The sequence below is a fragment of the Paenibacillus sp. FSL R5-0914 genome (assembly GCF_038004525.1).
Classification (GTDB): Bacteria; Bacillota; Bacilli; order Paenibacillales; family Paenibacillaceae; genus Paenibacillus_AQ.
Map to the genome: position 1 here is coordinate 1095758 of NZ_JBBORH010000001.1, position 57671 is coordinate 1153428.

A 57671-nucleotide genomic window follows, 5' to 3' on the forward strand; every position below is an offset into this window, starting at 1 on the left:
TGATTGAACTTGGACAAGGTGCTTGCAACAGAACGATTGCTACACGTCTATATATCAGTGAATTTACGGTGAAGAAGCATGTCAGCCAGATTTTAGCGAAGCTGCAGGTTAATGATCGGACACAGGCAGCATTGTACGCAAACGCGATAGGGCTAACGAAATATGAAATGTGTTATGAGTAAAAATATAACATTAGCATTAAATACGAGGAGGTGTCTCAGTAGCAGTTCATAGCTCTTGGGACACCTCCTGAATTTTTCTTTTTTTGTATGCAATGTATTTAGGAAGCGGCTATTTTTTGGCGGATTTGGGTAATCGCTTCTCTTGTTACCACTTCTCCGGCGGCTATGTAATCGTCCACATCCTTAAAGCTGATTTGATTGAAGCCAAGATCGGGACGCAAGATTACATCCGCTAATTGCAGCTCTTCCTTTATCAGCTTTGCGCTCATGATGTCAATCGTATTCATTAAGGAATCTATTAGATGTCTGGCTGCTCCCTTCGTGAAGGATTCAGGGCAAACGTTAACTGCTATCACAATATCAGCTCCCATGCTCCTTACTAGCGCAGCTGGCACAGGATGAACAATGGCTCCATCGGCTAAGTGCTTTCCTTGATAGTTAACAGGTCGCATGGCTACGGGAACGGCTGTACTTGCGGCAATGGCATGTGCAAGCGAACCCGTCCTCATGATATGAGCCTCACCGGTGGAGACGTCTGAGGCTATCGCGCCAAAGGGTATCGGCAGCTCCTCAATTAGACGCTTACCGACATGCTTTTCGATAAAGCTGATAATGGGCGCGTTATGAACAAGGGACCGCATAGGGAAGGTTGGACGCACCAGTTGTCCCCAACTGATCGTAGAAAGAACCTTCATACATTCTTTTACAGACATTCCGGCTGCATAGGCTCCTCCGACCATAGATCCAACACTTGTTCCTGCGATCATGTCTATGGGAATGCCCTCCTGCTCCAGAATGTTTAACACCCCAAGGTGAGCCATGCCTCTGGCTGCACCGCTTCCTAACGCCAGACCAATAACGGGGCGGTCTCCTACTTTACGGACTCGGCCGAAGCGGAGATGGTGACTGTAGATCATACGTCCTTCGCTCCGAATATAGGCTTCCCTCACGATATTTCTTAATTCCTCTACATTATTGTCGAGGTAAGGGAACAGGGACAGCATGCTCAGGGCATCTTGAGAGAGGATTTCTTGCGCATTGCCCGCTCCTTCTTTCTCTAGAAAGTATTGCGCAAGCAGCGGTATATCTTCAGTTCGCTCACGAAGAGGAGGCACAGGCAAGACCGCTAAGTGGGAAACAATCTTCAAGGGACAAGTGCTAGTCAGGATGATTCGAATCTGTGCAGCTGCCTCCAGCAGCTGTAGTAGCTTCTCAGAAGGACAGCATTCTGCTTCCTCGATGACAATGGTTCCTCCTTTTGCCGCAATAACCTTGGTCTCCCAATCAACGAGGCTCATGTCTGCTACATTTAACACCAGTAGCGGGTATTGTCCGTTCGTTGCTCGGTAATGAAGTGCTCTTGCTGCATTTACCTTCCCTGTACCGGATTCACCTATCACGACAACATGGACCCGCTCCGTCGACAGATGTTCAATCGACCTGAGAAGTGTGCGCATTTCGGCGCTTTCTCCGATCAGTTCACCATAACGCTCTTGTTCCTCGGATTCATGAAGCTTCATGATGATCTGACTTTTCGAGTGCTCTTCCAGTACACGTTCGTTGGAATTTTGGATTCTCTTGATCATGGATTGGATGATCTGGCTCCGGAACTCGCGATTTTTGTCCATCAACAGCAGCATGCCACTTCTGGATACGGATATTACATGAACGTTATCGATCGCTTCTACATGTGCACTGATGGGGTCTCCGGTAAGACAGGACATTTCCCCGAAGAACTGGCCTTTCGAGAGTATAGCCAATTCTACCTTTATTTCCGTACTAATAAATACTTGTACCTGACCGGATACCAAAATATAAACCCGCTGGCTGACCTCGCCCTTTTGCATGATAAGCTTGCCGGGTTCATAATGCTCTTCTTGCATTTCTGGAGCTAACTGCTGTAATTCTTCAACGGACAGGTGCTCAAGCATAGGGTAGTCTATGTAGGAAAGATGCAATTTGAATCCTCCTTATGTGGAGATGATTGAGTATTTTTTCCTATATTATCACAATGCAATTTTATAGATGTCATATGACAAAATAGATGACAAAGTTAATTACAACATAGGATTCTATGGCGAGATCAGATGATATAATGAGTATAATTGCTTTGCGAGATTGCTTATTCTGTCTACCTAATTGTAACTAGGGAGTGCTGTTCATGTTTGAGTTGCAAGGATACCAAACTTTAGATCTGATAGAGACTACCTCAGATATCAGGCTGTACAGACTCCTACGTCAAGAAGATGGCCTTAGGGTTATTGCCAAGACAACTACAGGCGAGTACCCCGGATCTACTATGGTTGATGCTTTTCGTCATGAGTATGACATGCTTAAGCGACTTAGCGGTCGTGGAGCAATCGAGGCATATAGCCTGGAAATCACACCGGATCGGCCAGTCCTTCTCCTAAAAGATATAGAGGGGAGTACGCTGGATCAGATACTGCGTACACCTGATTCACTGGAGCTTCCAGTGCTGCTTCGGATCGCCATCGCTGTTGCTGATTGTCTTATGCAAATTCATCGAGAAAAAATAACACTAAATGAACTGACCCCCGCTCATCTAATCGTCAATCCAATTACTTTTGAAGTGAAATTTATTGATATACGAATGTGCTCCGCTGAAAATGATACCAGTCCATTGTCACCCTTAAGCGGGCGGCCGGATACCTTGCTTCCTTATATATCGCCAGAGCAAACGGGTCGAACTGGGTTGAACCCGGACTATCGTTCTGACTTTTATTCGCTTGGAGTCATTATGTATGAATGTCTCTCAGGCAGTCGCCCCTTTGAGCTTCATGATGTTGTTGATATTGTATATCGTCATCTTGCAGATACACCTGAGCCTTTACATCGCAGGTTTCCCACTATCCCTCTATCTGTCTCTGACATTGTTGCTAAATGCATGGAGAAAATGCCTGATGCGAGATATGCCAGCGCCTTTGGAATCAAGTCGGATCTTGAGGAATGTCTAACCCACCTACAACAATACGGGTACATCGAGCCCTTCCTGTTAGGAAGCTGGGATATTCCGGAACGCTGGATGGTATCGGAACGATTCTACGGAAGACATTTTGAGAAACTAAGCTTACGAGAAGCACTGAAACGAGCATCACAAGGTGCTGTAAAGACGGTCTGGCTTAGTGGTGAGAGTGGTATCGGCAAAACAACCTTTCTAAAAGAAACGCTTAGAAATTCGATTTCTTTGGATGGTTTTTTCGCCAGAGGCAAATTCGAGTCTCTACATACCTCACTCCCTTATGGCATCTGGCATCAAGTTATAGAAGAATTGGTCAGTCAACTGCTGATGAAAACGAAGCTGCAGGTGGAGGTTTGGAAGCTGCGTATTTTACAGGCAGTGGACAGTTACGGGCAATTATTGATCGAACTTGTCCCTAAGCTTGAGCTCTTGATTGGTCCCCAACCTTCCGTGCCTCCGTTGCCGCCGCTGGAAGCTCAGCATCGATTTCAATTAATTATGAGTCGATTTATTCAACTCTTTCCTCATGAAGATCATCCTTTGATCTTGATATTGGATAATCTGCAATGGGCGGATGAAACATCGCTGCAATATCTCACTTCACTTATAGAGGACACGGCCACGAGTCATCTGCTAATCGTTCTTTCCTATCGTGATCGGGAAATCACGAGGCTGCACCCACTCAGTAGGCTGGAAAAGCATTTGATAGACCGTAACGTAGTGATGAGTAGAATATCTCTACAAGCGCTTGAACTCACCGATTTAAAACAACTGCTACTGGATGTTATGCGTTACGAGGCTGCTGACTTGGAGGAGTTAGCGCAGGTACTTCTGCATAAGACAGATGGGAATCCACTATTTATTAAGCAATTCCTTCAGGATTTGATTGATGATCAGCGAGTGGAATTTGACGAGGATCTTCGAAGCTGGAAATGGGACCTCCAGCGCATTACTGAATTGAATGTTCCTGATAATGCAGCAGCCTATCTTTCAAGTAAATTACAGCAATTTCCTGATCAGACGGTGTATGCACTTAGTAGAGCTGCATTACTGGGCAGCATATTTGATCTGGGTACGCTTGCCGAAATTACGGAGATTCCGGTAGAGACATTGACCGAAGCGTTGGAAGTCGCTGTAAATGGACGCGTGCTACAACCTGTTAACGGGGAGGAATATACGCATTTTAAATTCCAGCACAACCGCATTCATCGGGCGGCTTATGCTCTTGTTCCCGAAGAGGTGCGCCCAGAGCTACATTGGAGGATTGGCATGCTATTGCTAGGCCGCAGCTCTCTTAGTGAAGGAACGATTCTATTTGAAGCGGTCCATCATTTCAACCAGGCGCTTACATGGATAGATCGCCCCGAACAGAGGCTTCAACTGGTAGAGCTGAACTTACAGGCAGGGATAAAAGCGAAGCAAACGACTGCACATGAGACAGCCTTACAATATATGCTTCAGGCAACAGCAATACTAGAGGAGCAGAGCTGGGAGGAGCGTTATGGGCTAACCTTCCGGGTATTTCGTGAGAGGGCCGAGCTCGAATACTTATGTTCACATTTTGATAAGGCTAATGAATTATTTCATCTGTTAATCGATAAAGCTGCGACAAATACGGATAAGGCTTACATCTACGCGATGAAGGTTCAATTGGAAGCAAGTAATGATAATCATGAAGAGGTTATCTCCTTAGGTCGGCATACATTATCGCTATTGAAAGTGAGCCATCAATTTGATCCTAGCTATGTTCAATTGACGCTTCAATGGTTAAGATTGCGGCGCAGACTACAGAAGGTTTCACTCGAATCGCTTAATCTTTTACCGCCGATGACCGACGAGGCTCGTAGAGTCGCAATGACCACTTTAGATCATACGAGCAATGCCTGCTTCTATGTCAACCGAGATGGGTGGCTCGCTTCTTCCTTCACCATGATTGAATTGACGCTCGATTATGGGATGACTCCGGAGGCTTCCATTGGATTCATAGGCTATGCAATGTTTCAATACTATTACTTCCGTAATGATGAAGAAACATTTAAATGGGCCATGCTGGCGTGCAGCTTATCGGAACCCTATCCGAAAGTGCATATGACAACCTTAGCTGCGTTCGCAATGTGCTACGATAGCTGGCGGCATTATGATCCAACTATGCTCCGTATGTTTACCGAGAAAGCAGGTAAAGTGGGACTGGAATCAGGTGACTTATGGAAGGGCAACCAGAGTGTGCTAATCAACTGTGCCTCCCTTTTGCAATTTGGCCATCCGTTAGGCGATATCTATGATCGGTTAATTGCTCATTCCGGTGATTTGCTGCGCCATAACAACAGTCTTCACTGTAAGCAGGCTATCATAGCTGCAGCTACTCTAGTTCGATTGACAGGTTATCGCTCACTAGATGATCCATTTAACATCGCAGAGATTAGCGAACCTGATTTTGCACAGTCGGTTCATGGAGATACCTTTGATTTTATACAAGAAATGGTCTGGATACACCGATATTTGACAGGTTATGTATTTGGGGAGTACCGCGAAGCCAGTGAGGCATTAGCGAAATCAGCTGCCATTATAAAATCACGTGAAGATGGCTTAGACAGTCCTATGCAGACCGTGTATGAATGTTTAGTCTGGGCTCAGTTGTATGAGGAATATAACGCTGAAGAGCAACGTGTATACCGGGTGAAAATGCACAGTCGGCTGAAGAAAATGAAAAAGTTTGCTAAGCGTTGCCCGGAAAATTATGAGCATAAATATTTGTTGATGAAGGCTGAGCTGACTCGCCTATCGCGGGATCCACGACAAGCTGAAGCCTTGTATGAGCAGTCTATTGAGGCTGCTCGTATCAACGGCCATATTCACGATTTAGCGATGGCGGCGGAATGCTACGGCAAATATGGACTTCGTCATGGCAAATTACATCTAGCAAGAATCTATATGACTGAGGCCTACGAGGCTTATCTAGAATGGGGCGCAAAGGCTAAAGCGGCTGACCTTGAGCAGCAGCATAGTCATTTGCTGCATATTAAACGGGAGCCCGGGCTCGATCGAGTCGACTCCCTTTCTGTAGTTATGTCTGCTCAAGCTTTATCAGGCGAGATGGAGATGAGTCGATTATTGGCTACGCTGATGCGGATCATGCTCCACAATGCTGGGGCCGAATATGGGGCAGTTATTTTTGATCATGATGGCAAATGGATGGTTGAAGCTTATGGTACCTCAGAAGCTCAGCATATCGAATCTGTTCCTCTCGGGGAAGAGTCAGATCTTGTTCCGGCAGCGATTATAGCCTATGCAGCAAGAACACAGGAGCAGGTTGTATTACATGATGCGCTCAGTGAGGGGATATTTACGCGTAACGTTTACGTTAGGAAGAATAGACTGAAATCGGTTCTTTGTCTTCCTATCATGAATCAGAATAAATTGGTTTGCTTGCTCTATTTGGAGAATAACCTATCCCCGGGTGTATTTACGCCAAGTAGACTCGATGTGCTCAAGCTGCTTGGTTCACAATGCGCAATCTCAATCGCTAACGCCAAGCTGTATTCGGGAATCCAATATCTTAAAAAAAATCTAGAGGACCAAGTTGTAGAAAGAACTCGTAGTCTGGAGCGTTCGATGCGAGAAACATCTGCGGCTTTAGCCGAAGCTACCGTCTTTGAGGAACGCAATCGTATTGCCCAAGAGATTCATGATATTGTTGGGCATACACTTACATCGACGATTCTGCAGATTGAAGCTGGCAAGCGGCTGCTTCAGAAAAAAGATATAGATAGTGGTTTTCAGCGATTGGTTGAGGCACAGGATCTTGTTCGGCATAGCTTGAATGAAATTCGCGGCTCAGTCCATATGCTGAAGGAGGATAAGTATTCGGACCTCACGGTCATGTTGAAGCAACTGATACGCGATACTGAACGTAATGCGGGCGTTGTCGTCCATGCCATTATTTATGATCTGCCGGAGGCCATGTCAACAGCCTATAAAAAGGCCATCTATCATGCTTTGCAGGAGGGCCTAACGAACGGAATCAGACACGGTAAGAGTACGGAGTTTCATTTTAGTCTGGAGTCTGTCGGAGCAAATTTACAGTTTAGGCTCAAAGATCGTGGGTCAGGAGATAGTCATATAGTGATGGGTTTTGGACTTAGGACGATGAAAGAACGGGTGGAGCAACTGGGAGGTAGCTTATCCATTGATTCAGAAATGAATGAGGGATGTCTACTGGAAATCGATCTGCCAATGCGAAGGGTTGGGAATAGAAAATGAGTAAGATAAAGATTGTAATTGCCGATGATCAATTGTTGACGCGTGAAGGACTTCGTACCATTCTGGATCTGGAGGATGATATGGAGGTGGTCGGCGCTGCCAAGAACGGGGAAGAGGCCTGCGAGATGGTGGAAGCATTCCAACCCGATCTGGTACTGCTTGATGTCCAAATGCCGATCATGAATGGGATCAGTGCACTAAAACGGATCAAGCAGATTCGTCCGGATATATTCATTCTGATTTTAACCACTTTTATAGAGACCGATTATATTGTTGAGGGTATGGCATTTGGAGCAAGCGGCTATATGCTGAAGGATATGGATGCTGATAAAATGATTTCTTCGATCCGTGATACGATATCCGGGCAATTTATTCTGCCAGCTCCGGTAGCAGCCAAATTGGCGACCAGGATGAATAGATTGACGGAGGAGTACGAACATTGGCAAAGATCCAATGTAGATCGTATGAGTCTGACAGAACGGGAAGAGGAGCTGGCGCAGCTCATTATCCGGGGACTTAACAATCGCGAAATTGCCGATACACTGCATATTGCGGAGGGGACAGCCCGTAACTATATTAGTAATCTTTATAGCAAATTAGAGGTGGTTGACCGGGCTCAAGCGATTGTGCGACTTCAAGCTATTATGTAACCATAGTTGATGCTAACGAATTACTGTAGGGGCCAAGTAATCAAACATTGGAAAATTTCTCAGTACCCCAAATGTAACGGTTAGGATCAACATCACAGCCATAATTCCATGGCTAAGTGGTTGGATACGTTTCTTTTCAGTAATTAAGTACAACATATACAGAGGCGCTAGAATAAATAGCAACGGGTTAAATCTAAACGCCTGAACGAAGTCGAACTTTAACAAGGATAGAATAACTCTTGTGACTCCACATCCCGGACAATAAAATCCAGTCCATTCATGAAATAGACAAGGTATACCTAGATTGGTTAAAGGCATCCATACAGTGAAATACAGTAAGCCAAGGAGACTTAAGGACACACTCCAAAATAGTTTAGGGTGTGTCCTTCTATGAATCGTAAAATTATACCAATTTGTTAACATCAGATTGCACCAAAGCGTATGTGACAATACCAAAACTAAAGATTGTGAGGATCACGTACAGAGCTGAATTATCGGATACGAGATAGCCGCGTTGTCTTTGAGCTTCTGCAACATGTTTACCGATCTGGTAGGCCCAAACCAGGCTCCATATCCCGCAAGTAATCAATGTTAGAAGAAAATGCTTTCCTCCTGTGAATGTGTAGTCTCCACTTAGCTTTCCTACGTCATTCGTTAGAACAATAAACCAAAATATTCCGTATATTCCACATGTAATTAATGACAGTATAATGGAAAATGCGACACTCCTTTGACTAATCATTGTTCACTCTCCTATGTATTTATATGAAAATTTTACATTATTATCATAGACAATTGTGAAAATATATACAAGATAATATTTAGTAGTTTGTTTTTTTAAGAAACGTGGAACAAGCTTACTATCTGGATATAGTGGATTCCTTCATGAATATGAAATATACTTTTAAAGATTAGCCGCAAGACAGCTAGAATTTGAACTACGATTGGAGAAAATGAAACAATGTCTAATTTACCGAACTGCCCGAAATGTAATTCTGAGTACACTTATGAAGATGGAAGTCTACTAGTCTGCCCGGAATGTGCACACGAGTGGACATTAGAATCAGAGTCTGAGAATAGTGAAGATCAAAAGGTTATCAAAGATGCCAATGGCAATGTATTAAACGACGGCGACTCAGTAACTGTAATCAAAGACCTTAAGGTAAAAGGAAGCTCATCTGTTCTGAAGATAGGTACCAAAGTCAAAAACATCCGTTTAGTGGACGGAGATCATGATATTGATTGCAAAATTGATGGGTTTGGGGCTATGAAATTAAAATCCGAATTTGTTAAAAAGATATAAAAGAAAGAATCAGCTTACCTTCGATAGAAGTAGGGCTGATTCTTTCTTTTTTTAGGTAATATTTAAAGGCGTGTCATCTTATGATTTCAACAATTTGGTTTCGTCCTGCATTTTTGGCTTGATATAAAGCTTTGTCCACAGATTCGAATAAATCATTTAGTTGATTGGTCGGGCTTTCTGCATACTGCTCTGCAAAATTATTAATGGACAGTAGTCCCATGCTTACAGTGATGGATACAGAATGAGCAACCTCATCCACATGTACTTTATTGGCCTCTATCATGAATTTGATATGCTCTGCCCAGAGGTTTGCTTGTGTGTGGTTCGTATTTGGTAAATAGACGATAAACTCTTCCCCGCCATAGCGTGCCAGAATATCCGTCTCCCTTAGCGATTGCTTAATGACCTCTACCGTGCTGCAAATTACAACATCGCCCACTAAATGGCCGTAATTGTCATTCACCGTTTTGAAAAAGTCGATATCCAGTAGAATGATGGCAAAAGGCTGCTTCAATATCATATTTTCTATAATCTCTTGTTCTAAGTACTGCGTTAAGTAATGACGGTTATAACAACCTGTTAAGCTGTCGGTTATGGCCATCTGCTTGAGTTTTTGGTTGGTCTGAGAAAGCTCATTCTGGATTTCAATTAATGCCAGATTACGCTCTTGCAGGATCTCGTTCTGCTGATTAGTCTCAGCAATGAGGCGATGCAGCTCGCTTCTATCCTGAAAGGTGAGAATCCGTCCAACCATGATCTCGCCTACGACAATGGGTTCCGCTGTAATATTGATGTACGCTTGGAGCGAGGTGTAGAATACTTCAACTTCGCTTCTCTCCATGGGCTGTTTAAGATATGTATGTTGAAACAATCGGAAAGCGCTGGCAGTCTGCTCCAGGGGGGTTAGCGCCGATAAGTCGAAGCGATCACCGATCTGTAGGTTGATTTTTGGCAAAAGCGATCGATTGATCTCTACCACAGTCTCGTTATCATCCAGTACAAGAATACCTAGTGTGAGTGTGTCAATGATATCCTGATGAGCGATGGTTACGAGATCAAATATTTTATCACGATGGATGGCAATGACGAAAAAGATGGCAGAGATTAGTATCCCCAGAGAGGTCATCCCCGGAATCACCGGCTGAGATTTAAACAGTACCACATTAAGAAAGACATCCAGTAATACAAATACAGTCAGCACCAGCACACCTTTGAGTACATGAGTAACCTGTTTTTTGATCCGCTGTGTGGCGTTCGATATAAGCGCTGAATAGATGATATACAGAGAAATAATAATAGTGCAGATCAAGAAGAGAATAAACAGCCAAAAAAGCGGACCATAAGATCTTTCAACATATCCACCATGCATTGGCAGTACAAAGCTTTGCTTTGGATTGACGATCACTCCAATTAAGATCAATGCTGCGACAATGTATAGGATCAGCGTTTTCTTTTTTCGGAGGAGATATGATTTTCCAGTGAGAAATATCGTAAAAAGAAGCCATCCAATCGTTAACAGTATCGAGTCAATAAAAGCGAGCTTCACATAAAACAATTGAACATCGGGATCCGCTGTAGTTTTGAGAGCAAATTGACAGAAGGGCCATAACATCATCGTGAAATGGAAAGTCAAGTAAACCTTATGTAAGTTAGTGATGGTTACAGTAACAAATATGTAGATGAATAGAACGAAAAGAACGAAGAATAATGATAAGTCAATCCATGTCATGACATTCAATTCGGTAACACCTTCTTATATAAAAAAATAGGTTCATCTTTATTCATTTAAGCTCGAAACCTTCTCCCACTCGGTTAGCAGCTCTTTTACGCTCTGTGCGGACTGTGGCTTACTGAACAAGTAACCTTGAATTTTATCGCAGCCTTGCTCCTGTAGGTAATCGAGTTGTACAGTTCGCTCCACACCTTCTGCAATAACACACATATTCATGCGTTTACCAATCATAATAATTTGTTCGACAAGAACGGCTTGATGTGTCCCTGTTCGAATGGAATCAATGAAGGACTTGTCTATTTTTAAAGTCGAGATCGGCATATGAGTAAGATAGCTTAAGGAGGAATAACCGGTACCAAAGTCATCCAAGGCAATTTTGATGTTGTGAGCTCTGAGTTCAGTCAGTTTACTGCTCACATATTCGTAAGATTCAACCAGAACACTCTCTGTAATCTCTAGCTCTAAGTATTCAGGATCTAGTCCGGAGGCTTGCAAGGTGTCTAGAACTAACTCATTGAAGTCGCTTTGCAGTAGCTGCAGCATTGAAATATTAACAGACATCGTCAGATGTGATAATCCTTGCTCATGAAGACTTTTTAAAAAGGCACAGGCTGTTCTGAGCACCCACGCCCCGAGAGGAATAATGAGGTGGGAATCTTCTGCTATTTTGATAAACTTATCCGGAGGGACCATGCCTAGTATGGGGTTGTTCCAGCGCATAAGAGCCTCTAGTCCCGTCACTCTGTTCTGAGTCAGATCAATCTGGGGTTGATAGAATACCTCTAGCTCATTTTTTTCTAAAGCATTATACAACTGCTTCTCAATGTTCATTCGCTCAGTAAAGGTATCATTGAGCGGTTGATCAAAGACGATAATTTGACCCTTGCCAGCGTCTTTGGCTTTATACATAGCGATGTCTGCGCATTTAAGGAGTTCCATAATATTACTTCCATGTTCGGGGTGAACGCTGATTCCGATACTTAGGCTAACATGTAGCAGACTGTCATCCATCTCAATCGCATCTTTAAAACCGGCAATAATGTGAGAGGCTATACTAGTTATACACTGACTGTTCTCAATAGAATATAAAAGAACGATGAACTCATCCCCGGCGAAACGATACACTTCCCCACTACTCCCAACCAGGGACACCAATCTCTCACTAACCTTAACAATTAGCCGGTCACCAAATTCATGGCCCATCGTATCATTTACATATTTGAAGTAATCAATGTCGATGAACATTAAGGCTGCAATGTTATTCAGTTCCAAAATGTGAGGCCCATTCTCATAAAAAGCTAATTTGTTGGGCAAGCCGGTTAATAGATCATGATACGCCAGGTAATGCATCCTTTCTTCATTCATGGCTAGCTTCTCTTGATTCTCAATGAGCTGATCATATTGCTGTCTGAGTTCTTCTTCCGTAGCTGTGATTTCCTCATAGGCGGCCTCTAGATTTTCGTGGGCGCTCACCCTATCCCTATAGGCAAGATCCAGTTTCTTCTCGATCCTTTTAATCCGTTTCAGAGTACCTAGAATTAATGCAAAGATAAGCAAAGCTGTTATGAGGATAAAGAACCAGCCTTTAATTATATTAATAAGTCTTATCCACTCCGGATCTCGCGTAAAAGTGGAAACGGCCTTATCTGTTAAAGGGATCCATAAGCACCCAACAATAAAATATATTACGGCGATTTTTAAGGAACCCCGAACAGGATTGAAGGTTTGTTTGGATATGGAATTTTTGTGTTTATTTCTTTGAAGCATATGTCCCTCCTATATCAAGCATGAGATGCATGAGAGCTACTTGTTTTAGATCATTTCAACATATTTCATCAAAATCCTCTATTTGTCAGTGATGTTCTGCAAATTTTAAAAATGAGTTTTTGGACAAGTTGGAGCTAGGCATTAATGCCTAGCTATGCTTGAACGTAACTTGTGTTATAATCAAACAAACAACTCGAAGAGAAAATTATAGTTAAGGGGGAATCGTAAGTGGAAATAGGTATCAGTACGTTCGTAGAAACAACACCGGATGTTCAATCGGGGGAGTTAATAAGTCATGCACAGCGATTGCGCGAGGTAGTAGAGGAGATTGTTCTTGCAGATAAGGTGGGCTTAGATATATTCGGTGTGGGTGAGCATCATCGAAAAGATTATGCCGCATCTTCTCCAGCAGTTTTGCTGGCTGCGGCTGCCTCACAGACGACACGAATTCGGCTGACCAGTGCGGTAACCGTACTGTCCTCTGCTGATCCAGTACGTGTATTTCAGGATTTTGCAACACTTGACGGAATCTCAAATGGACGGGCAGAAATCATGGCAGGCCGGGGTTCTTTTATCGAATCTTTCCCGCTCTTTGGATACGACTTAAATGACTACGATGAGTTATTCGATGAGAAGCTGGACCTGTTGTTAAAAATAACGGCATCCGAAAAAGTAACCTGGAGTGGAAATCACCGACCAGCCATTAATAATCTGGGGATTTATCCGCGCCCCGTTCAGAATCCTTTGCCTGTATGGATTGGCAGTGGAGGTAATACAGAATCTGTGATTCGTGCTGGCCTGCTCGGGCTGCCACTTGTGCTCGCGATTATCGGAGGAAGTCCGTTGCAATTTGCTCCACTGGTGAAGCTCTATAAGAAAGCGGCGGCCCAAGCAGGACATGATGTGTCGAAGCTTCCGGTTGCCTCACACTCGCACGGCTTTATTGCAGAGGATAATCAGCTTGCGGCCGATATGTTCTTCCCCTCTACACAGGCTAGCATGAATGTGATTGGTCGTGAGCGTGGCTGGGGTCATTATAGTCGGGCGAGCTTTGATGCGGCACGTAGATTTGAAGGTGCCTTGTATGTAGGAGATCCAGACACTGTTGCTGAGAAGATTATTCACCTACGCAAACACGTAGGAATTACACGCTTTATGCTGCATGTACCGCTAGGTACGATGCCTCATAAGGATGTAATGAGAGCTATTGAGCTATTGGGTACTGAAGTAGCGCCAATTGTTAGAGCTGAAATATCGAGATGGGAAGCAGAGGTCGAAGCAAAATAGGATTGACCCTTTCTGGATTAATCAGTATAATCTTACCAATTTATTGAGGTTGTACTGATTGGAGGAGGGGACTGAAGTGGCGGATCGAATCATAGCGGATAGACTTGAGGAATTAGGTATTGTCCTACCTAGTGCTAGTGAACCGGCGGCAAAATATGCTAACTACGTTATTGTTAATGGATTATGTTTTGTATCGGGAAAAGGACCTGCCGGGCATCCCAAAGGCAAGCTGGGACAAGACTTCACCACCGAAGAAGGCTATCATTTTTCACGTCAGACTGGTATAGAGATCCTTGCCGTCCTTGAGTCTGCTTTAGGCTCCTTGGATAAAGTGAAGAGAGTGGTCAAAATTCAAGGATTTGTGAATGCAGATCCCTTATTCGAAGAACATCATAAAGTGCTCAATGGCTGTTCGGATTTAATGCTGGAGGTATTCGGGGACAAGGGCAGTCATGCTCGTTCGGTATTGGGCGCTGTTTCTGTAAGGGATAATCTTCCGATCATTATCGATTCTATTTTTGAAGTGGATTAAAAAGAGGGCTGTGGCACCGAAGGGTGACCGCAGTCCTCTTTTTTATATGGTTTGACCTGTAGCTAGACAGCAACCCCAATAATTGTAACAAAACTAATTACCCTTTTTTTAGTAATAACAATTGAACATATTAATCAACGAGGTGACGACATCATGAGGATTCATAAGAAAGCCACACTACTTGTACTACTTACATCTATACTCTATACAGCTCCAGCCCATGCGGCGGTGATGCCTCAGAATCAGGTTACAGGCGTTTTTCTGGATGATCGGCAGCTTGTATTAGAGGTTCAGCCCTTGCTCATAAACGGTACAACGCTTATTCCCATGCGCAAGCTGTTTGAAGAACAGGGAGCAAAGATTTCATGGAACAACGATACCAAAACAGTGAAGGCCACTAAGGGAACGCTGGTGCTGACTTATCAAATAGGAGATTTAACCGCGAACAAAAATGGACAAGCCTTAAGCTTAACCGTTCCGGGTCAGGTTGTCGGTGGTAATACGATGATGCCGCTGCGTTTTGTCAGCGAGGCTCTAGGCAGCACCGTGAAGTGGGAGGCTAACACTCGGACCGTCCGCATCTATTCAGCGCTGAATTACGATACAACGATTCGTTATGGGGTTAACCTGCGCAGTTCGCCGAATTCATCGGATCAATCAGGTGTCCAGCAAATGTTGTCCGTGGGCGATAAAGTCCATATCGTTAGAGAAGTGGATGCTTTGTGGTTAGAAGTGCGAACGCAAGACAACAAGACGGGGTACATATCTGCTAAACCGAAATATAGCGATTATACTAGTGAGTCGCTCGCTGAGAAGCAGGGAAGCGCGTTGCTTGCTTACGGAGAAAAGTATCTGGGAACCCCTTATGAATTCGGTGCTGCAACGAACCAGACGTCTACCTTTGACTGTTCTTCTTTCGTAGGGCATTTATTTGAAAACGTGTTGTCGGTGGATCTGCCACGCGCCTCTTATAATCAAGCCAAAGAAGGGAAGGAAGTTGGGATCAACGAACTGCGTAAAGGAGATCTACTGTTCTTTAGTGCACGTGGTCTCGACATTGGTCATGTTGCTATGTATGCGGGAAATAATCAGATATTGCATACGTATTCTAAGGAGCAAGGCGTCCATTATGAAGCCCTGAGTGAGAAGTGGAAGAAGCGTTTTGTGACGGCCCGTAGAATGTTTTAGATTGGGTAGCGATTAGGCTATAATGATCACGATGAAGAAGCATCCGAATACATTTGGGGGATGAAGCATAGTGACTAAAACCATCGTAGAAAAGCTGAACTTACAAAAATACAACCAAGTAGCGATATTGAGTAAACCAGAAGGCTCCGATTATTTAGCGGAATTGACGGATTATGATACTTCGCTAAATGGGGCGTATGATCTTGTATTTGCCTTTGTACTAGACATGGCGTCGTTACAGGAACTAGTGAACCGTGTGATTGAGCAACAGCATCTTCATAAGAATGGCTATCTCTTTGTGGCGTATCCTAAAAAGGGAAACAAAGTGTATCCGACCTATATTCATCGTGACGACTTACTAGAGGGTCTGGGCAGTGATGAGAAGGGCTACATCGGGACAAGCAATATTAAATTTGCACGCATGGTAGGTTTGGATGATGTCTTTACAGTTGTGGGGTTGAAAGAGGACGCTAAGGGGAACGGTCAGCTTTTCAATACCCCAAGTCAATCTGTAGATGACTATATTTCTTTCATTCCAAATGTGGAAGAAGATCTGAAAGATACACCGGAGCTTCTAGCCATCTATCAATCGCTTACCCCGGGATACCGCAAAGACTGGGCTCGATATGTCTATAGTGCCAAACAAGAGGCAACAAGAGCTAAGCGTAAAGAGGAAATGAAGAAGATTCTACAGGCTGGTTATAAGAGTCGTGAGCTGTATCGGCAAGCCAGTAGTACTGAACTCTAACTAGACCTTTCTTCATCAAAAAGATTATTTGCAGACATAAAGACGGTAAATAATATTACAACATTACTATTTATTCATCATAGATTTCATCAAAACCACTTCATCCTAGGAGTGGTTTTTAAGTTTGGGGTATAATGGATGTAGATCATATAGCACAAACCTACAGGGGTGAAATATAGATGAAGCGCATTACGATTTTAATTGCGGATGATGAGGCGGAGATTGCTGATCTGGTGGCTTTGCATTTGCAAAAAGAAGGGTATCATATCATTAAAGTATCCGATGGGCGGGCAGCGGTACAAGCTATTGAGTCACAAACGATAGATTTGGCGATTCTGGATATTATGATGCCAGGGCTGGATGGCTATGAGGTAACCCGTCACATTCGGGAGCAGCATCATCTGCCGATTATTTTTTTAAGTGCGAAGACTTCTGATCTGGATAAGATCACGGGACTTGTCATGGGCGCAGATGATTATATGACCAAACCGTTCAATCCAATGGAATTAGTCGCCCGCGTTAATTCTCAGCTACGGCGCTCTATACAATTCAGTCAGCCCGCAGCCGTTCTTAAGTCGGTTCTCGAAGTTGGTGGGTTGACGATTTCACCAGATGAACATACCGTCACTCTTTACGGCGAGGTAATAGACCTAACTCCGAAAGAGTTTGATATTCTTCATTTATTGGCGAGCCATCCTAAGCAGGTGTTTAGCGCGGAGAGTATCTTCCAGCAGGTATGGGGAGAAGCTTATTATGAGAGTGGCAACACGGTCATGGTGCATATCCGTACCTTGCGCAAAAAGCTTGGTGAAGACATCAATAAGAACAAATTTATTAAGACAATCTGGGGTGTAGGATATACCTTTACTGGGTAAGGCCGCTGAGCCCTTATATATTTTAAGAAAAACTTTATAATTGTCCTGCTTTTCTTTAAAGTGTCTTCGTTATTCTATTCCTATCAAGCATAAACGTCTTAAGGAAATGGGAGGACATTACGGATGAAAAAGTGGGTTTTTTTGGTGATCGTTGTGTTATTTCTTGGTTACGCAGCCGCTCGTTATTTACCGGATACGGGTAATTTAGCTGATAAGAATGATAAGATCCAGAAAGGATCGATTAGAAATAGCGATAGTTTAAAGGTGATTACGCAAGATCAGGTATATCAAGGGGATTTATTGCTGGTGAACAAACAATATCCGGTACATGAGGACAGCGTGAAGTCTGATATTGTGACCTTATTTGATCAGAAGGATCTGGTTCAGGGCTATGGATTACTAGATACCTCGATTCGGTTGTCTGAAAGTGTAGCACATAAATTCAATAAAATGATCAAAGCTGCTGAGAAGGATGGCGTGAATCATTTTTTAATTAGCAGTGGGTACAGGGACTTTGAGGAGCAAGAGCAATTGTATGCGGAAAAAGGTTCAGACTATGCTCTTCCAGCGCAATATAGCGAACATAATTTAGGATTATCGCTGGACATCGGATCGTCTCAATCAGAAATGAGCAAAGCACCTGAAGGCAAATGGCTGGAAAAGAATGCGTGGAAATACGGCTTTATTCTACGCTATCCGAAAGACAAAACGGAGATTACGGGGATTAAATATGAACCTTGGCACTTCCGTTATGTCGGCTTGCCGCACAGTGCGATCATTCAGGAGAAGGGGATCGTGCTGGAACAATATTTAGATCTTTTGAAGGAGAATAGTGAAATTTCAACGGTTGTAGACGGCAAAACATATACGGTGAACTATTATCCAGTATCAGGATATACAAGTATTAAGATTCCAAAGGAAGGGCAATATAAAACGTCGGGCGATAATATGGATGGCGTAATTGTCACTACATTTTGATGAGTACGAAGCCTAAGAGCGAGTCTACTATGACATTATTGCTGGCAGCCGTATTTATTGTCTATATGTATTTCTTGATCCGAATTATCGTATTTAAAGGCGCACCTTTTAGCTTGCAATCACTTTGGGAACAGGCAGGGCGTATGCTCGAGCATCCCGACAGAATTTTTAAGCGACAGGGCAACTATGTACCCTTTAAAGAGATCTCGCGGGGGATAGATCATCTGTCACTTTCAGATCCTTTTTCATCACTTAATTTAGTGGGCAATCTTCTTGCGTTTATTCCGTTTGGAGTCTTTGTTCCAATGCTGTTGTCGCAAAAAGTAAGGTTATTTCAAAAGGTCTTCATGCTCTCTTTTGCGCTGAGTCTGAGCTTTGAAGTTACACAATTAGTATTGTATATCGGCACCTTTGACGTGGATGATCTGATCTTAAACACTTGCGGTGGGGTAGTCGGTTACGCCATATATAGAATGCTGGTTTCTTCTGGATTGTTTACAACTATATCGAAGCGGTGTTAGTATTTGTGGATGGTAGATATAGACAGAGGATAGAAGGGGCATGGTATGAAAAAGCGTATTACGGATATTGTTTCCATCATTGTAGGAGCATTGCTGTTTTCCTTGGCCGTTAACTTGTTTGTGATTCCGAACGAGTTCGGTGAAGGCGGGGTAACGGGACTGACTATGATTACATACTATTTGTATCAGTGGTCACCAGGTATTGTTAGCTTAATTCTTAATGCTTTATTATTGATTGTGGGTTATAAATTTCTGGACAAAACGACGACAGTATACACGATTATTGCGGTGTTTTTTAACTCGTTATTCCTGATTCTTACGAAGAATTGGCATATCGCCAGCGATGAGTTGATCATCAATGCAATATTTGGAGGCATCTTGTCTGGTGTGGGTATCGGAATGATCATACGTGTGGGTGGAACGACCGCAGGGTCAACCATTATCGCCAGAATCCTGCATAAATTTTTGGATTGGAACGTTAGCTACGCTCTTCTTCTAGTCGATTTAGTTGTGGTATTTGCTTCGTATTTCATCATTGGTGTTCAAAGTCTGATGTTTACGATTGTGATGCTCTATGTAGCGACTAAGGTGATGGACTTCATTATTGAGGGAGTGAATCCTAAGAAGGCCGTTACGATTGTATCCAAGGAGCAGGACAAAATTGCTGAACAAGTTAATGGAATCATGGATAGAGGTGTCACAGTCATTTATGGCCGAGGGTATTATACTAAAGAACCCAAAGAGCTTCTCTATATTGTCATTAGCAAACAGGAAGTAACCATGCTTAAGAAAATCGTAAGATCGATTGATAAAGAGGCTTTTATCGCCATTCACGATGTAAGAGATGTGTTCGGAGAAGGCTTTGTGGAGCTGGCAAAATAAGAGTGAAAGTGCTGTCCGGTAGCTACCTGAGCTGCTTGGACAGCTTTTTTTTGGATTTGGCATTCGAATGTGATGGATATCATTGCATTTTCTGTTTATTCACATTTTATTAAATTTTAAAGTGATTCAGCGCACACTCGCTCATTTGCAGCTTCTATATGCTTTTTATAGAGGTATTATCTAATTGCAGGAGAGAGGGTTATTCATATGTTAGATCAACAAACGATTGCTATTATAAAATCAACAGTTCCTGTATTACAGGTTCATGGAACAACCATTACTACGACGTTCTATGGCATGTTATTTGAAAACCATCCAGAGCTATTAAATATATTTAATCATGCCAATCAGCGGCAAGGCAGACAGCAGACAGCGCTTGCTAACGCAGTCCTAGCAGCGGCTATGAATATTGATCAACTAGGGAATATCTTACCGGTGGTAAAACAGATTGCAGAGAAGCATCGAGCACTGGGTGTATTACCTGAGCATTATCCGATCGTGGGTGAGACGTTGTTAGCTGCGATTGGACAAGTACTTGGCAATGCGGCAACACCGGAAATTATAGATGCATGGGCCAAAGCCTATGGTGTGATCGCAGATGCTTTCATTGGTGTGGAAGCAGAAAAGTATCGTGAAGCTGCGGAAGCTCCGGGGGGCTGGAGTGGATTCAGAAACTTCGTCGTCACTCGGAAGGTTAGTGAAAGTGAGCATATTACTTCCTTTTACCTGTCTCCAGAGGATGGAGGAGCTATCTCCTCTTATTCCCCGGGCCAGTACATCACGGTTCGTGTTCAGCCCGAGGGGGAAGAATATTCCCATATTCGCCACTACAGTTTGTCCAGTGTTCCGGGACAGGCGTATTACCGTATCACTGTTAAACGGGAAGGTGAAGGGATAGACAGACCAGCGGGCGTCGTATCCACTTATCTGCATGATTTCGTCCAAGTGGGCTCTATATTAGAAGTAGGCTCTCCAGCGGGCGATTTCGTACTGGATCAGCGTAGTGACACTCCGGTGGTTCTAATCAGTGGGGGTGTGGGCTTAACCCCAATGGTAAGTATGCTGGAGACAATAATTGCTGCACAGCCAGAACGCGAGGTAACCTATATCCATGCAGCCATCAATGGAAGTTTGCATGCTATGAAAGATAGGGTGGCAGATTTAGCACAATCTCATTCTTCTCTTCGGTCCTATGTATGTTATGAATCTCCAGGAGAAGGCGACAAGTGCAATAGATTTGGTTATATTGATCTTTCTTGGCTTCAAGAAATAGCAGATGTGAACTCTGAATTCTATTTCTGTGGGCCGACCCCATTTATGAAGGTCATATATAAGGCGCTCAAGGAATGGCGGGTACCTGATGACAGAATTCATTTTGAATTTTTTGGACCTGCCGGCAGTTTAGAAGATTAATATAGATAACAAAAAGCGCCTTAGCCGATTGGCTGAAGCGCTTTTTGTTTTGCGTTAGTGTTTATTTGAAAGAAGCAAATGGATCGGTGCCTTTAGGCAGTATTGAGCTGAAATTAAAGGTGTAGGTAGGAATTCCAGCTGCATAAGGTGCGATTTCATATTGTTGATAGAAGATAGCTAAGCCACTTTCACTGACGTAGAAGGCTGGTTTATCTGTGAGTCCACCAGTTGACTCCGGAAAAGCAATATCCTTGGTGCTTTCCTTCAACATTTTATCTAGTTTTTGTTTGTAGTTTGGTTCTGCCTTTAGCAGGTCTTTAAGCTCTATCTTCTTACCATCCTTCAGCGAGAAGGTATGTCCCTCGCGCATGGTACCGCCGTGTGCTCCACCGCTGTAACCATATTGATCGACTACAATACTAAGTACGCCTTCACGGTTAAAGGTGACAACATAAGTTTGAGAGTAGTCATATTTATTCTCTATTGTACCATCTCTGCGGCTAGCCTCTTTTTCGCTTTCTGATGCGAATAGTTCAGCCTCTTTTTTGAAGGCAGCATTAATCGTGTTTTGTACTTCATCTGTCAGACCGCTGATCTTTGGATATTGTACTTTAATACTAGCATTCTTATTGCTCTTGTCTAAGGAAACAGAGGTGATCTTGATGTCATTCATCACCTTTTTGCTAAGTTCAAGCGATTTCTGGGCTGGATTATATACGCCTTGAACACCTAAATAATCATTCAACAGTTTGAATGGAACATATAAGCGGTCGTTGATCATCTTCACTTCATGATTTCCGGTCATGCTATAAATGTAATATCCGTTCAAATCGGTACTGACGCCATAGTCAGAGACCTCCATGTTAAGCTTCACCGAGTCACTACTTACACTGTAAGTCTTTGTGGTTGAATTGTATTGAATAGCAAGGCCGAAGGCATCACGCAATACGGTTAAAGGGATCATCGTATTTCCGTCTACGATTTTTCCTTGCTGCGTTAAGACTTGGCCTTTATATTTAAGCGCCACAGAAGGCTGCTGAACAGCTTGATTGACGGTTTTTGTACCGGTAGTTGCAGCTTGAACAGAATTCCCTCCGATGAGTCCAGTACCTCCAAATAATACTCCAGTTGCTAATACAGCAGACGTCCATTTCATAGTTTTGTTCATGATTTAATTTCTCCTCTCCAATGATGGGCTTATGTAGTTCATTATGATTTTTGATGTTATCTATCACTCCTACAATTATACCTAGGCCCCAAATAGATTTGATTACAAACACGGTTACAGTGTTGTTGCATAGACGTGCAAAAGGTATATACTTTTTAACCATTTATTAATTTTTGACACAATCATGAGGACTTTAAAGTAATTACGGTAAGCTCGGGACGACAATTAAAACGTACAGGCATACGAGTCACTCCAATTCCGCGTGTGGTGTAGACCTGGAGTCGACTATCTGGGAGCTGGTATAATCCGCTTGAATATTTACTGCCGTGCGGCGGGGTATACAAGGCACCTACAAATGGGAGACGCACCTGTCCTCCGTGACTATGGCCGGACAATTGCAGATCTATGGGAAGATCACTGTATTCATCGGCAAAATCAGGCTCGTGCGCAAGGAGTAGAGTACATGCCTTATCAGGGATATGGCGTAGCGCCTGATGAATATCTGCTTTGCCGACCCACGGATCATCCACTCCAGCTAGATAAAGCGCCTCCGCATCTTTTTTTAAGACAATATGTTCATTATGAAGTACGTGGAATCCAGATTGCGTTAACCCTTTCGTCACAGCTTTCCTAGTGCCAAAAGCATCGTGGTTACCTAACACAGCATATTGTCCAAAGGGTGCCCGCAACTGTGAACAGATGTCCACAGCCTCAGAAATATAATCGACAGAATGATCTAGTAGATCCCCTGTGAAGCAGATCAGATCTGGATTTACATGTTGAATTTGCTGTACTAACTCTGTTAAGGCTTCGGACTTCGTATACACGCCTAAGTGTAAATCACTGAAATGAACGATACGAAATCTATCGAATGCTGGAGGGAGTAGAGGAAGCTTTATATCTATATGTTTAACTTCAAGCCAGTAGGGTTCAACCCAGTGTGAATAAATGCCGGATGCACTTGCGGTTCCAAGCAGCCCGAGCGACACTTGAGCACTTTTCTTCAGAAATTGGCGTCTGCTAATAGTATTCATAAACAAATCATACGTGGGGATTGTTACTCTACTATGACAATATTCATTTAATAACCCATTGTGACGATAAAACTACATATACATTTTTTATATGGGAGATGAAGAGATGAGTATTATCGATGCCTTAGTCCTCGCAGCACCTTATTTCAAAAAGATTCACTCGCAGGATATTATGATTGGAATCACGGACAGGGAGATCTTCCATTATTACGCACCAAGTAAAGTTATTGATCTCGGATTGGTTAAGGGTAACCCTATCCCTCCTGAAGATCTGTCGCTTTCAAATGGACTGAAAGGTATAGCAAGCTCTAACCGAATCCCAGCAGAAATTTATGGAGCTCCTGTAATCTCAACATGTGTACCTATCTACGGAACGGATGATGATGTAATTGGGGTTTTTGCCATTGCCTATACACTAGAGAACGAGAATAAGCTTGAAGGATTCACAGATGAGATTAATGAGATAAGCAGTCATCTAATGGAGATGGTGCAGAGCGTAGCTGCCCAATCTCAGGAATTATCAGCTACTTCGCAGCAAATATTAGATAATACGCGTAGAGCCGTAACGGAATCACAAGAAGTGAATAAGGTCGCCGGCTTCATTCGTGAGATTTCTGAGCAGACGAACCTGCTTGGGCTGAATGCGGCAATCGAAGCCGCGCGTGTAGGAGAGCAAGGGGCAGGTTTTGGGGTGGTTGCTACGGAAGTGCGCAAACTGTCCGTTAACACTAAAGAAGCAACCCATAATATTGAAAAATCACTGAGTGATGTTCAAAAGTCCATTAAGCAAATGGAGCAAGAAATTGAAGCGATCTCTGCTTCTTCACACGCACAAGCAGAATTGGTCACTGAATTCAGCGGGGTAATTGAGCGCTTGAATAAGGCCAGCAAAGAAATGACTACTTTCATGCAATCCATCATCCAGTAGGGTGTATGCATAAAGTTACTTATCCTAAACCATGCTAGAAGAGAACAGGCGCATTTCAGAAGGGAGCGAATTTCATTTATGAAACAACCCGATTCCAGTCTGCAAGCGAACGACAATGTAACTCAAGCCAAAAATGCTTTAGGCAAGCTTCATTTCTCTGTCTCTCAGGCGCTTAGTCATCCAACAGAACAGACTTTGGCACAGGCTGAGAACCGTTTGGCGCATACCGAACAGGCGGTAGAGCAAGCTCGTGCCTCGTTAGGTCCCCAAGGTGTGGAGTTGGCTGAAGAACTGCTGGCCGAGGATAAGAGCAGGCTTGCTGCATTGAAGACGCAAGGGAAACGTTCAGAACGCTAGATGTTCCTGCTACAACCCGTGAAGCGAATAAGCTTCACGGGTTGTTCTCATGTGCTATTCCCCTAAGGATGTAGCTTAGGAGTGTGGGTGGTATACTGGAACGAGAGTTCTAGCATGGCTTAGATGGAGGATAAAGGATATGAATGGCATGCACATCGAAGAGTTAACCCGGCAGGCGGAGGCTTTCATTCGACAATGTTACGCTGAACTTGATAAGACTGAAGCTGAGATGGATCAACGCATCCAAGCCGTACGAGAAGAAATTAATCAATCCGGGAGTTACACACATACAACGGAAGAGCTGGCTCATGGAGCGAGAATGGCTTGGCGAAATAATAGCCGCTGCATTGGCCGCCTCTTTTGGCAATCCATTGAGCTGATGGATGAACGTCTGGCAGAGACCGAGGAGGATATTGCTGAAGCTTTGCTGCGACATCTGGAAAAGGCGAATAATGGAGGACGTATTCGTCCACTTATCACGGTCTTCCGCAGCGGGGAAGCTCCTGATCGGAGAATCCGGATTTGGAACCATCAATTGATTCGTTACGCGGGATATCCTGGTGATGCTGAACATGAACGCGCTGGTGATCCGGCATCGGATGAATTTACGAAAGTGTGCCAACAACTAGGCTGGCAGGGAACAAGGGGCAATTATGATGTATTGCCGCTAGTGATCAGCATAGGTAATGGGCACCCCCATGTATTTCCTATTCCTCAACACCTCATTCAAGAGGTACCGTTAACTCATCCTGAAATTGAACGTTTTGCGGAGCTTCAGCTTCGCTGGTATTCTGTGCCGATCATTTCGGATATGCAGTTGGAGATTGGCGGGATTCTATACCCTGCGGCTCCTTTTAACGGCTGGTACATGGAGACCGAAATTGGCTCACGTAACTTAGGGGATACTGGAAGATATAACACTTTGCCGGCTGTAGCTGATCTGATGGGACTTGACCGCTCCAGTAACACAACGCTTTGGAAGGATCGGGCGCTTCTTGAGTTGAACCGTGCAGTACTGCATTCCTTTAAGCAAGCTGGGGTCAGTATCGTTGATCACCATACAGCAGCTGATCAATTTGTGAGATTTCAAGAGCAGGAGCAGGGACATGGACGTCAGGTTTCAGGACGCTGGTCATGGCTGATCCCCCCTATGTCTCCGTCGTCTACACCGATTTGGCATGACAGTAAGCTGAAAGAATATGATTACAGCCCTCGTTTCCTTTATCAGCGATCACCTGTGGCCACCTGTCCTTTTCACTAGCAATCGAATTTATGATCAAAAAAGCGCCAAGTTCCCCTCATAAGGAAACTGGCGCTTTTTAGGCTTTTAAATGCTCTAGAAAGATTTGTTTAAGAAGCTCAAGCTGCTTGTCGGAGTCTAAATCCGATTCTAGCAGGAGGATGTTCTCTTTCATCGTTAGCTTTCTGGAAAAGAGAGCAAAGCTGTTCATCAGCGTGATTAAGGTCTCTTTCACAGGGAGATCGGCGCGAATAGAACCGTCTTCTACCCCATTTTGAATGATCCTGGAGTACTCATGCCAAATCTTGCGGTTTAATGCATTGAAATCCAGAACGTCCTCAACAGGCTCATTTAAGTGAGAGGCGTAGCTTTCAAAATTGACCATAAAAATAATGCTTAAATGATTTTGATCCTGAATAAAGAAGTCAAATAACATCTCGATCTTTTCGAGACAGGTAAGTGGCAAGTCAGCTACATACTTAAAGTAATCGAGCATTGGCTCTAGCATCCGGGTGGCCACCGCCACGATGAGCTTTTCTTTTCTAGGAAAATATCGAAACAGCGTCGCAATCCCTATATTTGCTTCGCTTGCGACATCCTGCATCGTCGACTTTTCAATTCCTTTTTGCGAAAATATTCGTTCTGCGGATTCGAGAATCGTATATAATCGCTGCTGTTTACCGTCGGATCGTTCTTTTTCATAGCGTGCTTTAGGATTCATGAGGGATAGACCCTTCCATTTTTTAATTAGGTTCTTTAATTATTAGTATTATATCCACCGTTTATTGGATTAAGCAAGGAGAGGTTGTAGTTATTTCGTAAAAATGATATGATGAATATCACAGTGATAGTGTGACTATCATCACTCGAATTATTATATCACAATACGATTATAGAGGAGACTTAATTATGAATCGTCTAACTAATAAAGTAGCAATTATTACAGGTGCAGGCAGCGGCATGGGTCGTGAAGAAGCCCTTTTATTGTCCAAAGAAGGTGCTACAGTTGTAGCAACTGATATTAACGAAGCTGCTGTACAAGCAGTTGTAAAAGAAATCGAAGCCAATGGTGGACAAGCAGCAGCTTATGCACATAATGTAGCTTCCGAAGAAGACTGGATCAAAGTTGTAGAAAATGTGATTAGCAAATTTGGAAAAATCGACATCCTGGTAAATAACGCAGGGATCTCGTTCCCAGTTCAATTGCTTGAATCCACTGTTGATCAATGGAACAAAGTAATGAACATTAATGTAAGCAGCGTATTCCTTGGGATGAAACATGTTGTTCCTCAAATGAAGAACAATAAAGGTGGTTCCATCGTCAATATCTCCTCCATCGCAGGTTTGACTGGCAGCAGCGGTGCCGGCGCTTATACAGCTTCTAAAGGTGCCGTTCGTATGCTGAGTAAAGCAGCAGCTGTAGACTTTGGTAAAGATAACATTCGCGTGAACTCTGTTCACCCAGGATTTATCGAAACTCCAATGAGTGCTGAATTTGTAAATGATGAAAGAATGCATAGCTTCTTTATGTCCCAGACTGCATTGCCACGCGTTGGGCGTGCTTCTGAAGTAGCTGAAGCTGTATTGTTCTTGGCTTCCGATGAAGCTTCTTACATTACAGGTGTTGAGCTGCCAGTTGATGGCGGAGTCGTGGCTAAATAATAAATTTCTAAATAGGCAACACTAAGAAAGCCGTCTCATGCGTAGATGTTATCTATGCGTGGGGCGGCTTTTTGCGTTCTAGGCGTCTCGATAAGCACTCAAGTAACGCTTGATATACAAAATTAATAGTAATAGATACACTGAAACCATCATAAATGAGGAGGAGATTTCAGTGTTCGATATGTTAAAGGTAGGCAAGAATATCGCTGATTTAAGAAAGCAGACAGGGATGACTCAGATGGGGCTTGCCGATCAACTTGGCATTAGTTATCAGGCGGTTAGTAATTGGGAACGAGGAGAGACTATGCCGGATGTTTCTAAGCTTCCCCAGCTGGCCGAAATTTTTAATGTGAGCATTGATGCAATCCTTGAAAAGAGCAAATCGACACAGATAGTAGTAAATGTACTCGAAAATACCACAGAACAATTTTTAAATCAAAATGAGCTTTCAGTAGCCGAAATTTCCGAAGTTGCGCCCATTCTTCTTACGGAACATGTGAACGAGGTATTTGAATATGTGAAGGATCCAGTATCGATACAAGATCTGCTATCCATCGCTCCATTTATAAGCGAAGAAGTACTAGATGAGTGCGCAAAAGTTGCCTTTGAGCGAGAAGGAATTCATGCGCTGTTGTCTATTGCTCCTTTTATAAGTGATGAGATGCTGGATGAGTGTGCAAGAAGTACCTTTGAACGAGAAGGCATTAACGCATTATTGTCTATTGCTCCTTTTATAAGTGACGAGGTACTAGATGAGTGTGCTAGAAGAGCTTTTGAACAAGAAGGGATAAAAGCCCTCGTGTCTATCGCACCATTTATTAGTGACGAGGTGATGGATGGATTAGCAAAAGCGTCTCTTTCTATTTAAATCATAAATATTTAAGCGCCCATTTCTACCGAACATTAGCCTACACCCCTGCATAACATATAGCACTTGTAAGCAGGAGAAGGGTGTGGTTCAGTGATGGGCATCCAATTAACAGCGCTCCATTATGTATATTTGGCATTCATCGTGTTCATTATGGCACTTCTGATTAAGCGGCGGGATACAACGATGATCTGTATTTCAGGCATCTTTGTATTAGGCTGGCTCGCGACAGAAACGATTAGTGGTTCAGTCACAGGCGTATTCAACTCTTTTGTATATGCAACAAAGGAGTTAATGGGTACGATTATGATTATTTCGATCATTGTAGCCATGAGCAGAGTTTTAACACGTACCGGAATAAACGAGACGATGGTTGCCCCGCTTACACGTTTTTTACGTACGCCGTTTATGGCATTTTGGGGCATTGGCTTGATTATGATGGTGACATCATGGTTCTTCTGGCCTTCGCCAGCAGTGGCCCTGATAGGGGTTGTGCTGCTGCCCGTTGCTATTCGCGTAGGATTGCCTGCACTTGGAGCAGCGATTGCGATGAATCTATTCGGTCATGGGATTGCGCTGTCGAGTGATTATATTATTCAAGGTGCACCTAAATTGACGGCAGATGCGGCAGGACTTCCGGTAAGCAGTGTCATGGAAGCGAGTATTCCGCTTGTTATAGTGATGGGTGTAGTCACTACGGTAACAGCTTATTGGATGATGCGACGAGATCAGAAGAACGGTACTTGGCGAGACGGACTTATTTCCGGGAAAAATGCCGCGAATGCGCTAGCTGCAGACAGTGAGGCGGTCGAGGGTCAAGCGGTGATTCCTCCCACACTGAAAAAATGGCTGGCGATCGTTATCCCACTCCTGTTTCTAGCTGATGTAGCAGGCATGTTCCTACTGGATTTACAGGGTGGAGACGCAACGGCCTTAGTTGGCGGGACTGCTGTATTTATCTTGGTTGTAGTAACAATGCTCGCACATCGTAATAAAGGACTTGAGCAAGTCACCACATATCTGATCGATGGGCTTACGTTCGGCTTTAAAGTATTCGGTCCAGTAATTCCAATTGCGGCATTCTTCTATCTGGGAGATTCGGCCTTTGCTGAATTGTTTGGTAAAGTCTTACCTGCTGCATCTCAGGGAATTGTTAATGATCTAGGGGTTGCTCTGGCGCATAATGTACCTCTAAATGGTGCTGTAGGTGCTGTGACCGCTACCATAACAGGGGCCATTACGGGCCTTGATGGTTCAGGGTTCTCGGGAATCTCACTTGCGGGGTCCATCGGAAAATTGTTCGCTGTTGCCACACATTCCGACGCAGCTACTTTAACTGCACTCGGTCAGGTATCTGCCATTTGGGTTGGCGGGGGGACGCTAATCCCATGGGCATTGATTCCAGCCGCCGCCATCTGCGGCGTAAGTCCATTTGAGCTCGCTAGACGCAATGTTAAACCGGTGCTGATTGGGCTGATAGTTACAACAATTGTTGCTATGTTTCTGGTGTAGAACTAGCTTAGAATATTGACTCAAAAAAAGGCTGCCGAGACTAATCTCGACAGCCTTATATGTTTATCGAATACCCTTCATGAAATTCTGAATCTTAGGAGAGAACAGGAAGAGAATTAACGCGAGCACAATGGCTACTCCGCCGATAACTCCGAAGTACAGCATCTCGGTATCCGGGGTATAGAACTTCACAATCTGAGCATTAATAGCTTGCGCAGCAGCATTGGACAAGAACCACATACTCATCATCTGAGCGGTAAAGGCAGCTGGTGCCAGTTTGGTTGTTGCTGATAAGCCAACAGGTGACAAGCATAGTTCCCCAATGACGACGATAAAGTAGCTGAGAACCAGCCATAATGGATTCACCAGTGAATTGGCTCCACCGAAGTAAGCCGGTACCAGAATTACTAGGAAGGACAGACCGGCAAACAATAAACCAAGCGAGAACTTTTGTGGAATCGTTGGTTGGCGGTTACCGAGCTTTAACCAAAGCCATGCAAATGCAGGTGCAAGGGCGATAATAAATAGCGGGTTAAGCGATTGGAACCAAGCTGGAGAAATGTGTATGCCTGCAAAGTCCAATTGGGTACGCTTATCAGCAAAGCTTGCTAGAACTGTTGAAGTTTGTTCCTGAATCGCCCAGAACATAATCGAAGCAATAAATAAAGGGATGTACGCGAGAATCCGTGATCGCTCTACAGCTGTTGTTTTGGGACTGCGGTACATCACAATGAAGTACATTGTAGGAATAAGTAGCCCTAACACCCCTACGATTTTAATGAATGTCTCAAAGGTGAGTATTCCAGTAAGAATGCCGACCGTAACTAATACAGCAAGCACAACTAGTCCAATGCCAATCCAAGTAAATAATTTTTTCTTTTGTTCGGCTGGAATCGGGTTGCGTACAATCGTACCTGCCAGACCTAGATTTTTGGTGCGAGTCACTACGTAAACAACTAATCCAATAAACATGCCCACCGCGGCAATCGAGAAACCGAGATGGAAATTATTCATACCTACAGCGCCTACAATCAGTGGAGAGATGAATCCGCCGAGATTAATACCCATATAAAAAATGCTGAAAGCAGCGTCGCGGCGGTTATCTTGTTCGCTGTAGATTTCGCCTACAATACTTGATACATTGGGCTTAAGAAGTCCGGTTCCAAGCACGATCATAATCATCGAAGAAAAGAATAGCGTGGCATTTCCCGGTATCGCCAGTAAAATATGCCCAAACATAATTAGAACGCCACCGTAAAAGACAGCCTTCGAAGTCCCGAAAATCCGATCCGCAAGCCATCCACCTATAATTCCAGACATATATACGAGTGATCCATAGATAGACATAATCGAAAGGGCCATATCCTCTGGAAATCCGAGCCCGCCTTTGCTTACTTCATAATACATGTAGTAAACAAGGATCGCTCTCATGCCATAATAGGAAAAACGTTCCCAAAATTCAGTAAAGAAGAGTGTGAATAGTCCCTTGGGATGTCCAAAAAATCCGGTTTGTGGGACACTATCTACAATTTTTTGCCTGTCTGTTGCTGACATGAATCAAATCCCCCTTGATGCTAATTGCTCTTTTCATGAAGTTAACACAACTCTACACTACCTTAATATTTATAATACCCTCATGAGGAAAATCACAACCCTTTGGCGAGAAGGTTCTGAATAACGTCATATTTTTTAGTAATATTTCCAGTGGGAATTTATAATTAACTTTTATTGTATTTTTCATCCAGGATGAGACGCTGTATTTAACCAAAGAACCTGTGATCCTAAACGGTGGTAAATACGAGCGTTATTTGGGTTCAATTCCCACTAATCCATTTGAACAAGGGTGTGAAAGATAGAATAAAAGGCAAACTTATGATACTATTTACTCCTATATAGAAAGAGGACGTGAGCTAAAATGATCAACATAACTATGCCCAATGTGGATGTTAGTATTACTAAACAAATCAACCCGCAGCTAAGCAATATCTACGGATTCACTGATTTCCACCTAATTCCAAGAGATTACGGCGGTATCTTTATGTTCTACAATGACCAAGATGAGTTGTTGTTTGTAGGTAAAGCGAGAAAGCTAAGACCTAGAATCAAAAAACATTTCGAAGACACCGTATCTGATATTAAGCTGCATCGGGACGAGGTCACCAGAATTGATGTAAGTTTAATCGAGAGCCCCGTTCATAGAGAGATCTACGAAACGTATATCATTAATGAATTGAAGTCTAAATACAATGTAGATAAAGTGATGTTCAGATAAGTTTAAGGAAGAGGCGCCGTCTAATGACGGTGCTTTTTTTTATGTACAAGAAGATAGGAATGAAATAAGAGTATCGGTACACACTATACAGGATTGTTAATAGATGCTTAAAAGGAGATAGGTCATATTGAAGCCTAAGTTTTTGATTGCGAAGTTAGTTTTTGTGTGTATGTTCCTTGTTGTTAGTGTAATGCCTGTAACTGCCGATGCTGCAGCCAAAGAGAAAAAGAGCTCACACAAGCAATGCTTTACGCCCTCTGTAATAGAGCTTAAGGATAATCTTAGGAAACTATGGAGCGACCATGTGATATGGACGAAAAACTACATAGTTAGTGCCTTTGCGAATTCCGAGGACAAAGAGAAGGTACTGGCAAGGTTGCTACAGAATCAGCAGGAGATAGGGAATGTTTATAAGCCGTATTACGGTGAGGCCGTAGGTGATAAGCTAGCTCAATTATTGCGGGAGCATATCCTTATTGCCGGAAAGGTAGTTGCTGCTGCACTAGCAGGTAATCAGGCGGATTTGGAAAAATACAATAAAGAGTGGTACGACAACGCTGACGACATTGCTAAGTTCCTTAGCGCACAGAATCCCAAATATTCGTATGAACAATTGAAAGAGATGCTTCATGAACATTTGGAGCTAATAACGGATGATGTGACAGCTAGAGCTAAAAAGGATTGGGATGCCGAGATCGTCGCTTTCGATAAAGGGCTCGAGCATATGATTATGTTTGGAGATATACTAACCGAAGGTATTGTTAAACAATTCCCCGATAAATTTAATTAAAACCAGAGCACCCGCAAGGGTGCTTTTTTCTTGTTATTGGCAAGAATTTAGGTCTTTTGATCCAATTCAAAAAGTTAGATATAAAGGCTCACTTACAGACAAGACAAGTAAACTATAATAGACTCGTGGGCACTCGACATTTTTTGACATTTTTTTATAATTGAGGTGATAAGATCAATGATTTCTCCCTTTTTTAAAAAGAAAGATTCAGTGGATAAGCAGTCCAAACCGGGTATGGTTCAAAAGGTGCAATTATCAGAAGAGCAGGGCGAGGAAGTAGAGGAACAGATTGCTGGCGAGACTTTAGCAGGAGTGGTTACTACAGGGAAAGCGCCGCTTGATAAAAAATCACTCGATTTGATCTTCTCCGTGGAGCAGATCATTCAGGCCAGACAGCATGCTGAGACGAATATTAATGAACTTCAGGATCGGTTGACTCATTCCAGCAGCCATGTTGAACGTTTGAACCGGGACATGAAGAATCTCAATAAAGTGATTGAGGAAAGAGAGAAGAACGTTCGAGAGCTTGAGCATAAATTGATTGAGAAGAATCTGAAAGTCGATCAAGTGCTGGAAGATTATCGGGAGCTTCAGACTACCCTCACTGCAGAGATTGAAGAATTAAAGAGTACGATCGATCTGGAGCATCAAAAGTATGTAAATCTGATCCAAAAGCATAACGAAGCTCATGCAGAGAAGCTCAAGAAGATGAATGATCTGGAAGAGAAGCTCGGACGGATTGAAACTGAGAACGCGCATTTAAGACAGAAATACGATACGATCCGCCAAGAAAAAGCATATCTCTCCGGTATGATCAGCGATTTTACAAATCGTATGACCGTTCCTTTTGGGAATGGAAGCACACTGGCGGGACGAAATGACGAAAACGGAGATACATAAGATTCATGGCAATGAATGAACCGAGCACTGTTCTAATGATTGAGTTGCTGTCGCTTGAGCATGAACAGGCCGGTTATCAGATTGAAGTAGGTTTAACCCGTGATATTGGGTATGCCAGACGCATGCTAAACATAGACGAATTTACATATGAACAACTAAACGCGCTGGCTCCCTTTTTCGGGGAAAGAATGAGATTGTCATTGTATCCGAAGTGGGATCCATTTCGTAATAGTTATTACAGCACACTGATTATTATGAACCAAACCTTCAGCGAAACTATGTATTTTGCCTGCTCTGAATATTATGTGTCTCAGCTTCTTCAATTAAAGCAAGTGAACGATCCCCATGTACAGGAAGAGATTACTGTTGAAACTACGTCACCCTCTATACCTCCAGCACGCAGGCTAAGAAAGAAGAGCAAAAAACGGGTTGGAAGACTTAGGCTGCAGAGTATCATGTTCGCTTGTTTAGTAGTTGTATTGTTGTCTCTTCGAATGGGTGGTCATGTTATGGACCGTGCAGAAGGATTGGAAGGTCCCTCACTAGGCGCCAGCGCTGAGGGGATCGAGAAAATAGTCTCTCTACCGTTCATTCCTCCTATTGGTAAAATAGAAACGACCCCTAGCCAGCAAGAGGAGTCTGAGCCTACGCCAGAACCTTCTAAACCTACACCAGAACCTACAGAGCCTCCTCAAGAACAAACACAGCGGTATGAGGAGATTAAATTAACCGGGAATAAATACACCTATAGCCTGCCGAAGGGTTACGTGGCTTTGTCATTTGATGATGGTCCGTCGAAGTATACGAAAGAAATCGTAGATATTCTAGTAGAACATGAGGTGGCAGCCACCTTTTTATTTGTTGGGAATAAGGTCGCTCATAATGTGGAAGCGGTTAAGTATGCGAATGAACATCAGATGTCGATTGGAAGTCATTCGTGGGATCATAGCAAGATGACCGACAATGGGGCTAACCAAAATCAGAATAATTTGGCGAAGGCTAACCAGGCATTGGAGCAAATCATTCAATCGCCGATTACTGTTTTTCGGCCGCCATATGGTGCGATTAATGATAAGTTAGCAGCCAAAGTGACAGAACAGCAGATGAAAGTATTGTTATGGAATCGTGATTCCGAGGATTGGAGACGCAAGACCCCAGAAGACGTCATTCAATTTGTTCATCATACTGATCCGTCCGGTGCTGTATATCTTTTTCACGAAAAGAAGATTACCGTAGAGGCATTGCCTGCTATCATTCAGTATCTAAAAGGGAAAAACATGAAATTCGTCATTTTTAAATAACATCAATGATCCATGATTGGGTCTTATCTTAGAATAAGAGTAGCTGTTACAGGGTTATGATCGCTGTGTTCAAAAGATAGGTCATGGCCCTGTACGCCACTTATTGTGATATTCGGTGAAACTAGGAAGCCATCAATTACAGCCCGGAAATTCACACCTTCTGAATAAGCTACATCAAGTGTCCGGACGGACGGCACTTTAGCATCGACAGCCCATTGAAAGCCCTCCGGTTTGAAATCTTCAGGGAACTGCTGCAGCCATTCTGGCCAAGCTTGTGTAGTCTCAAAGGCCTCAGGGGTTGTGCCCGGTAAAGAATGATTCCAGTCTCCGCCTAAGATGAGGTAATTGCCTTTATCATTCTCTCTCTGAATATAAGTAGAAAGATATTCTAATTGCTGCTTGCGAATCGTTCCCCCTTGGTCAAAGGCTGATAAATGAAGGTTGATCAGGATCAGTTCTTTCCCGTTATCGACGGGGAATCTGCTCTCCAAAAAGGCGCGGTCAAGTTCAAACAGTTGACGAGGCCAGCTTTCTTTTCCCGGAAGATCATATCTAACGTTACTTGTGCTACCGAATTTAGATAAGGTTAATAAACCGCTATTTACTGAGCCCATCGGATCAAGAACGGGAATCGGTACCCAAGGCACCTTGTAGTTCGTTGCGAATACGTTGCTGTAATCAGAGAAGGTATTCGATAACAAGGAGACTTCATCTATATGGTTGCTACGAGAAGAATCGATATCTACCTCCTGCAACATAAATAAATCTGAGCCTGAAGTAGTCATCAGAGAGGCTATTGCCTCAAGATTTGTCTTCGTTTGTTCCTCGCTGCTTGAACGTGATTTGGTCCCGCCATCCATAAAGAAATCCTGATCCTTATCCAGACCAGCATAGCCAATATTAAAGGTTGTTATTGCAAAAGGTTCTCCATGCTTCATCATTTGTTCCTGATTATGGTTTACCGTTAGTGGAGTAGTCTCCTTCGGCTTATAATCGGTAATGGTAATATACAGTAAAAAGCCACCAAAGATTAGAACGGCAGCTAGAAGGGCAAAACCGATGATTTTTATTGTGGTTGAGCTCATTTGATTCGATCTCTCCTCAGATGTAATTTCATAGAACGGACTTCTAATGGTGTAAACTTCGACGCTTCGTTACAACTCCCCTTGTTTAAATAAAAAAAATTTGAGACAATGAGTAGTGATGGACTGAACTTTAATGTTTTGAAAAGAGGATAACGAATGAATATGGAATCCATTTATGGATTAACTTTTGATCAACTGGCGGCATGGCTGTTAGAACGTGGACATAAAAAATTTCGAGCTACGCAGGTCTGGGATTGGCTTTATCGGAAGCGGATTACAGAATTCTCAGAAATGCTCGATGTAAATAAAGATTGTGTAGAATTATTGGAGCAGCACTATGTGATCCATACGCTGGAAGAACATGTGAAGCAGGAGTCTGCGGATGGGACGATCAAGTTCCTGTTCCGTTTAAAGGATGGCAACCTGATCGAGACGGTGCTCATGAGACAGAAATACGGTTTGTCCGTATGTGTCACTACTCAGGTTGGATGTAATATCGGCTGCAGCTTTTGCGCTAGTGGACTGTTAGCGAAAAGTCGTGATCTTTCCAGCGGTGAGATTGTAGAGCAGATTATGAAGGTTCAGCAGCATTTGGATGCAGCAAACCTCGAACAAAAGGTTAGTCACGTTGTAGTCATGGGAATTGGCGAACCGTTCGACAACTTCAAGAACCTGCTCAATTTCTTATCGATTATTAAGGACCACAAGGGATTAGCCATCGCAGGAAGAGGTATTACTGTATCGACGAGTGGGCTTGCTAACAAAATCGTTGAATTCGCCGATGCGAATACACAGGTGAACTTGGCAGTATCGCTTCACGCGCCTAATAATGAGCTGCGGACGAAGATTATGAAGATTAACAAGGCCATTCCAATTGAGAAGCTAATGGAGTCCATAGATTATTATTTGGAAAAAACAAATCGCAGAATTACGTTAGAATACATTCTGATGAAGGATGTAAATGACGGCAAGGAGCATGCGCTTGAGCTGACCGAGCTAATCGGCGACCGGCGCCAGCTCGTCAATGTGAACTTGATTCCTTATAATCCAGTCGATGAGCACAGTCAATATCAAAGAAGCGAGCGGGAGACCGTACGAGCCTTTTTTGATACCTTGAAGAAGCAGGGCGTCAGCGTAAGTACTCGTCTGGAGCATGGTGTAGATATTGATGCTGCTTGCGGACAATTGCGAAGCAAGCAGATCAAGAAGTCGAAAGCTATGGCTTGAGGGACGGGCGACCCCTTCATGCAGCTTTTTGTGATACAATGACGTGGCAGGTATTAGGAAAAGAGGTTGATTGAGCAATGTTGACATTTACAAGCTACAACGTGGAGAATGTTAAAGATCCTTTTGGTATACTAACCGGTAAACGGTATGAATTCGTGGTTCAACTGGATGTTCCAGAAGATGATGAGCTCTATGTAGAGAACGGAGTATCCGCTAGAGCGATTATTAAAGTGGATGAAGATCAAGTTAGCATCGTGAGTTATGATCTACAGGAGACAACAACAGGTCAGTTGCTTGACTTTGATATGGAAGAGGACGAGGAAGCAGCATTACTCCTTTTCTGTAAAGAGCATTTGCCAGAATAATGATGCAGCATTGACATCCTTGCCCAATGTTCAATTGTGGCAGGGATTTTTATTTAAATATAAGAAAGTATAGGTTTTGCACCTATACTTTAATTTTTATATTTCTCGCTTAAACGCTTACCGTCCTTACAAGGACGCCGAAGACGTTTATGCTTGTCGCATGAATGTGAAATATAGGTTAAAATATTAAAAAGCATCCAAAATAGGAGTTGTATACATGTCTAATGAAGAAGTGTTCTTGACCAAAGAAGGATTGGCTCAATTAGAGGAAGAACTGAAGGAATTGAAGGGCCCAGGGCGCAAGGAATTGGCAGCACGGCTCAAATTGGCGATCAGCTATGGAGACTTGAAGGAAAATAGCGAGTACCATTCGGCCAAGGACGACCAATCGTTCATGGAGACTCGTATTATGATTTTGGAGAAAATGCTGACCAAAGCCAAGATCGTAGATGAGAGTCAGATGGATCTGTCAAAGGTTAGTATGGGTTGTATCGTTACCCTGAACGATATCGAATACTCCGAGAAGATTGAATATAGAATTGTAGGGGCTGCTGAAGCAGATGTCCTAAACAACAAGATTTCCTATGAAAGTCCGCTGGGCAAGGAATTGCTGGGTAAAAAAGTCGGGGATATCGTTAGTGTAAACGCACCAATGGGTATCATCAAATATGAATTGCTTGAAATCAAAATGATGTAACACATGATAAAAAGGTCTCAACCCCGTTATAGGGGTTGAGACCTTTTTTAATTATAGGTAATGGCTATTGTGTATATTGATTTCATATCTTAGACGTCATGCTCTGTTGCGCTTATAGTTTAGAGTAACTTAGAGCAGAGGAGTACTGTTCATGATCCAGAGCGTGTTATCAACGTTGTATCAAGTCATCGTGCCATTATCCATTCCGGTGATCGTCGGTGCACTGCTTGGACGGTTTAAGAATTTGGATACCAAGCCGTTATTGACGCTCTATTTATACTTTTTAACGCCGGCTATTATTCTTAATACACTGGCTACGGCCGAGATTTCTATGGATGATATTTACAAGACGCTCGCTTTTTCGCTGCTAAATCTGTGCTTTTTATGGGCGATTGCAAATATCATCGGAAAGTTATTGAAGCTCGGCCCCTCTGAAATATCGGGATTGACTCTGGTCTCGACATTTACGAATAGTGTGAATTATGGACTTCCCTTGGTGTTGCTGGCTTTCGGACAGCTTGGGCTCGATAAGGCTTCTGTTTATGTGATTGGGCAGATGATTATCGTGAATACTGTGGGCGTTTATTTTGCGGCTAGATCGCAGTTCTCGGTGAAAAATGCGGTAAAGTCCGTGTTCTCTCTCCCAGCCATCTATGCAGCTATGCTAGCACTTTTTCTTAGAATATTTGACCTGCATTTACCTTCTGAGCTTGCTACAGGGGTCTCCATGGTTGCCGGAGGTTATTCACCAGTCGTACTGGCGATTCTGGGTGCACAGATGGTCAAAGTACGAACCATGTCATCTGAACGTAAGGGTCAGTCTACTTTTTGGGCAGGGATGATCATTCGATTAATCTTAGCTCCACTAGTGGCCTACCTCGGATTATCTATTCTGCATATTGATGGTATTTTATTCTCTGTGATGCTGATTCTGGCCTCCATGCCAGTTGCCGTCAACGCGGTGGTATTAGCGGAACGATTTGACGCCTCTCCAGAGCTGGTATCCAAATGTATTTTATGGACGACGCTTGCTTCCTTTCTTGTGTTGCCGATCCTTATTGTGCTAGTGCAAGGGGCGTAAAGACAAAAAGGACCCCTCTTTCATTTCTGAAAGATAGGGTCTTTTTTTACTGTTACTTAACCTAGTGGTTAATCTCTTAGAAGTCGAAATTATCAGGGTCAGGACCTACCCGTTGATCTTGGTTCAGAGCGTTGATTAGATTCATATCCTCTTCTGTTAACAGAAAATCAAACACATCTACGTTTTCGATGATCCGGTGCTCTTTAGTAGACTTTGGAATGGTAATAATTCCACGCTGCAGGTCCCAACGGATAATCACTTGAGCTACGGATTTACTGTGTTTAGCTGCAATTTGTTTCAGTACAGGCTGATCCAACAATTGCCCTTGCATTAATGGAGACCAAGCCTCCAGTTGAATTCCTTGTTCCTGGCAGAAGCTAAGCAGCGCTTGCTGACTCAAATAAGGATGGAGCTCCACTTGGTTTACCATCGGCTTAATTTCCGCATCCTTCATCACATCTTCAAGATGATGGATCTGGAAATTGCTGACCCCAATCGCTTTTACGCGTCCCTCTTTATACAAGGTTTCAAGTGCTCTCCAAGTCTCTTTATATTTTCCTTTTACAGGCCAGTGGATAAGATATAGATCAAGGTATTCAAGTCCAAGCTTAGCTAGGCTAGCTTCGTAGGCGGCAATGGTTTCTTCGTAGCCCATATCTGCAGTCCAGACCTTTGAAGTTACGAAGAGCTCTTCTCTGGACAGGTTGTTGTCCTGCAAAGCTTCTTTGATCGCTTGACCTACGCCAGTCTCATTCTGATAGATCGCTGCTGTATCGATGCTGCGGTAGCCGTGTGCAATAGCAGATTTGACCGCTTGGATCAGCTCAGAGCCTTCTTCGACTTGAAATACACCAAGTCCAAGCCAAGGCATGTTTACCCCGTTGTGTAATGCAGTTGTATCCTGTAGATGTTGAGCCATAATAAAATTACCTCCTGAGATATTTAAGAGTTTGATTGGTATGTTAAGGCAAGGCTGATTAAGCAGCCTCAGACTGGAGAAGAGTCTCATCTTTCTTCTCCAGCGCACGACTCCAAGCGGTTAGGAATACAGCGGACAGAACCATTATAGCACCCACCCAAGTGGTATGAATCAGTCCCATATGATCCGTGACGATACCGCCAAGATAGGCCCCGATGGCAATGCCAGCGTTAAAAGCAGCAATATTCAGCGCAGATGCCACATCTCGCGCACTCGGAGCATATCGATCTGCAAGTGTAACTACGTGTACTTGTAGACCAGGTACGTTCATGAAGGCTAACAATCCCATAAAGAAGATCGTAAGTAGTGCAGCCACTTTGAAGGGTGCGGTAAAGGTTAAGACGAACAGTACAACAGCTTGTATAGCAAACATGTAGAAGAGGGCATTCATAGGGTTACGGTTGGCTAATTTGCCTCCAATGACGTTGCCGATGGCGATCGCTATGCCATAAACAAGAAGGATGATGGCAACGGTACTCTCTTTGAAACCGCTGATTTCATGGAGAAGTGGAGATAAATAAGTAAAGACTACAAAGGTACCTCCATACCCTAAAGCAGTGATTGCGAAGGCAAGCAGTAACCGTCCGTTCTTCACGAGTTTGACTTGTTCGCGAAGCGGTGTTCGGGTTCCTTTGCGCAGCCCTGTGGCAGGGACCAAGATCAGATTACCGATGAGCGCTATAAGCCCGATGGCAATAATGGCGATGAATGCAGCTCTCCAGCCTAACTGTTGCCCTAGAAAGGTACCCAGTGGCACACCGGTAACAGTAGCTACGGTTAGCCCTGTGAACATGATCGCAATAGCGCTGGCTTTACGATTCTCAGGCACAAGGTCGGCGGCAATGGTCGAAGCAATCGACATGAACAGACCATGCGAAAGGGCAGATATTACTCTAGCTATTAGCAGAATTGTAATACTGTCCGCAGCCGCGGCAAGGCTATTGCCGATAATAAATACAATCATAATGATAAGCAATAATGTTTTGCGCGATATCGCCGTGGTCAGCGACGTTAAGATTGGGGCGCCAAAGGTTACCCCTAAAGCGTACAAAGTAACAGTTAATCCAGCTGTGGTCAGCGGTATATTCAGGTCATCAGCGATTAAAGGCAGCAACCCTACACTGATAAACTCGGTGGTTCCGATCGCAAAGGCGCTAATGGCTAAAGCCAGGAGTGCCAGGGTACTTCTTTTTTGGTTTAACAACATGTCTCTCACTCCTACACTCTGATAATCACCGGCCGGTAAGTGCAATTATGAAGGCATGAGTCATTTAAGTATAGTACGTACTTTAAAGTGCTATAGGTACTAAAAAGTACCTATAAGAAATCACCTAAGGATATTGTCATCCATTCCTAGAAAATTATCCGCAAAAAAGCGTTGGGCTTCCTTCAGTTGAAGGGAATACCAACGCTTTGATGATTGATCTATTGTGTTCAGTATGTTATTCGAAGCTGTATTTGATTCCCCATTGTTCTCTAACATTACTCATAATGTCCATGACATCTAAGGAGAGCTTGAGGGTTTCCTGGTTGCCTTTTGCCGCGATATAGCGCTGCATATCCTCGATTTCGTATTGTAGCGCTTTGGAAGTATCGCCGGCTTCGATCGTTTCTAGGGTGCCATCTAAATATTGAATTGTAGCTGTAGAGGCCCGTGGGAAATTGTCTACAGTAATAAAGCCAAGTTCTCCAGCAACGACGCCGCGTTTAGGCATTTTGGAGCGCATGGTAAGGGAGATGATCGCCATTTCATCCGCATCGTTGTTCAGAATGATTCCGGATTGTTCATCGACGCCTGTCTCAAAACGTTTCACTGTCGTTAGAATTTCCTGTGGCTGTTTGGACAGGAAGAATCTTGTGAAGGACAAGGCATACGTCCCAATATCCAGCAGCGCCCCTCCAGCCAAATCTTTGCTGAAGAAACGGTTGTTCACATCATATTCTTTATGGCTGCCAAAGGAGACTTGCACCATTTTGAGGCGTCCGATCTTACCTTCATCCACGATTTTCCGTAGCTTTTTGTACAGTGGCATATGGTAGATGGTCATAGCCTCTGCGACGACTAAGCTTTTTTGTTTAGCAAGCTCGGCGATTTCCTGCAGTTGTTTGCTATTTACGGTGATCGCCTTTTCACAGAGGACATGTTTGTTATTCTGCAAGCTTTCTATGATGTATTCGTAGTGGTTACTATGTGGTGTTGAGATGTAGACGACATCAATTTCTGGATCTTGCAGCATTTCGCTGTAATTGCCATAAGCCTTCTCCGCTCCATATTGGCTCGCGAACGCCTGGGCTTTCTCTAAGGTTCGTGATCCTACCGCATATAAAGTTCCGCCGATGTCATCTAGAGCAGCCGCAAATTCATTAGCGATACTTCCCGGGCCGATGATTGCCCACTTCAGATTGTTCATGGTTAGCACCTCGCCTGTTTTGATTGTTTGAGCTTACTTAGAGATTACCTTGATTCCATTTGAACCAGCCACAAGTGCTGAGGTAACTTCTTTCGTGAATAGGGAGGTCTCAATGACCCCGTTAATGGCTTTGAGTTCAGTTTGAAGAGCAGTGCTATCCTCTACCTTGTCAAAAAAGACATCCAGCAGCACATTGCCGTGATCACTGACCGTATACCCATCCTTACTTGCGCTTGTTCGAATCTCAGGCTTGCCGCCCAGCGATTTCACGGAATGTTGAACATAACTAAGAGCATCCATAAGAATTTCCAATACTACGGGATGCTTGAAGGTTAGCTTGTTCACAAGTTTAGTTTCATCTACCAGCAATATATAATGATCCGCCATACTAGCAATCAGTTTTTCTTTCGTATGAATGCCGCCACCACTCTTAAGCGCATGCAGTTGCTCATCCACCTCATCACAGCCGTCAAAAGCAACAGCTATTCGGTCAACAGACCAAGTGGGTACAACCTGCAATCCATTTTGGACACAGAGTGAAGCTGTAGTGAAGGAGGGGGTCACTACCTTTACCCGAAGATCTGCTTTTTTAATATTTCCGATTAAATAGGAAATCGTACTACCCCCACCTAAACCAATGGTTGTGTCATTCTCAATATACTTTAGAGCTTCTGCGGCACAACTTTTCTTTCTAAAGTCCATATTCAAAGCCGGTCATCTCCATTAAAAAATTGATAATCTGCACATTTGTGCAATATAATAAAAAATGTGCGAAATAATCGTCTACAGTATAGCTAGGGGTTATGGATTCGTCAAATCCTTGAAAAAAGCGAGGAGTTCTATCATGGATCGAAAAGAAGACAGAAAGCTGCTCATTAAGATTGCACAAATGTATTATGAGCAGAATTTAACGCAAAGTGAAATTTCTAATGAACTTGGCATATATCGCACCACCATAAGTAGGATGCTGAAGAGAGTCCGTGAAGAGGGCATCGTTACAATCACCATCAATTACGATATTGGAGATCATTGTACACTGGAGCAGGAATTGAAAGAACGGTTCGGGCTGAAGGAAGCCATTGTTGTAGAGGTAGACCCAGCCCAGTCCGGGGTGATCAAGCGTAAAGCCATTGGACAGGCTTGTGCAAGATGGCTGGAGCAAGTGGTTCAGCCGAAAGATACGATTGGGTTCTCTTGGGGAAGCAGCTTAGCTGCCGTTGTAGACAATCTGACCCTCGGACAGAGGCCTTTTGTAACCTGTGTTCCTACGGTGGGTGGTCCATCTGGAAAGATGGAGAGCGGATACCATGTCAATAATATCTGCTACCAAGCTGCCTTAAAGTGGGGTGCGCGCTCATTAATGATTGACGTGCCAGCGATCACGGAGCAAAAGGAAACCAGAGATCAACTGATGCGTTCGCAGTATTATCAGACCATTTCCAAGGCATGGGATCGGCTGGATATCGCTATATTCGGCATTGGATCACCGGAAATTAAAGGCGAAGAGGCATGGCGTGGATTTTATGGCGATGCTGTGATTGATGAATTGGAGGACGGGAAAGTAGCTGGTGATATTTGCTCGCGTTTTTATGATGGCAATGGATTGCCTGTACGCACAGCAATATCGGACCGAACGTTGACCATTGAGCTGGAGCAGATCAGACGAGCGAGGTACGCTATTGGTGTAGCGGAATCGCTGGAGAAGGTTTCGGGGATCTTGGGCGCGCTAAATGGCGGGTATATGAATGTGCTCGTAACGACCGAAGAAACGGCGCAGAAGATCTTGGAGTAACCCCTACTAAATGTAAACAATTGAATTTCGTGAAAATAACCTGAAAATGGTATGCAAAACACTAAAAATTTTGCTTGTAAGCACCAGACAGAGCGTGTAAGATATACAAGGTATTCATATCGAACATTAATAAAACTCATATAATCTTGGGGATATGGCCCATAAGTTTCTACCGGATAACCATCGTAATTATCCGACTATGAGTGAAATAGCGCATCTAGGGTTCCGCTTTCTTCTTTGGAGGAAAGGTCTGGACCGAGCGATGCGGACACTATGTAGTGTTACACCACTAAGGGACAAAAGCCCAGAAGGACAGATTCACTTGAGAGAAACGACTCAAGGGATTTGTCCTTTTTTTGTTTTTTTAATGAAGAGGAGAGATTAGTTCACGATGAAAGTACTTCAAGAGCGCATTAGACAAGAGGGTCTTATTTTATCAGATACGGTACTGAAGGTAGATTCATTTCTGAATCATCAGGTCGATACGGAGCTAGCGCTGCAAATCGGTCAAGAGTTCAAAAAGTTGTTCGGTCATCAACCGATCACTAAGGTGATTACGATTGAAGCTAGTGGGATTCAGTTCGCCATGGCTACTGCGATTGCATTAGGTGTACCGTTTGTTTATGCGAAGAAAAAGAAAGCAGTGACGCTCTCAGAGGCTGTCTACTCAGCACCTGTTCATTCCTTTACTCGCCAAGAGGACTATCTGGTCAGCGTCTCCCAGAAATATCTTGGAGCGAATGACAAAGTGCTTATTGTGGATGATTTCCTCGCTACTGGTGCTGCACTTGTGGGATTGGTTGATATCGTAAAAGAGGCAGGAGCAGAGCTCCTTGGCGTCGGCTGTGTCATTGAAAAGAGCTTCCAAGAAGGCCGGAGCCTTCTGGAGAACAGAGGCATAGAAGTCCATGCCTTGGCTCGTATTGCATCTATGTCACCAGGTGAAATTCACTTCATTGATAATGAAAGCTCATTAGAGAAAATCAAGGAGAGTGCGGGATGTTAAGCAAGCAAAAGGTATTTACGTTAGGTCTTCAGCATGTCCTAGCCATGTATGCAGGAGCAGTAATTGTACCGCTGATTGTTGGGGGTGCCTTGAAGCTAAATGGGACTCAAATGGCTTACCTCATCGCAGCCGATTTGTTCACTTGCGGATTGGCTACACTGCTGCAAATAATGGGCACCAAGTATTTTGGTAGCAGGCTCCCGGTTATTCTTGGATGTACCTTTACAGCAGTTGGCCCGATTATTGCGATTGCCTCGACACATAATCTGGCGACTGCGTATGGTGCGATCATTATTTCCGGTTTGTTCGTTGTTCTTGCGGCCCCGCTTTATGGGAAGCTACTGAAGTTCTTCCCGACCATTGTAACGGGTTCTGTCGTGACCATTATCGGGTTATCTCTTATTCCAGTTGCTATGAATAACGTTGCTGGCGGAGAAGGCAGTGCTGATTTTGGACAACCCCGCAATTTGTTGCTTGCACTGATTACACTACTTGTCATTTTAGCAGTTAACCGTTTCGCCACTGGATTCCTGCGCTCGATCTCAGTTCTGGTAGGTCTTGTGGTGGGTACAGCGATTGCTTATGGAATGGGTATCGTTAATTTTTCTACGGTAGGTGACGCTTCTTGGGTAAGCATCGCACAACCGTTTTACTTCGGATGGCCTGAATTCAGTCTTACTGCAATCTTCACTATGATCATCGTTAACATTGTTAGTATGGTGGAGTCTACTGGGGTTTACTTTGCGGTAGGTAAAGTAATTGATCAGAAAGTTGAACAGAAGCAGATCGTAAACGGACTGCGTTCCGAGGGAGTAGCAATTATGCTGGGCGGAATTTTTAATGCCTTCCCATACACTGCTTTTTCTCAAAATGTGGGTTTGATTTCGCTGTCTCGCATTAAGACCCGTAATGTTATTTTTGCCGCTGGCGGGATCATGATTGTACTAGGAATCCTGCCTAAGCTGGCTGCCTTGACGACGATTGTACCGAATGCCGTACTTGGTGGAGCCATGATTGTCATGTTCGGGTCGGTTGCCGTTTCCGGGATATCCATTCTATCCGATGTGGATCTCCGTAAGGATGGTAATCTACTGATTGCTGCTTGCAGTATTGCTGTTGGCTTAGGTTCAGCGACACTTCCTGCAATGTTCGCAGAGCTGCCTGAATTTGCGCGGATGCTGCTACAGAACGGTATCGTATCCGGTTCGCTTACAGCGATTGTACTGAACATTGTCCTCTCCAAGACAAAGGATGATGTGCAGGTAGCGGATAACACCGTACCTGTTCTTACTAAGGAATCTCAAGTGTCCTAAACTTAAGCTTAGATTAGCTTGCAAAAACGAAATAAAAGATCTGACTCAGCTTCATGGCATGAGTCAGATCTTTTTTTTAATATAATAATTAATTCCACGCGACGCAGAAGGCGTCTATACTTGCGATTAACGTTTACTATGTTTGATTAATGTACCTATATTGCGCGCGGTGCGCTCCATGTTGAAGGAAGCATCGGTGAGCGCTTTATCTAACGTACATACTCCAGGCACGATGGAGAAGAACATATCGATACCATGCTCGTACACGGCTTCTACGCCAGTACCGAGGGAACCCGCTAAGGCAATAACAGGTACACCGGCGGCTTGTGCTACTTTGGCAACACCAATCGGTGTTTTACCATAGACGGTTTGGCTATCCATACCCCCTTCGCCTGTGATGACATAATCCGCATCTTTCACTTTATCCGCAAGCTTCATGGCATCGACGACGATGTTCACGCCTCGCTTCAACCTGGCTCCCAGGAAGGCCATTACGCCAGCACCAAGTCCACCTGCTGCACCCGCACCTGCTGTATCATTCACTTCTTTTCCGAGATCGCGCTCAATGATGTTTGCTAAACGTGCAAGATTTGCATCCAATTGCTTCACCATGTCGGGTGTTGCACCTTTTTGCGGACCGAAGATGGCGGATGCCCCGCGCTCACCAGTTAACGGATTGTCTACGTCACATGCGGCTACCACTTGTACACCTTGGAGTCTCGGATCTACATGATCACTATCAATACGGGTAACTTCACTTAGCGATCCTCCACCGTATCCAATCTCCGTTCCATCTTCTCGCAGGAAGCGGAATCCAAGCGCTTGTGCCATGCCTACACCGCCATCGTTGGTTGCACTGCCACCAAGACCCATAATAATAGAACGTACGCCTGCATTCAGCGCATGAACGATAAGCTCTCCTGTACCCTTTGTCGTGGTGATCAACGGATTACGCTCTTCCTTCGGCACAAGTCCAAGTCCAGAAGCAGCTGCCATCTCAATAATCGCGGTCTTTCCATCTCCCATAATGCCATAAAATGCATTCACAGGCTGACCGAGCGGCCCTGTTACGTCACAATGTACAATTCGTCCGCCTGTCGCATCGACGAGTGACTGAACCGTACCTTCGCCGCCATCTGCCATCGGAACTTTAATATATTCTGCATCGGGAAAAGAGGTACGAAGTCCTCGTTCTATGGCCTCACAGGCTTCCATTGCTGTCATACTTTCTTTGAATGAATCTGGTGCCAATACAAACTTCATGCTCTTCACATCCTTTTGTGTTGTTTATGCTTCAACAGTTGTTATAGGAACCATTGGAATACACCGAATACTAATGTCGAAACGATCGCTAGTGTTAGACCAACTGCGGTTTCATAAGGAATCAATTTCAGACGCTCTTTCATCTGCATGTTCACACTGCCACCAGTTGCGTGGAAGAAGCTGCCGTGAGGCATGTGGTCTAATACAGTCGCACCAGAGTGAATCATTGCCCCTGCTCCTAGCGAAGCTACGCCAAGTCCCATGATGGTGGAGCCGAACACAGAGCTTGCTACGGCTGTGCCTGCTGTTGTCGATGCTGTTGCAAGAGACATTAACGCACCACTGATTGGAGCAAGCAAGTATGCCGGTAGGCCAGATGCAGTAAGGCCGTCGATAATAACATCCTTTAGTTGCGAATTTGCAATGATACCAGCTAGTGTACCTGTCCCGATTAACATGACGGCTACACCCGTCATTTTACCAAGACCAAATACAGCGAACTCATTTAACTTCTTAAATCTTCCCATTGCAATGGCGCCTACGATACCTCCTACTGGAAGCGCGATAACTGGATCGATTACGATGCCTGCAATTGGACGAAGGGATAACAAGATAATGGCTACAAGTGGAGCTAGAAAGGCTGTAAAGAAGCTTGGAAGCTGCTCATTCGGATTATTCGTTACCTCAGAAGCTTCTACTTTACTGCCTTTATTATTTAAACGCTTTGCGATGAAGTACGTTACGATAATCCCGAATACGGCTGGGATTATACCTGCTGCCATCAACGAAGTTAATGGAATATGAAATGCATCTGATGCGGCAATCGCATTCGGGTTAGGTGACATGATGTTACCGGCTTTACCGCCGCCGATCATAGCGATCAGAATTGCCAATTTCGATAGATTCGCACGTTGTGCAATAGCTAATGCAATGGGTGCTACAGTAATAACAGCTACATCCACGAATACGCCGACCGCTGTAAGCACCATTGTTGCTAAGGCTAATGCGAGTAATGCCCGTGTCTCGCCGGCCTTCTGAACCAACGTCTCTGCAATCTTTTTCGCCGCGCCCGATTCAATCAATACACCTGCTAACACACCTGCTGCCAAGATGCGAAGCACGGCAGGAATCATCCCTTTAGCACCATCCATCATCAGCGTAATGGTATCCACCATACTCACGCCGCCGATTAAACCACCTACTAATGCACCAATCATCATGCCGTAGGCTGGCGGTACTTTTTTCAATATTAGAACGATTGCCACAACCAAAGCAGCTAAAGCACCTAAAACGCTTACACTCACTGTCATGAGTTATTCCTCCCCAGGTTTACACAGAGTTGTATATATCGATATGTGGTTTGAGCTCATACCTATACTTTAGCGTTTATTTGTAAGCGTTTCATTAGGCGGAGAAATAAACATTTCGCATCGATTGATGTCTTTTTTTGTGCATATGCACATATATCCTCTTATTCATCACAAGACATAGCAGAATGCTCCAACAAATATAACCAACGCGCACTCATGAGTAGGAACAGCTCCTGATAATTTCTTGGATCCTTCCCTGTGAGCTCGGTTATACGCTGGAGTCGGTAGCGTAACGTATTCCGATGAATGCGCAGTCGTTCAGCGATATGCTGTTGCTCCCCACTTTCGAAGTAAAATAGAGCTAATGTCTGCTGAAGCTCACCACTACGATCCTCCTCCACAAAATGCGCCCATAGCTGCAGCAACTCCTCCGACATCCAATTATGTACACTCGGAACGACCATCGTCTCCAGTTGCAGATCCGTTGCATAATAAACCGGCTCATCCGGATATATTGCATAGCCTGCACGCATCGTATCTTCTGCGGATTGAATGGACTTCATCATCCCTTGAATCCCTGTAAAAGGTTTGCCTACCGCGATACGTAGTGGAGAAATCTCCTTTACATCTAACCAACGTCTTATCTGGTGAATTCCTTCACATATATCCGTATGCGGCTTCCGCTCATGGAGATGCTCCTTGACCAGAATAACTTGTCTGGCATTACGAATGGTAATCAATTGAACAGCCGGGCGTCCTTCTAATACATCAGTTACCCGCTTCATTGTTGCCATTAGATCCTCTTCATTACGATTAATTAATTCAATGATGCATGCGATATGAGGCTTATCCACCTGAAAATGAATCTGCTGTGCTTGATGTCGCAATGTTTGTACGTTCCCCTCATCGCCATTCATCACCGCGAGCAGGAAATTCTCCTTCATTCGTTTGTCCCATTGAGCCTGCTCTAACAGCTTCATATGCTCAAGATACATTTCCGCCGTCATCTTCACCAATTCACCATACTTCGTCACTTCCTTGGGATCACCAGTAATCCCAATAACACCAACAATCTCATTCTCAAACTCAATAACAAGGTTCGTGCCGGGCAATACCCCCTGCAATCTAGCGGCGCTCTCCTGATCAATCTCGAATCTGCCACGACGCTCTATCGCGAGTAATGCACCCTCATGTGATTGCCCTAACCGCTTACCATCTCCAGACCCAATAATTCGTCCTCGCTTGTCCATAACATTGACGTTGTACCCAATCACATGCATCGTACGTCGAACAATTTCCATTGCAACTTCTTTTGTCAAACCCCTCATGGCTACTACCTCCTATTTAGAAATTCTCTATGCGAACTCTTGTGAACACTCTTTTCCTAGTTCATGCGCGATATAATATACCTCTAAGATCTTATCATTATCACAAGCCGGGTCTGATTGAAACACTACAAGTATATATTGCGGAGAATGGAGATCATAATCGAACTGGTATGTGGATTGATGTGGCGCAAGTAATTCCCTCTTCTAATTGCCAACCTCTTTTTATAGGCATAAAATTAGTTGAGCATGTATAGATAAATTAGGACAGGGATGGAGTAGGAATGAATGAGAAAGTAGGAATGAATGATAAAATTGTCATGCCATTATGGACGATGTGCCTCTTTATTGTAGTGATGAACACAACGATGTTTAATGTATCGCTTCCAACCATTATTCAGGATCTCCAAATTTCTGCTGACCTAGGCTCATGGGTCATTTCCAGCTATTCGATTGGATATGCGTTGTCGACGGTTATTTATAGCCGGTTATCCGACTTGGTGCCGATTCGCAAGCTCTTGACCATTGGCTTAATTACGCTTGGGACAGCATCAGTGTTTGGATTGTTCGCACATGACTTTAATATGCTATTGATTACAAGAATCCTACAATCTGCGGGCGCCGGATCTATGGCTGGATTGGGGCTTGTACTCGCCAGTCGCTATGTTCCGATTGAAAGACGCGGTGCTGCTATTGCGATGATCTCGGCGGGTAGTGCAATGGCCTTTGGTTTGGGTCCTATTGTGGGAGGTGTCATCAGCCAGTACTTTGGCTGGAACGGATTGTTCGGCATAACTTGCCTTGTGCTTATCGTGCTGCCGGTACTGCTGCGGTTATTGCCTAAGGAACAGCCACAGCCTGCAAGCTTTGACATCCTGGGGGCGGCGCTGACCGTTGTAAATGCTGCAAGTTTACTGGTAGCTGTAACTACCCAGTCGCTTGTATGGCTAGCGGTGGGTGTAGTGTCTATTATCGTGCATGCCGTACATCTGAAGAAGGCCAAGGAATCATTCATTAATCCGCAGCTGCTTACCATGCCGGGTTACTTGAAACTGGTTGCCGTAGGCTTTTGTATTCTGGTGCTGAACCTAGGGAACTTGTTCCTGATGCCGCTTGCGCTCGCTAATCTGTTCGATAAATCAGCGCTGATGATTGGTTTGTATATCGCACCGGGAGCGCTATTATCTGCATTTCTGACCCGTTATGTGGGACGTTTTATTGATCGGTACGGTAATATACGCTTCTTAGTGATTGGACATTGTATACTTGCAGCCGTTATGGCTGTGTTTGCCCTGAATCTTTCTGTATCACCTGTAGTACTGCTGCTAGGTTATCTATGCTTCTCTCCCGCTTTCTCAGCTACGATGGCATCCTTAAACAATGAAACTTCTATAGTTCTTCCAAGGACTTGGATTGGTTCTGGTATGGGGCTTTTACAACTGGTTCAATTCTTCGGAGGCTCTGTATCTGTTGCAGTCTGCGGGCTTTTGCTGCATGCTCAGCGTGATATCTCTCCTGCAAAAGCATATCAGCATGTATACAGCGTGTTGCTCCTCGTTAGCTTGTGCTCGTTAGGAATTCTTCTTTTATATAGACATTCTAACGGCAAGAGTAAGGTTGGGCAGTCTACGCACGCCTAGAACTGAAACGAAAAGGTAATAAAGACGTATCAGATGCTATAGCAGAACTAAGGAAGGAATGGTAATAATGGACAATGGGATGAATGTAATCTTATTTGAAAAAATGCCGGAAGGCGGGCTGCGAGTCATTGAGGAACGCACGTGGAGCATGAATATGATCGCAGCGTTAGAGCATGTCAATTATATTGTGGTTGGCAGTGTTGAATATGAAACGGTTGAAGGACGGCTTAATGTAGATGAAGGCAAGCTGGAGCTTTTACTTGTTCCGATGCACAACGAATGATTGAGATAAGGGAAGGAGAACCTTACGATGTCTAAAGATGAAAAGGATAAGGAATTAGCGGTATCCAAATTATTCACTTCTGATGGTAAGCCCATTCGAGTATTATCTACTTCGCTAGGCATAGCTTTGTTAGCGAATGCTATGTTTATTCCTGGCGGCGCAGGGGCTAGTGCAAATACTTCTGGAGATGAACCACAGCTAGTGTCCTGGTCTACCGAAGAGGTTAAAGCCTATTTTGACAAAAATGTGGATTGGAATATTCCATATCGGGAAGGTACACAAGAGGTAGAACAGGAAGGCCAAGGTGTTGTAACCAATAATGGAACGACGGTAGTGAATAACTATGGTGGATATCATTCAGGTTTTGGTTGGGATGACTTGCTGCTATATCACATGCTGTTTAACAGTGGTGGCAATTACTCTTCCAGAGGATGGTCTAAGGACCGTCCAACTTATTATGGAGGCACGAGAACAACTTATAAGCCGCCTACCTATAACAGTGAGAAATTCCAGAATAAGAAGGTTCCCGGTTCTGTTGTAAAGCCCAAAACATCGACTTCCTCCACAGGCTCTATTACGAGAAGAGGTTCTTCCTCAAAAAATGGAATCGGTGGCACTTCCAGCGGATTAAACTCTTCGAAGAACTCTAAATCTAGCTCAGGCTCGAAGTCCTCTTCGAGATCAGGCTCAAGTAAGAGTGGTTTTGGCGGATGAGTGAGCAGCAGAGTGTATTTGAAATTCTAGATCAGTCTGAGCTTGAAAGAGGTCCACGGGTCAAAGCGTTATATGAACTCGGGTTCACTTGGGCTGATCTTGAGGATGAAGAGTACTGGTTGGATGCAATTGCTCTAATGCACAGGGACACTTATAAGGAGCTTGAAGAAGCCTCATCAAAACTCTGGGCCATTCTCGATAAAGCGGTTCGCTATGTTCATCTAAAGCGCGATTTGTATGAACTGCTTGGGATTCCCCCTGTACTTTGGGAGATGCTTGACGGGTGTCCTATGCCAGAAGAAGGATTCATTAGTCGGTATGCCAGATTTGACTTTGCCATAGCCCATGATGGGACGATTAAGCTGCTCGAACTGAATGCGGATACCCCAACAGGTTATGTGGAAGCCTCGATAGCTACACCATGGATCTGTGAGCAAGCTGGAATGCAGAGTCCAAATCAAGGGATGAAGGCACAAGTTGCGGCAGCTTGGCAGGTAGAACTTCCGGATACCGCAGCTTGTGTGGCTTATGGATCTCATCTTGAAGATTCAGGTACGATAGAAGCATTAGTGAAGCACAGTGGTCTCGATATCCAGTGTGTGGATTGTCTTGATCTGTGGGTCGACAACGGAATTCTCAAGGATGGGGAGGACCGTGTGATCGAGCGGATGTTCGCTCTATATCCTAAAGAGTGGATGGCTGTGGATGAAGGCGGTGATGCCCTCGCCTATGCGGTAGAGCAAGGGAATCTTCAGCTCTTTAATGGTCCTCACAGTATATTGCTCCAATCCAAGGGGCTGGTTGCAGCGGTGTGGGGAATGTATGAGCTGGGCCTGCTATTCGACAAGGAAGAGCGAGAGACGATCTCGCGCTATATTTTGCCTACTTATAATAAGCCTGTATTCTCAGGGAACTTTGTGTCCAAATCTGTTTTTGGTCGTGAAGGGGGTTCGGTGCGCATGTTTGATGATAGCGGTGCGCTAGAGCTTGAAGATGAAGACGGTTATGACAGTAGTCAGCTCTTCCCCACTGTGTATCAAAAAAGAGCCGATTTAGCACGGATAACGACATCAGAGGGTGAATTTCATCTGCTGACAGGCATGTTCGTGATTAACGGGAAGCCTTGTGGTATGCTCGGCCGAGCGGGCGGATTGATTACAGGCAATGCCAGTCATTTTATTGCGTTGGGAGTGAGATAATTGGATAAGAGCAAGAAAGCCCGAATCGGAGTCTTATGTATGATGCTTTTGACGGTACTGTTGCTAAGCGCATGTTCCAGTAATCAGGGCAGTGTATTTGATTCAGGAACAGCTCAAACTTCAGATAGTGTAGCACGGGTACCGTGGGACTACCGGGTGGTAGAGAGTACCGTAGGGGATTTAATTGGGAGTGACATGACGGTTTTGCCGGATAATGAACTGCTCCCGAATGATGGGAATTATGCTACTGGCGATAAAATTTGGACACTTCAGTTCATGGACGCCGAGCTAATCACGGATGCCGATCAGAAGAATGAAGTTCGCCTGTCTTCATGGAGCACGATTAAGTCTTATGCAGATGAAAAAACGGCAGCAGAGGATCTTACCAATCTTAAAGTATCGGTAACCACTGATGTTGATCTTGTAGGAGTATACAAGACTAAGTATAAGGACAAGACAAGAAATTTTGCGGTGCTAGAGCTCCCTTCAGGTAATCGGATTAAGCAGCCGATTGATGATGAACGCTATACCGCATTAGAGAAAAAGAAAACCGCTTCCGTAGTCCTTGAGGAAGTACATGATTTTGCCGACTATGATTCGGCTTATGCGAAATTTCGGGGGTGGGCGAAGTGACGATGGTGGTTAATTTGGTAGTGAGTGTGTTTGTGATTATTCTTTTGCAAGTGTTAGGCATGGTGATCTTTGGTTTGATGACTCCGTTTAAAGATATGGAGGAGCTGAAGAAAGGCAATGTGGCTGTAGCCTTGGCTTTAGGCGGCAAGTTTCTGGCAACGGCTATTATTATTGGCGTAGCGGCATATACGAATACCTCCATTCTGCACATGATCATTTGGTTTGCGGTAGGTTATGTGTGCTTGATTGCGGCTTATTGGATCTTTGAATTGGCAACCCCAACCTTTAAGATTTCAGAGCATCTGGAGAAGGGAAATGTGGCAGTAGGCACTATGCTTTGCTTGGTGTTTATTGGGACAGCATTTGCGATTAGCAGTTTGATTGTTTAGTTCGAGTATGAAATAGGGTTGAGACAAAGGTTGCCCCGATCCATCCATCGAGTGGCAGCCTTATTGATAATCTAAGAAAGTATAAGTTTTACTTTTAGCTTGATGTGAAGAAGGGGTGGGCAGATGCATCTGTTTCTGAGAATTTCCACCAAGATGATGCGGTTACGTAAACGGACTATAGGGTTAATTATTCTGATCTTTATAGTTCTTAGTGCGTCGATTGCTTACCTGATTGAGCCGGGTACGTTTCACAGTTGGTTTAATGCATTCTATTGGGTTATGACAACGATGGCGACAGTGGGGTATGGGGATTACTTTGCAGAGACCGTAGTTGGAAAGCTGTTTACCATGTTTCTATATATCTTTGGTATCGGCCTCCTCAGCTTGGTTATTGGTAAGGTCATTGACTCCATTGCGGAGGTGCAGAGAAGGAGAGGAGCGGGAACGTTGAGCTTTCGGGGAAAGGATCATGTGATTCTGATTAATTGGAGTAAGAAAGCACAAGCTGCCGTAGAGGAGATTCTATGCTATTCGCCGAAATGCCACATTGTCATCATTGATGAGACAGGAAGTCATCCTCTGGAGCATATGGATCAAGTTCACTTTATAAGTGGCGATGCCTCCAGTGATGAGATTCTTCTTAAGGCTAACATCCATGAAGCAAGAGCAGCCATTGTGTTCGGGGACACCAGGATTGATGAAGCATCGCTGATCGACGGCAAATCTTTGTTAATTGCCTCTAGCATTGAACGCATTCAGCCACAAGTACATACGACTGTAGAAATAATGCAAGAGAAGAATATACAGAATTTCAGGCATGTCCAAGTAAACGAGTTCGTTCTTTCGCATGATGCCATCTCCAGACTGGCTGTTCGTTCTGCACTGCAAGAGGGCAACTCTGAGGTGATAACGCAGCTGCTGAGCCGTAAATATGGTGATGATATTTATGAGATTCCAGTGAATACTACGTGGAAGACTTATGGGGACGCGTTTCAGAGCCTGCTTCTGCAAGGTGCAACCTTATTGGCGGATCGTAGCGATCTAAGTATCAATCGAAAGCTGGATCAGGCTATTCCTAAGGATGCTAGATTGTATGTTGTTTCCGATGAAGCGACGTATCGCAGGATTAAGGGTTAGGTCAGAATTAGATGGAATAGGCGGATTTTCGGGAGCTATGGCTTCGCGGAATTCCGCCTTTTTTTGTTTGCCAAACTTTCCTAAAGGGTAAGAGATACATGATAATATTTACTTTACCTTTGGAAGGAGCCATTGTTAATGAGTGAACATCAAAAAGTGAACGGAAACAGCAAGAATGAGCAACTGGAACAGTTTCGCAGTAAGGATGAAGGTCACACCTTAACAACGAACCAGGGTTTAAAAGTATCAGAGGACGAGTTCTCCTTAAAAGCGGGTGATCGGGGCCCAACCTTACTGGAAGACTTTCATTTCCGGGAAAAAATGACGCATTTCGATCATGAGCGAATCCCTGAGCGAATCGTGCATGCACGTGGATTTGCTGCTCATGGTGAGTTTGAAGTATATAAATCACTGAAAGAATATACAAAGGCGAAATTCCTTCAAGATCCCTCCGTGAAGACACCGGTGTTTGTCCGATTCTCGACGGTAGCC

55 protein-coding genes and 1 riboswitch (2 of these 56 running past the window's edge) are annotated in these 57671 nt (G+C 44.0%); of the genes, 38 read left to right on the forward strand and 17 right to left on the reverse strand.

Features of this window, described 5'->3' with window-relative positions:
- Window positions 1-182: the 3' end of a response regulator transcription factor gene (locus MKX60_RS04755; RefSeq protein WP_341059177.1), read on the forward strand. The gene continues 454 nt to the left of window position 1, outside the view; 182 of the gene's 636 nt are visible here — the last part of the coding sequence; the start codon falls outside the window, past its left edge; it ends in the stop codon at window positions 180-182.
- Between the two features lie 98 nt (window positions 183-280).
- Here MKX60_RS04755 and MKX60_RS04760 read toward each other — a convergent pair whose 3' ends face one another.
- Window positions 281-2140 (reverse strand): patatin-like phospholipase family protein, encoded by a 1860-nt coding sequence (locus MKX60_RS04760; protein ID WP_341059178.1) that lies wholly within the window; start codon window positions 2138-2140, stop codon window positions 281-283.
- Window positions 2141-2343: 203 nt separating this feature from the next.
- Between MKX60_RS04760 and MKX60_RS04765 the strand changes: the two genes are divergently transcribed.
- Together MKX60_RS04765 and MKX60_RS04770 are read left to right on the forward strand one after the other, a co-directional pair.
- The gene (locus MKX60_RS04765) at window positions 2344-7422 is read left to right on the forward strand and encodes an AAA family ATPase (protein ID WP_341059179.1); all 5079 of its coding nucleotides are present in this window, start codon (window positions 2344-2346) and stop codon (window positions 7420-7422) included.
- On the forward strand, window positions 7419-8072 hold the full coding sequence (locus MKX60_RS04770) for a response regulator (RefSeq protein WP_042192856.1): 654 nt from the start codon (window positions 7419-7421) through the stop codon (window positions 8070-8072). The genes MKX60_RS04765 and MKX60_RS04770 overlap by 4 nt, the downstream gene beginning before the upstream one ends.
- A gap of 12 nt (window positions 8073-8084) precedes the next feature.
- Here the strand turns inward: MKX60_RS04770 and MKX60_RS04775 are convergent, their stop codons facing one another.
- Entirely contained in the window at window positions 8085-8495 is a 411-nt protein-coding gene (locus MKX60_RS04775) for a DUF2752 domain-containing protein (RefSeq protein ID WP_076284961.1), read from the reverse strand.
- Window positions 8476-8814: a DUF4234 domain-containing protein gene (locus tag MKX60_RS04780; RefSeq protein WP_052404459.1), complete on the reverse strand. Its 339-nt coding sequence runs from the start codon at window positions 8812-8814 to the stop codon at window positions 8476-8478. Before MKX60_RS04780 ends, MKX60_RS04775 begins: the two co-directional genes overlap by 20 nt.
- Window positions 8815-9033: 219 nt before the next feature.
- On the opposite strand from MKX60_RS04780, the gene MKX60_RS04785 reads away from it, so the two are divergent.
- Window positions 9034-9375, forward strand: a complete 342-nt coding sequence (locus MKX60_RS04785) for a zinc ribbon domain-containing protein YjdM (protein WP_042131582.1) — start codon at window positions 9034-9036, stop codon at window positions 9373-9375.
- Between the two features lie 73 nt (window positions 9376-9448).
- On the opposite strand, the gene MKX60_RS04790 is transcribed toward MKX60_RS04785, so the two are convergent.
- Complete coding sequence (locus tag MKX60_RS04790) at window positions 9449-11104, reverse strand: histidine kinase N-terminal 7TM domain-containing diguanylate cyclase (protein ID WP_149645573.1); 1656 nt, start codon at window positions 11102-11104, stop codon at window positions 9449-9451.
- A 48-nt stretch (window positions 11105-11152) separates the two neighbouring features.
- A complete protein-coding gene (locus tag MKX60_RS04795; RefSeq protein WP_341059181.1) occupies window positions 11153-12874 on the reverse strand; it encodes a putative bifunctional diguanylate cyclase/phosphodiesterase in 1722 nt (573 codons plus the stop codon).
- 228 nt (window positions 12875-13102) lie between these two features.
- Here MKX60_RS04795 and MKX60_RS04800 point away from each other — a divergent pair, with 228 nt between their 5' ends.
- From MKX60_RS04800 to hmpA, 9 genes are all read left to right on the forward strand, one after another.
- Window positions 13103-14161: an LLM class flavin-dependent oxidoreductase gene (locus tag MKX60_RS04800; RefSeq protein WP_042192850.1), complete on the forward strand. Its 1059-nt coding sequence runs from the start codon at window positions 13103-13105 to the stop codon at window positions 14159-14161.
- Window positions 14162-14237: 76 nt separating this feature from the next.
- The gene (locus tag MKX60_RS04805) at window positions 14238-14693 is read left to right on the forward strand and encodes a RidA family protein (RefSeq protein ID WP_256716184.1); all 456 of its coding nucleotides are present in this window, start codon (window positions 14238-14240) and stop codon (window positions 14691-14693) included.
- 153 nt (window positions 14694-14846) lie between these two features.
- Entirely contained in the window at window positions 14847-15881 is a 1035-nt protein-coding gene (locus MKX60_RS04810) for a C40 family peptidase (protein WP_076298025.1), read from the forward strand.
- A 70-nt stretch (window positions 15882-15951) separates the two neighbouring features.
- Entirely contained in the window at window positions 15952-16629 is a 678-nt protein-coding gene (locus MKX60_RS04815) for a YdeI/OmpD-associated family protein (protein WP_341059182.1), read from the forward strand.
- A 179-nt stretch (window positions 16630-16808) separates the two neighbouring features.
- Entirely contained in the window at window positions 16809-17504 is a 696-nt protein-coding gene (locus tag MKX60_RS04820; RefSeq protein WP_042192843.1) for a response regulator transcription factor, read from the forward strand.
- Window positions 17505-17627: 123 nt separating this feature from the next.
- The gene (locus tag MKX60_RS04825) at window positions 17628-18482 is read left to right on the forward strand and encodes a M15 family metallopeptidase (RefSeq protein ID WP_076298023.1); all 855 of its coding nucleotides are present in this window, start codon (window positions 17628-17630) and stop codon (window positions 18480-18482) included.
- Between the two features lie 29 nt (window positions 18483-18511).
- Window positions 18512-19003 (forward strand): VanZ family protein, encoded by a 492-nt coding sequence (locus MKX60_RS04830; protein WP_179085788.1) that lies wholly within the window; start codon window positions 18512-18514, stop codon window positions 19001-19003.
- 45 nt (window positions 19004-19048) lie between these two features.
- Window positions 19049-19885 (forward strand): YitT family protein, encoded by an 837-nt coding sequence (locus tag MKX60_RS04835; RefSeq protein WP_076298022.1) that lies wholly within the window; start codon window positions 19049-19051, stop codon window positions 19883-19885.
- 207 nt (window positions 19886-20092) lie between these two features.
- Window positions 20093-21298 (forward strand): NO-inducible flavohemoprotein, encoded by a 1206-nt coding sequence (gene hmpA / locus MKX60_RS04840; protein WP_076298021.1) that lies wholly within the window; start codon window positions 20093-20095, stop codon window positions 21296-21298.
- A gap of 61 nt (window positions 21299-21359) precedes the next feature.
- Here hmpA and MKX60_RS04845 read toward each other — a convergent pair whose 3' ends face one another.
- Together MKX60_RS04845 and MKX60_RS04850 are read right to left on the reverse strand one after the other, a co-directional pair.
- Complete coding sequence (locus MKX60_RS04845) at window positions 21360-22466, reverse strand: PdaC/SigV domain-containing protein (protein ID WP_076284954.1); 1107 nt, start codon at window positions 22464-22466, stop codon at window positions 21360-21362.
- A 182-nt stretch (window positions 22467-22648) separates the two neighbouring features.
- The gene (locus MKX60_RS04850; RefSeq protein ID WP_076298020.1) at window positions 22649-23500 is read right to left on the reverse strand and encodes a metallophosphoesterase; all 852 of its coding nucleotides are present in this window, start codon (window positions 23498-23500) and stop codon (window positions 22649-22651) included.
- A 484-nt stretch (window positions 23501-23984) separates the two neighbouring features.
- Between MKX60_RS04850 and MKX60_RS31650 the strand changes: the two genes are divergently transcribed.
- The 3 genes from MKX60_RS31650 to MKX60_RS04865 all read left to right on the forward strand — a co-directional run bounded on the left by MKX60_RS31650 (window position 23985) and on the right by MKX60_RS04865 (window position 26046).
- Entirely contained in the window at window positions 23985-24428 is a 444-nt protein-coding gene (locus tag MKX60_RS31650; protein ID WP_256716191.1) for a methyl-accepting chemotaxis protein, read from the forward strand.
- A 78-nt stretch (window positions 24429-24506) separates the two neighbouring features.
- A complete protein-coding gene (locus MKX60_RS04860; RefSeq protein WP_076284951.1) occupies window positions 24507-24785 on the forward strand; it encodes a hypothetical protein in 279 nt (92 codons plus the stop codon).
- A 148-nt stretch (window positions 24786-24933) separates the two neighbouring features.
- The gene (locus tag MKX60_RS04865; protein WP_076285075.1) at window positions 24934-26046 is read left to right on the forward strand and encodes a nitric oxide synthase oxygenase; all 1113 of its coding nucleotides are present in this window, start codon (window positions 24934-24936) and stop codon (window positions 26044-26046) included.
- A 58-nt stretch (window positions 26047-26104) separates the two neighbouring features.
- On the opposite strand, the gene MKX60_RS04870 is transcribed toward MKX60_RS04865, so the two are convergent.
- A complete protein-coding gene (locus tag MKX60_RS04870) occupies window positions 26105-26746 on the reverse strand; it encodes a TetR/AcrR family transcriptional regulator (RefSeq protein ID WP_341059184.1) in 642 nt (213 codons plus the stop codon).
- A 188-nt stretch (window positions 26747-26934) separates the two neighbouring features.
- On the opposite strand from MKX60_RS04870, the gene MKX60_RS04875 reads away from it, so the two are divergent.
- The 3 genes from MKX60_RS04875 to MKX60_RS04885 all read left to right on the forward strand — a co-directional run bounded on the left by MKX60_RS04875 (window position 26935) and on the right by MKX60_RS04885 (window position 30067).
- Window positions 26935-27687: an SDR family NAD(P)-dependent oxidoreductase gene (locus tag MKX60_RS04875; RefSeq protein ID WP_076298019.1), complete on the forward strand. Its 753-nt coding sequence runs from the start codon at window positions 26935-26937 to the stop codon at window positions 27685-27687.
- A 181-nt stretch (window positions 27688-27868) separates the two neighbouring features.
- A complete protein-coding gene (locus MKX60_RS04880) occupies window positions 27869-28555 on the forward strand; it encodes a helix-turn-helix domain-containing protein (RefSeq protein WP_256716190.1) in 687 nt (228 codons plus the stop codon).
- Window positions 28556-28651: 96 nt separating this feature from the next.
- Window positions 28652-30067: a hypothetical protein gene (locus tag MKX60_RS04885; protein WP_076298017.1), complete on the forward strand. Its 1416-nt coding sequence runs from the start codon at window positions 28652-28654 to the stop codon at window positions 30065-30067.
- A gap of 63 nt (window positions 30068-30130) precedes the next feature.
- Here MKX60_RS04885 and MKX60_RS04890 read toward each other — a convergent pair whose 3' ends face one another.
- Complete coding sequence (locus MKX60_RS04890) at window positions 30131-31621, reverse strand: peptide MFS transporter (RefSeq protein WP_076298016.1); 1491 nt, start codon at window positions 31619-31621, stop codon at window positions 30131-30133.
- A gap of 361 nt (window positions 31622-31982) precedes the next feature.
- Here MKX60_RS04890 and MKX60_RS04895 point away from each other — a divergent pair, with 361 nt between their 5' ends.
- The 4 genes from MKX60_RS04895 to MKX60_RS04910 all read left to right on the forward strand — a co-directional run bounded on the left by MKX60_RS04895 (window position 31983) and on the right by MKX60_RS04910 (window position 35330).
- Window positions 31983-32339: a nucleotide excision repair endonuclease gene (locus MKX60_RS04895; protein ID WP_042192814.1), complete on the forward strand. Its 357-nt coding sequence runs from the start codon at window positions 31983-31985 to the stop codon at window positions 32337-32339.
- Window positions 32340-32466: 127 nt separating this feature from the next.
- Window positions 32467-33129, forward strand: coding sequence for a glycosyltransferase (locus tag MKX60_RS04900; protein WP_143759242.1), 663 nt, complete (start codon window positions 32467-32469; stop codon window positions 33127-33129).
- 177 nt (window positions 33130-33306) lie between these two features.
- Window positions 33307-34029: a hypothetical protein gene (locus MKX60_RS04905; RefSeq protein WP_042192810.1), complete on the forward strand. Its 723-nt coding sequence runs from the start codon at window positions 33307-33309 to the stop codon at window positions 34027-34029.
- Between the two features lie 5 nt (window positions 34030-34034).
- Window positions 34035-35330: a polysaccharide deacetylase family protein gene (locus tag MKX60_RS04910; RefSeq protein WP_341059186.1), complete on the forward strand. Its 1296-nt coding sequence runs from the start codon at window positions 34035-34037 to the stop codon at window positions 35328-35330.
- A gap of 23 nt (window positions 35331-35353) precedes the next feature.
- On the opposite strand, the gene MKX60_RS04915 is transcribed toward MKX60_RS04910, so the two are convergent.
- A complete protein-coding gene (locus tag MKX60_RS04915) occupies window positions 35354-36415 on the reverse strand; it encodes an endonuclease/exonuclease/phosphatase family protein (RefSeq protein WP_076298014.1) in 1062 nt (353 codons plus the stop codon).
- 156 nt (window positions 36416-36571) lie between these two features.
- On the opposite strand from MKX60_RS04915, the gene rlmN reads away from it, so the two are divergent.
- The 4 genes from rlmN to MKX60_RS04935 all read left to right on the forward strand — a co-directional run bounded on the left by rlmN (window position 36572) and on the right by MKX60_RS04935 (window position 39785).
- A complete protein-coding gene (gene rlmN, locus MKX60_RS04920) occupies window positions 36572-37642 on the forward strand; it encodes a 23S rRNA (adenine(2503)-C(2))-methyltransferase RlmN (RefSeq protein WP_042192804.1) in 1071 nt (356 codons plus the stop codon).
- A gap of 77 nt (window positions 37643-37719) precedes the next feature.
- Window positions 37720-38007: a DUF6509 family protein gene (locus MKX60_RS04925; RefSeq protein WP_042192802.1), complete on the forward strand. Its 288-nt coding sequence runs from the start codon at window positions 37720-37722 to the stop codon at window positions 38005-38007.
- A 217-nt stretch (window positions 38008-38224) separates the two neighbouring features.
- The gene (gene greA, locus MKX60_RS04930) at window positions 38225-38704 is read left to right on the forward strand and encodes a transcription elongation factor GreA (protein ID WP_042131553.1); all 480 of its coding nucleotides are present in this window, start codon (window positions 38225-38227) and stop codon (window positions 38702-38704) included.
- Between the two features lie 151 nt (window positions 38705-38855).
- Complete coding sequence (locus tag MKX60_RS04935; RefSeq protein WP_341059188.1) at window positions 38856-39785, forward strand: AEC family transporter; 930 nt, start codon at window positions 38856-38858, stop codon at window positions 39783-39785.
- A gap of 76 nt (window positions 39786-39861) precedes the next feature.
- Here MKX60_RS04935 and MKX60_RS04940 read toward each other — a convergent pair whose 3' ends face one another.
- From MKX60_RS04940 to rpiA, 4 genes are all read right to left on the reverse strand, one after another.
- Window positions 39862-40704: an aldo/keto reductase gene (locus MKX60_RS04940; protein ID WP_339243952.1), complete on the reverse strand. Its 843-nt coding sequence runs from the start codon at window positions 40702-40704 to the stop codon at window positions 39862-39864.
- Window positions 40705-40762: 58 nt separating this feature from the next.
- Window positions 40763-41971: an MFS transporter gene (locus MKX60_RS04945; protein ID WP_076284942.1), complete on the reverse strand. Its 1209-nt coding sequence runs from the start codon at window positions 41969-41971 to the stop codon at window positions 40763-40765.
- 235 nt (window positions 41972-42206) lie between these two features.
- On the reverse strand, window positions 42207-43175 hold the full coding sequence (locus tag MKX60_RS04950; protein WP_340973404.1) for a Gfo/Idh/MocA family protein: 969 nt from the start codon (window positions 43173-43175) through the stop codon (window positions 42207-42209).
- Window positions 43176-43208: 33 nt separating this feature from the next.
- A complete protein-coding gene (gene rpiA, locus MKX60_RS04955; protein WP_341060272.1) occupies window positions 43209-43877 on the reverse strand; it encodes a ribose 5-phosphate isomerase A in 669 nt (222 codons plus the stop codon).
- 142 nt (window positions 43878-44019) lie between these two features.
- Between rpiA and MKX60_RS04960 the strand changes: the two genes are divergently transcribed.
- The 3 genes from MKX60_RS04960 (at window position 44020) to MKX60_RS04970 (ending at window position 47286) form a co-directional block, all read left to right on the forward strand.
- The gene (locus MKX60_RS04960) at window positions 44020-44967 is read left to right on the forward strand and encodes a sugar-binding transcriptional regulator (RefSeq protein WP_076298009.1); all 948 of its coding nucleotides are present in this window, start codon (window positions 44020-44022) and stop codon (window positions 44965-44967) included.
- Between the two features lie 116 nt (window positions 44968-45083).
- A riboswitch (purine riboswitch) is annotated at window positions 45084-45187 on the forward strand.
- 171 nt (window positions 45188-45358) lie between these two features.
- On the forward strand, window positions 45359-45973 hold the full coding sequence (locus tag MKX60_RS04965) for a xanthine phosphoribosyltransferase (RefSeq protein ID WP_339799366.1): 615 nt from the start codon (window positions 45359-45361) through the stop codon (window positions 45971-45973).
- On the forward strand, window positions 45967-47286 hold the full coding sequence (locus MKX60_RS04970; RefSeq protein WP_341059190.1) for a nucleobase:cation symporter-2 family protein: 1320 nt from the start codon (window positions 45967-45969) through the stop codon (window positions 47284-47286). The genes MKX60_RS04965 and MKX60_RS04970 overlap by 7 nt, the downstream gene beginning before the upstream one ends.
- Window positions 47287-47412: 126 nt before the next feature.
- On the opposite strand, the gene MKX60_RS04975 is transcribed toward MKX60_RS04970, so the two are convergent.
- From MKX60_RS04975 to MKX60_RS04985, 3 genes are all read right to left on the reverse strand, one after another.
- Window positions 47413-48549: a glycerate kinase gene (locus tag MKX60_RS04975; protein ID WP_076284938.1), complete on the reverse strand. Its 1137-nt coding sequence runs from the start codon at window positions 48547-48549 to the stop codon at window positions 47413-47415.
- Window positions 48550-48590: 41 nt separating this feature from the next.
- Window positions 48591-49859 (reverse strand): GntP family permease, encoded by a 1269-nt coding sequence (locus MKX60_RS04980; RefSeq protein WP_076284937.1) that lies wholly within the window; start codon window positions 49857-49859, stop codon window positions 48591-48593.
- 161 nt (window positions 49860-50020) lie between these two features.
- Entirely contained in the window at window positions 50021-51187 is a 1167-nt protein-coding gene (locus tag MKX60_RS04985; RefSeq protein WP_341059191.1) for a sugar diacid recognition domain-containing protein, read from the reverse strand.
- Window positions 51188-51468: 281 nt separating this feature from the next.
- Here MKX60_RS04985 and MKX60_RS04990 point away from each other — a divergent pair, with 281 nt between their 5' ends.
- From MKX60_RS04990 to MKX60_RS05025, 8 genes are all read left to right on the forward strand, one after another.
- A complete protein-coding gene (locus tag MKX60_RS04990) occupies window positions 51469-52824 on the forward strand; it encodes an MFS transporter (protein WP_341059193.1) in 1356 nt (451 codons plus the stop codon).
- A 67-nt stretch (window positions 52825-52891) separates the two neighbouring features.
- Complete coding sequence (locus tag MKX60_RS04995; RefSeq protein WP_042192779.1) at window positions 52892-53107, forward strand: hypothetical protein; 216 nt, start codon at window positions 52892-52894, stop codon at window positions 53105-53107.
- Window positions 53108-53134: 27 nt separating this feature from the next.
- On the forward strand, window positions 53135-53821 hold the full coding sequence (locus tag MKX60_RS05000) for a hypothetical protein (protein WP_341059195.1): 687 nt from the start codon (window positions 53135-53137) through the stop codon (window positions 53819-53821).
- Window positions 53818-55020, forward strand: a complete 1203-nt coding sequence (locus tag MKX60_RS05005; RefSeq protein ID WP_341059197.1) for a glutathionylspermidine synthase family protein — start codon at window positions 53818-53820, stop codon at window positions 55018-55020. Before MKX60_RS05000 ends, MKX60_RS05005 begins: the two co-directional genes overlap by 4 nt.
- A gap of 39 nt (window positions 55021-55059) precedes the next feature.
- On the forward strand, window positions 55060-55653 hold the full coding sequence (locus MKX60_RS05010; protein ID WP_179085796.1) for a hypothetical protein: 594 nt from the start codon (window positions 55060-55062) through the stop codon (window positions 55651-55653).
- A complete protein-coding gene (locus tag MKX60_RS05015; RefSeq protein WP_042192771.1) occupies window positions 55650-56042 on the forward strand; it encodes a DUF350 domain-containing protein in 393 nt (130 codons plus the stop codon). Before MKX60_RS05010 ends, MKX60_RS05015 begins: the two co-directional genes overlap by 4 nt.
- 123 nt (window positions 56043-56165) lie before the next feature.
- The gene (locus tag MKX60_RS05020) at window positions 56166-57179 is read left to right on the forward strand and encodes an ion channel (RefSeq protein WP_341059198.1); all 1014 of its coding nucleotides are present in this window, start codon (window positions 56166-56168) and stop codon (window positions 57177-57179) included.
- Window positions 57180-57317: 138 nt separating this feature from the next.
- Window positions 57318-57671, forward strand: partial view of a catalase gene (locus tag MKX60_RS05025; RefSeq protein ID WP_341059200.1) — the 5' portion only. Its footprint extends 1695 nt past the window's final position; only the first 354 of its 2049 coding nucleotides appear in the window; it begins with the start codon at window positions 57318-57320; its stop codon lies beyond the right edge, outside the window.

What these genes read in the sequence shown, in the direction of transcription:
- MKX60_RS04765 (WP_341059179.1), top strand. Translation starts at nt 2,344, where the DNA reads ATGTTTGAGTTGCAAGGATACCAAACTTTAGATCTGATAGAGACTACC.
- MKX60_RS04770 (WP_042192856.1), top strand. Translation starts at nt 7,419, where the DNA reads ATGAGTAAGATAAAGATTGTAATTGCCGATGATCAATTGTTGACGCGT.
- MKX60_RS04775 (WP_076284961.1), bottom strand. Translation starts at nt 8,495, where the DNA reads ATGTTAACAAATTGGTATAATTTTACGATTCATAGAAGGACACACCCT.
- MKX60_RS04780 (WP_052404459.1), bottom strand. Translation starts at nt 8,814, where the DNA reads ATGATTAGTCAAAGGAGTGTCGCATTTTCCATTATACTGTCATTAATT.
- MKX60_RS04785 (WP_042131582.1), top strand. Translation starts at nt 9,034, where the DNA reads ATGTCTAATTTACCGAACTGCCCGAAATGTAATTCTGAGTACACTTAT.
- MKX60_RS04790 (WP_149645573.1), bottom strand. Translation starts at nt 11,104, where the DNA reads ATGACATGGATTGACTTATCATTATTCTTCGTTCTTTTCGTTCTATTC.
- MKX60_RS04795 (WP_341059181.1), bottom strand. Translation starts at nt 12,874, where the DNA reads ATGCTTCAAAGAAATAAACACAAAAATTCCATATCCAAACAAACCTTC.
- MKX60_RS04810 (WP_076298025.1), top strand. Translation starts at nt 14,847, where the DNA reads ATGAGGATTCATAAGAAAGCCACACTACTTGTACTACTTACATCTATA.
- MKX60_RS04820 (WP_042192843.1), top strand. Translation starts at nt 16,809, where the DNA reads ATGAAGCGCATTACGATTTTAATTGCGGATGATGAGGCGGAGATTGCT.
- MKX60_RS04825 (WP_076298023.1), top strand. Translation starts at nt 17,628, where the DNA reads ATGAAAAAGTGGGTTTTTTTGGTGATCGTTGTGTTATTTCTTGGTTAC.
- MKX60_RS04830 (WP_179085788.1), top strand. Translation starts at nt 18,512, where the DNA reads ATGACATTATTGCTGGCAGCCGTATTTATTGTCTATATGTATTTCTTG.
- MKX60_RS04835 (WP_076298022.1), top strand. Translation starts at nt 19,049, where the DNA reads ATGAAAAAGCGTATTACGGATATTGTTTCCATCATTGTAGGAGCATTG.
- hmpA (WP_076298021.1), top strand. Translation starts at nt 20,093, where the DNA reads ATGTTAGATCAACAAACGATTGCTATTATAAAATCAACAGTTCCTGTA.
- MKX60_RS04845 (WP_076284954.1), bottom strand. Translation starts at nt 22,466, where the DNA reads ATGAACAAAACTATGAAATGGACGTCTGCTGTATTAGCAACTGGAGTA.
- MKX60_RS04850 (WP_076298020.1), bottom strand. Translation starts at nt 23,500, where the DNA reads ATGAATACTATTAGCAGACGCCAATTTCTGAAGAAAAGTGCTCAAGTG.
- MKX60_RS31650 (WP_256716191.1), top strand. Translation starts at nt 23,985, where the DNA reads ATGGTGCAGAGCGTAGCTGCCCAATCTCAGGAATTATCAGCTACTTCG.
- MKX60_RS04860 (WP_076284951.1), top strand. Translation starts at nt 24,507, where the DNA reads ATGAAACAACCCGATTCCAGTCTGCAAGCGAACGACAATGTAACTCAA.
- MKX60_RS04865 (WP_076285075.1), top strand. Translation starts at nt 24,934, where the DNA reads ATGCACATCGAAGAGTTAACCCGGCAGGCGGAGGCTTTCATTCGACAA.
- MKX60_RS04870 (WP_341059184.1), bottom strand. Translation starts at nt 26,746, where the DNA reads ATGAATCCTAAAGCACGCTATGAAAAAGAACGATCCGACGGTAAACAG.
- MKX60_RS04875 (WP_076298019.1), top strand. Translation starts at nt 26,935, where the DNA reads ATGAATCGTCTAACTAATAAAGTAGCAATTATTACAGGTGCAGGCAGC.
- MKX60_RS04880 (WP_256716190.1), top strand. Translation starts at nt 27,869, where the DNA reads ATGTTAAAGGTAGGCAAGAATATCGCTGATTTAAGAAAGCAGACAGGG.
- MKX60_RS04885 (WP_076298017.1), top strand. Translation starts at nt 28,652, where the DNA reads ATGGGCATCCAATTAACAGCGCTCCATTATGTATATTTGGCATTCATC.
- MKX60_RS04890 (WP_076298016.1), bottom strand. Translation starts at nt 31,621, where the DNA reads ATGTCAGCAACAGACAGGCAAAAAATTGTAGATAGTGTCCCACAAACC.
- MKX60_RS04895 (WP_042192814.1), top strand. Translation starts at nt 31,983, where the DNA reads ATGATCAACATAACTATGCCCAATGTGGATGTTAGTATTACTAAACAA.
- MKX60_RS04905 (WP_042192810.1), top strand. Translation starts at nt 33,307, where the DNA reads ATGATTTCTCCCTTTTTTAAAAAGAAAGATTCAGTGGATAAGCAGTCC.
- MKX60_RS04910 (WP_341059186.1), top strand. Translation starts at nt 34,035, where the DNA reads ATGGCAATGAATGAACCGAGCACTGTTCTAATGATTGAGTTGCTGTCG.
- MKX60_RS04915 (WP_076298014.1), bottom strand. Translation starts at nt 36,415, where the DNA reads ATGAGCTCAACCACAATAAAAATCATCGGTTTTGCCCTTCTAGCTGCC.
- rlmN (WP_042192804.1), top strand. Translation starts at nt 36,572, where the DNA reads ATGAATATGGAATCCATTTATGGATTAACTTTTGATCAACTGGCGGCA.
- MKX60_RS04925 (WP_042192802.1), top strand. Translation starts at nt 37,720, where the DNA reads ATGTTGACATTTACAAGCTACAACGTGGAGAATGTTAAAGATCCTTTT.
- greA (WP_042131553.1), top strand. Translation starts at nt 38,225, where the DNA reads ATGTCTAATGAAGAAGTGTTCTTGACCAAAGAAGGATTGGCTCAATTA.
- MKX60_RS04935 (WP_341059188.1), top strand. Translation starts at nt 38,856, where the DNA reads ATGATCCAGAGCGTGTTATCAACGTTGTATCAAGTCATCGTGCCATTA.
- MKX60_RS04940 (WP_339243952.1), bottom strand. Translation starts at nt 40,704, where the DNA reads ATGGCTCAACATCTACAGGATACAACTGCATTACACAACGGGGTAAAC.
- MKX60_RS04945 (WP_076284942.1), bottom strand. Translation starts at nt 41,971, where the DNA reads ATGTTGTTAAACCAAAAAAGAAGTACCCTGGCACTCCTGGCTTTAGCC.
- MKX60_RS04950 (WP_340973404.1), bottom strand. Translation starts at nt 43,175, where the DNA reads ATGAACAATCTGAAGTGGGCAATCATCGGCCCGGGAAGTATCGCTAAT.
- rpiA (WP_341060272.1), bottom strand. Translation starts at nt 43,877, where the DNA reads ATGGACTTTAGAAAGAAAAGTTGTGCCGCAGAAGCTCTAAAGTATATT.
- MKX60_RS04960 (WP_076298009.1), top strand. Translation starts at nt 44,020, where the DNA reads ATGGATCGAAAAGAAGACAGAAAGCTGCTCATTAAGATTGCACAAATG.
- MKX60_RS04965 (WP_339799366.1), top strand. Translation starts at nt 45,359, where the DNA reads ATGAAAGTACTTCAAGAGCGCATTAGACAAGAGGGTCTTATTTTATCA.
- MKX60_RS04970 (WP_341059190.1), top strand. Translation starts at nt 45,967, where the DNA reads ATGTTAAGCAAGCAAAAGGTATTTACGTTAGGTCTTCAGCATGTCCTA.
- MKX60_RS04975 (WP_076284938.1), bottom strand. Translation starts at nt 48,549, where the DNA reads ATGAAGTTTGTATTGGCACCAGATTCATTCAAAGAAAGTATGACAGCA.
- MKX60_RS04980 (WP_076284937.1), bottom strand. Translation starts at nt 49,859, where the DNA reads ATGACAGTGAGTGTAAGCGTTTTAGGTGCTTTAGCTGCTTTGGTTGTG.
- MKX60_RS04985 (WP_341059191.1), bottom strand. Translation starts at nt 51,187, where the DNA reads ATGAGGGGTTTGACAAAAGAAGTTGCAATGGAAATTGTTCGACGTACG.
- MKX60_RS04990 (WP_341059193.1), top strand. Translation starts at nt 51,469, where the DNA reads ATGAATGAGAAAGTAGGAATGAATGATAAAATTGTCATGCCATTATGG.
- MKX60_RS04995 (WP_042192779.1), top strand. Translation starts at nt 52,892, where the DNA reads ATGGACAATGGGATGAATGTAATCTTATTTGAAAAAATGCCGGAAGGC.
- MKX60_RS05000 (WP_341059195.1), top strand. Translation starts at nt 53,135, where the DNA reads ATGTCTAAAGATGAAAAGGATAAGGAATTAGCGGTATCCAAATTATTC.
- MKX60_RS05005 (WP_341059197.1), top strand. Translation starts at nt 53,818, where the DNA reads ATGAGTGAGCAGCAGAGTGTATTTGAAATTCTAGATCAGTCTGAGCTT.
- MKX60_RS05010 (WP_179085796.1), top strand. Translation starts at nt 55,060, where the DNA reads ATGATGCTTTTGACGGTACTGTTGCTAAGCGCATGTTCCAGTAATCAG.
- MKX60_RS05020 (WP_341059198.1), top strand. Translation starts at nt 56,166, where the DNA reads ATGCATCTGTTTCTGAGAATTTCCACCAAGATGATGCGGTTACGTAAA.